Consider the following 57,671-nt stretch of genomic DNA (forward strand, 5'->3'; position numbering starts at 1 on the left):
GATAAAGCCTAAGCCATCAAAGTACCCACATAAAAAAAGAAATGCCAGTCAGCTTAACTGACTGGCATTACGCATCAGCGACCTTTTTATAGCTCATAAACTCGCGAGGGGACGATCAATACTCTCTATCCACAGAAAGTTTAGCAAGTCCTATAAGTGCTTCTTTATGCTCTGAGTCAGGTAAAACGCTCAATTGTGCAATCGCTTTTTGGGCTTCTTCTTGAGCTTTAGCCATCGTGAAGTCAAGTGCTTTGGTCTCGGCTAGTGTTGCTAAAATATCTTCAAGATAATCAAGTCCATTACCACTTTCTATTGCTGTTCTGATCTGAGCTGTTTGCTGAGCATTTGCATGCTGCATTGCATAAATAAGCGGAAGCGTAGGTTTACCCTCGGCGAGATCATCGCCAATATTCTTGCCAAGTAGTTCTGCGTTAGCACTGTAGTCAAGAATATCGTCTACAAGCTGGAAGGCTGTGCCTAAATGCATACCGTAAAGCTTAAGCGCAGTTTTAGTTTCGTCTGATTGTTCTAACACTATAGCGGGTAGTAAAGTTGCAGCTTCAAATAGCTTTGCCGTTTTGCTGTAGATAACCTGCATATAACTCTTTTCAGTTGTATTTGGGTCATTACAGTTCATTAGCTGTAACACTTCGCCCTCAGCGATAATATTGGTTGCATCCGCTAGGATCTGCATGACTTCCATATTACCAAGGCCAACCATCAACTGGAAAGAACGAGTGTAGATAAAATCACCAACCAATACGCTTGCCGCATTTCCAAATTCAGCATTTGCGGTTGGTTCTCCACGGCGCAGTAATGACTCATCAACCACGTCATCGTGGAGTAAGGTTGCAGTGTGAATAAACTCTACAATTGTCGCTAGCGTGATATGTTTATCACCTTCGTAACCTAATGCTCGCGCGGCCAAAAGGGATAACATTGGGCGGATGCGTTTTCCTCCGCTATTTACAATGTATAAACCTAGCTGTTTTACAAGTGCAACATCAGATTGCATTTGTTGATGTATAAGTTGGTTGACGTTAAGCATATCTTGCTCAACCAAATTTTGGATAGTTTTTATATCCATTGCGCTCCGAGCCAATCTATTAACCGAAAATGAATAAACTCGGCGATTGTACTACAAAAAAATCATCGACTCGATAAATTGTCGTAGTTGCTTATAAAAAAACGTTTTTATGCTTACTTTTTGTGCTTTTAATGGTCGCGTAATGGATGAAACAGGTACAGTGAAATCTCGTTTGGTACTGTATTAGGTAAACCATAGATTCGCCTTTTGTCTGATGAATTGGGAGAAAAAAGAGCTTGGCTTTGACATTTTTTTGACTAGAATAGGGGAAAATATTTGATTGCCCTCATACGAGCTAAATTTTATTCACTTTCTTCAAATTTGCTCTTGCGCCAAGATACGCATTAGCGTAAACTTCGCGCCCTATTGAAGAATATTAAGTTGCGTCGATTTGAGGGCGCACAGACGGAGTTAATTATGTACGCGGTTTTCCAAAGTGGTGGTAAACAGCACCGTGTGACTGAAGGTCAAACAATTCGTTTAGAAAAGCTAAACGTTGAAACTGGTGCAGCAGTTGAATTTGATTCAGTACTTCTAATTGCTGATGGTGAAAAGATCGAGATCGGTGCACCGTTTGTTAACGGTGGTAAAATTACAGCTGAAGTTGTATCTCACGGTCGTGGCGAGAAGATTAAGATTGTTAAATTTAGACGTCGTAAGCATTCTCGTAAGCAGATGGGCCACCGTCAGTGGTTCACTGAAGTTAAAATCACTGGCATTAGCGCTTAATTTTTAGAGGTACAGAAAGATGGCACATAAGAAGGCAGCTGGTAGTACTCGTAACGGTCGCGATTCAGAAAGTAAACGCTTAGGTGTTAAACGTTTTGGTGGCGAATCAGTTCTAGCGGGTAGCATCATCGTTCGTCAACGTGGTACTAAGTTCCACGCTGGTTCTAACGCAGGTATCGGTAAAGACCACACAATCTTCGCAAAAGCAGACGGTAAAGTTGTTTTTGAGCAGAAAGGTCCTTTAAACCGTAAATACGTTAGCATCGTTGCTGAGTAATCGGTATTAAATACTAAAAACCCCGCTTAGGCGGGGTTTTTTGTTTTCAGCACATCAATTACCAAATTAGCTATATCAAGACGTATTAATACAATTGATATTAGGAGCGATTTGTCGCTGCTGCTATAATGGTGTAGTGAATTCAGACAGAGTTAAAGAGTTTAAACCATGAAGTTTGTCGATGAAGTAGAGATCAGAGCGGAAGCCGGAGATGGGGGCAGTGGTGTCGTTTCATTCCGCCGCGAAAAGTTTGTGCCAGATGGTGGCCCAGACGGTGGTGATGGTGGCGATGGCGGTAGTGTATTCCTGCAGGCTGATGAAAATTTAAATACGCTTATCGACTATCAGTTTGAACGCTTTCACAGGGCTGAACGTGGTACCAACGGTCAAGGCCGTAATTGTACTGGTAAAAAAGGTCAGGACTTAGTACTTAAGGTACCAGTTGGTACAAGAGTTACAGATGTCGATACTGAAGAGTGTTTAGGTGATTTGACCAAAAACGGACAAAAGCTGATCGTAGCAAAAGGTGGGTATCACGGTCTTGGTAATACGCGTTTTAAGTCAAGTACTAATCGTGCACCAAGACAGAAAACGCTGGGTACCCAAGGTGAAGTTCGCAACCTTCGCTTAGAATTAATGCTGCTTGCAGACGTCGGCTTATTAGGGCTGCCAAATGCTGGTAAATCTACGTTTATCCGCAGTGTATCTGCTGCTAAGCCAAAGGTTGCAGACTATCCATTTACCACGCTAGTGCCTAACTTAGGTGTTGTGAGACCTGAAGCGAGCAAGTCATTTGTAATTGCTGATATCCCTGGTCTAATCGAGGGTGCTGCGGATGGTGCTGGTCTTGGCATTCGCTTCTTGAAGCACTTAGAGCGCTGTCGAGTGTTATTACACATTATTGATGTGATGCCGGTTGACGGTAGTGATCCCGTTGAGAATGGCTTCGCTATTATTAACGAACTGCATCAATACAGCCCTAAATTAGCGGAAAAGCCTCGTTGGCTAGTGCTAAATAAAGTGGATTTATTGCTTGAAGAAGAAAGAGAAGAAGTATGCGCCCGTATTGCTGAAGAGTTAGACGCAGAAAACTTTTATATGATCTCTGCTGCAAACAAGTTAAATACGCAGCCTTTATGCTTTGATATCATGAACCTTCTTGAAAGCATGCCAAAAGATAAATTCGAAGAAGAGCAGCAAGAAGTTGAATTTAAGTGGGACACATACCACAGACATGCAACTAAAAATGATAAGAGCGATGATGATGACTGGGATGATTGGGATGACGAGGACTACGATGTTGAAGTTATTTACGAGCGTTAAATTACATTGAATTTATTCTAAGAGGCCCATATATGGGCCTTTTTTATGCCTATTTGAACAGTATATTACTTCAACTCAGTATTCTCGCCGCAATTCTGTTGAAGATGATATACTAATCAACCTGAACTCGGGATAACAACTTGTTCTCTAGCAGCTGTTATCCCTTACTACTGCGTTAAATTTGTTTGCAATAGGCCAGCTATTGACGCACAAATTTGCCTTGTATTAAGAAATAACTTCTGGCTAGAGTGATACTACGCTTTTGAGCTTAGTGATTTTAGTGGATTAACTTACTTCTTATCCCGAGTTCAGGCTAATCAAACATCTTGCATGCTAATTGTGTGTATAAACTAATACTAAAATACTATAAAGGTGCGTTGTGGTAATTTCAATGATAGCTGCGATGGCAAATAACCGTGTTATCGGAAAAGATAATGATATGCCGTGGCACTTGCCTGCAGATCTTCAACATTTCAAAAAGGTCACACTAGGTAAACCTGTGATTATGGGCCGAAAAACATTTGAGTCTATTGGTAGACCTCTTCCTGGCCGTAGAAACATAGTGATATCCAGAAATCTTGGCTATACTCAAGAAGGTATTGAAGTCCTCGCTTCACCTGAAGCCGCACTTAGTGCCGTTAGGGGTTGTGATGAAATTATGATAATTGGTGGTGGTCATATTTATGACATATTCTTACCTTATGCTCAGCGACTCTATTTGACCTTCATAGATTTAGAAGTTGAAGGGGATACTCAATTTCCTAACTACGAGCAAGTTGCTGAATGGGAAGTGCTTGAAACTGAGTGTAACGAACCTGATGAAAGAAATAATCATAGTTATAAATTCGTAACTCTGAACAAAAAACTATGAGTTTCTTGCTAACAATTGTTTAGGTTGCTAAAATATAGCCAGTTATATTCTACGAATAAAGTATTAAAGGGTCTGTGTAATGAAATTAACTACCGTGCTACTGTCAGCTTCTATCGCTGTTGCAGCTTTTTCTTTCAGCAAACCAGTAAGTGCAAACGATCAGTTGGCGCTTTCTATATGTGAATATATCGCTGCGGACGATAAAAATCGCATTCGTAACGCTTTGAAAACATCACGCCTTAAAATGCGTAATGTTTACGATGCAATCCAGTGCAACGGTAACAACTTACTTAGACATGCAATTGCTAGCAACGCAGTTGATTCGGGTGAGTACATTATAAAAAGTATTCCAAAGAGCGCGTTAGAAGATGGTAAAGATTTAGCATGGGCTGAATCAAACCACGGTGGTTCAACATTGATTGCTGTCATCAAAGAGCGTGCAGGCCTTTAATTTTAAAGTTTACGCAATATGAAAGAGCCCTTACTAGGGCTTTTTTTATGTCTGAACTTTCTAATAAACATACACTTGAGTTCAAAGACCTCACTAATTCTCCCAATCTATTTTTTGATTAGAATCAGTTTCCTTCCAATTTTTGTAATAAATTTCTGCTAAGGCTCTTGAGAAATCGAGCAATCGTGCCAATACTATTGTTAAGGGTAAACGCAAAAGAAGGATTGCATATGAAGATTAATTTATCTGGCCATCACGTAGATGTAACCGATGCTGTTAAAAACCACGTTCATGAAAAGTTTGCCAAGATCGCTAACCATTTTCCGTCGTTGTTATCCCTAGACATCATCGTCAGCAAAGAACACAAACAATTTTACACGGAGATAAGTACAAACTACGCAGGTAGCCGAATATCGGTAAAAGGTGAAGACGAAGTGATGTATCCTGCTATTGCTAAAGCGTCTAAAAAGCTAGATGCAGCTTTGAAGCATCGAAAAGGTCAGTTAAAAGCCAATAAACATCAAAAGCCGGTGAGTACAACGCCACCTATTGCGCACGAGATTATTCAAGAAATGGAACTGAAATAACCTTAGTTTCAGATAAACATCAGGCCCTACGGGGCCTTTTTTGATACACTTTCCCAATCATCCTAGCTAGTCCTAATTACGAGCATATGCCAGATTACCAAGAAATTTTAGAACAGGCTGCGCAGCGAGTTCAACCGTTGTTACGCCAAGGCAAAGTTGCTAACTATATTCCCGCTTTAGCTGAGCAACCATTAGAACAATTTTCTGTTTCTCTGCATACGGTAGATGGCGAAACCTATAGTGCCGGAGATACTGAAGCCAGATTTACAATTCAATCAGTATCCAAAGTAATGACATTGACATTAGCGCTGCAGCGCTATGGCGACGAGCTTTGGAGTCGAGTAGGGAAAGAGCCTTCGGGTACTGCTTTTAACTCCTTAACCCAGCTTGAGTTCGAAAATGGTATTCCAAGAAACCCCTTTATAAATGCAGGTGCTATTGTAACTTGTGATGCGCTTTACTCTCGTTTATCCGCTCCAATTCATACCATGCTAGAAAGCTATAGAGTGATGTCAGGTAACGATAAGCTGTGTATTAATAAGATTGTGGCGCAGTCTGAGTATGATCACAGGTATAGAAATGCAGCGATGGCTTATTTGATGAAGTCATTTGGCAACTTTAATAATGAAGTCGAGGATGTGTTGTGGTCATATTTCAATTTTTGTGCAATTGAAGTGAATACCACTGAGTTGGCGAAGTCATTTTCCTATCTGTCTAGTCAGGGTTACTGCAACTTATCAAAACAGCGGATACTTACCAAAAAACAAACCAAGCAAATGAACTCGCTGTTATTTACAAGTGGTCTTTACGATGCTGCAGGTGACTTTGGTTATCGAGTAGGGATGCCTGGCAAGTCGGGTGTCGGGGGGGCAATAATCGCTATCGTGCCTAATCGTTTTACGATTTCGGTGTGGTCACCTGGACTTGATAAAGTTGGTAACTCTTTGGCTGGGATCGCGGCATTAGAATACCTATCCAACGAACTTGGTACTGCTATTTTTTGATGCCAAGTTATATACACTAGCCAAGCTATAGAGCATAAAAATAGCGACTGTCGTCGCTATTTTTACCAATCCCAAACAGTCTAAGAACCGTTATTGCTCCCAGTATGACTGCTCTAGTGAGTCTTCACGCTCAGGTAGGCCTCGAGATAGCCTTGGAGAGTGTTGAACGAGTACCTCGTAGCTTGCACGGTTTGCATACTTGCTTATCTGTGCCAGAGATGAATAGGTAATTGCACTTTGCTCATGTTTTGCTGAGTTTGGTACATTCAGCTTATGGTATTCATTGGCGCAAATATCATGTAGAACAGCGGCAAGGGCGCAATCACCGGCACCATTAGTATTCTTGATAATATCCGGTCCACCCATGTAAGGGGCGGTATGGCTGTATGCTCTGATCGGCTGCTCACATTGGGCTTTTTTCATTGCGCGTGAGAATTCGTAGCGATTAAATTCAGGAATAGCACCGGGAAGTAATGGGTATTCAGTCACACGCTTGCAGCTGTCATCAACATAACCCGCCATAAACAGCCCTTTAGGGCCCGCAGTACAAATGACCATGTCAACCCAATCTAACGCTTTATCCGCGGCGAGAAGTGGATCGCTAAAGCCTGTGATCGCCTCACCTTCTTCTTCGTTCATCGCAAGGATATCAACATGTTTAGCAACGAAGTCAGCCCACCATCTGGGGTCTTGTTCAATTAAGAACTTAGTGCCAAGCGTCAATACTACGGGTATGCCAGCATTATTGGCATACTCAACTGCCTGCATCGTTGCTTGTGTCATGGTTTCGTCGCCACTCGTACGCATCAAGTAAGCGCTGATCACTAACGCCGATGATTCTTCGATAAGCGTTTGGCAAATAGACTCAGGACGTAGGTGATTCATTAATCCTGCGCTGATAGCAAAAGTTCGCTCACCACTGTCATCGATAAGTGTAAAGCAACGACCTATTGGACCATCAACTGGCTGCAAGTAGTCCAGATCAACTCGGCTTGAGGTGTTACATAAAAATTTATAGGCGTAGCTGCCAATCTTTATGTTTTCACTCATCACCCCAAGCAGTACTGAGCGGTCATCTGCTAGCACTGAATAGTTGTGCATGGTGTTACCTATGGTACCGCCGGCAAATTCATAGTCGATCATGTCATCACGTTTTAGCCTATCATAAAGGGCGTTGGTGACATCATTGTCTATCACTTGTGACATACCACGCTGTAAGTGGAATTCATCAAGAAAAGCTTGATCCACTTTTGCTTCGATATCAACGACGATTTGATCTATACCACAGATATAGCTCCTTTTTAGCCGATCATCAGCGTGTAACTGGTTAATAAGCGGATCTTTATCTTCCACCGGAAAATAGTGTTTATGCCTACGGCGTCCCGGAAATTTCATATTCTACCCGTGTGTTTTTGAGCTTACGAAATAAAAAAAGCGGAGAATTATAGCGTAAATCCAACCCTGTGAGCCACGGCAAAATTGCGAAAATTATCAATAATGTCCGCAAAATATTAAAAAGATGTTGGTAACATCCTGAGTTTGTTTATAAAAACAGCTGAATTAGTGACTGTGATTATTTAAGAATAGCAGCTTAGCCTGAGTTCTGCTGGAGGTGATATACTCCATTTTAGATGAGGACGACAATAAAATTACCATGTCAGAAGTAAAAGATGATCAATATTGGATGAAAGTGGCGTTAGCATTTGCTGACAAAGCTGAAGCCGAAAACGAAATTCCTGTCGGCGCTGTTGTAGTGAAAAATGGTGAAATGATAGCTGCGGGTTGGAACCGTTCAATTACCTGCCATGATCCTTCGGCTCACGCTGAAATGATGGCTATTAGAGAGGCAGGGNATTATCGGCTGATTGATTGCACTTTATATGTGACGCTTGAACCATGTCCTATGTGTGCTGGGTTGCTGGTCCATAGCCGCTTGAGTCGGGTGGTGTTTGGTGCCTCTGACGCAAAAACGGGCGCGGCTGGCTCGATAATGAACCTGCTACAACATGAAAAGCTTAACCACCAACTAGAAGTTACATCGGGTGTACTGAGTGAGGTATGTGGCGAAAAGCTGTCTGCATTTTTTAAGCGCAGACGCCAAGAGATTAAAGCAGCAAAAAAGTTGAAAAACGGTAGTACTTAGGGTTGTACTACCGCAGTGGCTGTTTTCGCATCCCTTTGCTCTTCCATTTGAATTAGCGCAAAAATACGATGGCGCAAGAGCATTTTACGGTGTGCATTTTTCATCATTACACGGCGACGATTTGGTGATGTGTACTTGGTGTTACGTTTAAATTGATGATTCCGACGTCTTCTCAACATAGAACCTCCGAATGTGAGAGATTAGCTGGGGGTAAAGCCCCAAATATTAATTTAGTATAAATACGCTATGCCTATGACAGATTTATGACCTTTTGAAGCATTTATCAAGCCAGTTTAGTAAATATTAATTATTGTTGCTTCTCGACTTCACTGGCTTTGTCTAGATTATCAACCGGAGTCGTTTGCGAAGAGGCTTTACTGCTGTCAGGTAGGAGTGCACCGTTGTCTTCCAACCACACAAGTGCATCATAATAGCGGCGAATATTATCTACATACGTTACCGCGACATCACCACGAGCATATCCATATCTTGTATTTCGATAGTAGCGCTTTTTAGTAAGTAGTGGTAGTCGTTTTTTAACGTCTGCCCAGTTATTCGGATCGCCTCCTTGAACCGCAGTAATGTTACGTGCATCTCGTACATGTCCCCAGCCTACATTGTAAGAAGCGAGGGCAAGCCAAGTAGTATCGGGCTGCTGTATTTCTTCAGGCATACGGTCAAATAAAATACGTAGATATTTGGCACCACCTTCAATATTTTGCTGTGCATTAAGGCGGTTTGTCACGCCAACTCTTTTAGCGGTAGGTTGTGTTAGCATCATGATACCACGAACCCCTGTGGGAGACTTAGCTTTGGGATCCCACATCGATTCTTGATAGCTGACTGCTGCAAGTAGACGCCAATCGATATTGTGCTGTTTCGAGTAACTTTTAAACCATTCGAGATAAGTTGGTAAGGTACTATGTACAGCTTCGACAAAGGCTAAGGTGTTTACATAATTAAACTCTTCGATATGACCAAAATACTTCTCTTCGAGCGTGCTCAAAAAGTTGTTTTGTTGTACTCGAGCGAAAAATGCAGGTAGCAACGCATATAACGAATCGTCTTTTTCATTACGCATCATCCACGCCACATGTTCATCTTTAGTAACTGAAAACGCAATACTGACGGTTGGGTGGTAGCGTCTAAATAGGGCCAGTGAATGTGAGTCTGTAATGGTGTAGTCAATCTCTCCATCAATGATGGCCTGAAGCAGCTCTTCCTCACCTTTATCTGAGACAACCTCCCAACTCAAATGAGGATGGCTTGTTTTTGCTTCTTCGAGGGCAATTACATGATTGCTGTGTGCAAGTACGGTAATTGGCGCTTTAATATCATCAAAGTCTCTCGGCCACTCTCTCCCTTGTTTGTACACGAGCTTTTGACTGATCATTCTATACGTTGGGCCAAAACGATATTGCGCTGTTCTTGATGGGTGAAAGCTCACCGCGGAGGCGACGATATCTAGGTCTCCGGCATCTAGCCTTGCAAATAACTCATCTAAGTTAAAGTAAGGAACGATGTGTAATTCAACACCAAGCTTATTGGCAAATTCACTCGCCAGTTCATACTCAAACCCTTGTTCTCCAGTGGTGCCTTGGTAATAGTTTCCTGGGCCTGCGAGTGTACCAACACGTAATACCTTATTTTGTTTTACATGTTGCAACTGATTAAGTGGGGCTTTGTCGCACCCAACTAAACAGATGACAACAAAGCACATAAAGATGTATTTAAACATGACCTAGTCTCTCTTTTGCGCTCGAAATCCCAACTTACCGCAGCAAAATCATAATTGCAAAAGCCGAATTAACTTAAGGTAATGATAGATTTGCATGATATTTTCTAGTTTTGACAAATTAGTGTTAATTCCGCGCGCTATTTCCACTATAATGAGCGCCCAAAGATATCGTTCAATCCTTAACCCCGGATGAAAATACCTATGTTAATCCTACGTGGTGCACCTGCACTTTCAGATTTCAAAGTCCAAAAGATCCTTAAAACCTGCGCTGCAGCTCAATTACCAGTTTCCAATGTTTATGCCGAGTTCATGCATTTTGCTGATTTAACGGCTGAGCTTTCAGAGGCTGAGTTAACTAAGCTAAACAGCCTGTTAAAGTATGGACCGACTATTACGGAGCACACGCCAGAGGGCAAACTGATCTTGGTAACACCAAGGATCGGAACTATCTCTCCTTGGGCTTCTAAAGCGACAGATATTGCAAACAACTGTGGCCTTACGCAAGTACACCGTGTTGAGCGTGGTATTGCTTATTATGTTGAGGGTGAACTAACACAAGCTCAGTTCGAAGAAGTTGCACAGTTACTTCATGACCGCATGACCGAATCAGTTCATGCAGAGCTTGATGATGCAGCTAAATTATTCCGCACGGAAACGCCTCGCCCAATGTCTTCAGTGGATATTCTTGGCGGCGGCCGTGAAGCACTTGCGGTTGCGAACGTTGAGCAGGGCTTTGCACTTGCCGATGACGAAATCGACTACTTGGTAGAAAGCTTTGAAAAGCTTGGCCGTAACCCTAATGACATCGAACTGTTCATGTTCGCTCAAGCAAACTCTGAGCACTGTCGTCACAAAATTTTCAATGCTGATTGGACTATCGATGGTGTAGAACAGCCTAAGTCGCTGTTTAAAATGATTAAAAACACCTATGAAACCAATAGCGACAACGTATTGTCGGCGTATAAAGATAACGCCGCGGTAATGACCGGCTCTAAAGCGGGTCGTTTCTTCCCAAATACTGATGGCGAATACGCTTACCACGAGGAAGATATCCACATTCTGATGAAAGTGGAAACGCACAACCACCCAACGGCGATTGCGCCATTTTCTGGCGCATCAACAGGTTCAGGTGGTGAGATCCGCGATGAAGGTGCAACCGGTCGAGGTTCTAAACCAAAAGCGGGTTTAGTTGGCTTCACGGTTTCTAACCTTCGTATTCCGGGTTTTGAGCAACCTTGGGAAACTAACTTTGGTAAACCAGGGCGTATCGTTAATGCATTAGACATCATGCTTGATGGCCCACTAGGTGGCGCTGCATTTAACAACGAATTTGGTCGTCCAAACCTATTGGGTTACTTCCGTACTTACGAAGAAAAAGTAGAAAGCCATAATGGCGCTGAAGTACGTGGTTACCACAAGCCAATCATGATCGCTGGTGGTTTAGGTAACATCCGTGAAGATCACGTGCAAAAAGGCTCAATCCCTGTAGGTGCTAAGCTAATCGCACTTGGCGGTCCTGCAATGAATATTGGTCTTGGCGGCGGGGCTGCTTCATCAATGGCATCTGGCCAATCAAACGAAGATTTAGACTTTGCTTCTGTTCAGCGTGAAAATCCAGAGATGGAACGTCGTTGTCAGGAAGTGATCGACAAATGTTGGCAGCTTGGTGATGATAACCCAATTGCGTTTATTCACGATGTGGGCGCGGGTGGTTTATCAAATGCATTTCCTGAGCTTGTTGACGATGGCGGCCGTGGTGGTAAGTTCCAGCTACGTAACATCCCGAACGATGAACCAGGCATGGCACCACACGAAATCTGGTGTAACGAGTCGCAAGAGCGTTATGTATTGGCGGTTGCAGCTGAAGACTTTGCTCGCTTTGAAGCAATTTGTAAGCGTGAGCGCGCACAATATGCGGTAATTGGTGAAGCGACGGAAGAGCGTCATCTAACCGTAGCTGATAGCCACTTTGATAATAATCCTGTGGACCTGCCACTAGACGTATTACTTGGCAAGCCACCTAAAATGCATCGTGACGTTGAGTCAAAGCGTGTAGTGGGTACAGCATTAAATACTGCAGGTATTGAACTTGAAGATGCGGCTAAGCGTTTACTTCGCCTACCAACGATTGCTGAGAAAACATTCCTTATCACGATTGGTGACAGAACCGTAACGGGTCTAGTTGCACGTGACCAAATGGTTGGCCCTTGGCAGGTACCAGTCGCTAACTGCGCGGTAACTGCGGCAACTTACGATACTTACCACGGTGAAGCGATGTCGATGGGTGAGCGCACCCCTGCGGCACTACTTAACTATGGAGCATCGGCTCGTCTAGCGGTGGCAGAGGCGTTAACCAATATCGCTGGTGCTAATATCGGTAGCCTCAACAACATTAAGCTTTCTGCAAACTGGATGGCGGCTGCAGGTCACCCAGGCGAAGATGCGGGTCTTTATGAAGCGGTTAAAGCGGTTGGTGAAGAGCTATGTCCTGCATTAGGTCTTACAATCCCAGTTGGTAAAGACTCAATGTCGATGAAGACAAAGTGGGATGAGAATGGCGAAGAAAAGTCAGTGACTGCGCCATTATCACTTATCATCACTGCATTTGGTCGTGTTGAAGATATTCGCAAAACAGTCACGCCTGAGCTTCGTACAGATAAGGGTGAAACCAGCCTATTCTTACTTGACTTAGGTGCTGGTCAAAACCGTCTTGGCGCGTCAAGCTTAGCGCAAGTGTACAAGCAACTTGGCGACAAAACACCTGATGTTGACAGCCCTGAGCTATTAAAAAGCTTCTACAATGCGGTACAAGTATTAGTTGAATCTGGCAAGCTTATCGCTTACCACGACCGCTCTGACGGTGGTCTATTCACCACTGCCGCGGAAATGGCGTTTGCAGGCCACACAGGTGTGAGCATCGAGTTAGATGCGCTGCAAGGTACAGACTTAGAAGTGTTATTCAATGAAGAGCTTGGCGCAGTATTGCAAGTTCGCAATGATGATATCGCTGCGGTTGAAGCGGTATTTGCCGAGCACGGTATTGCTAATATTGCGCATCGCATCGGTACGCTAAACGGTGAAGACAAGGTTATCTTTACTCGTGGCGGTCAGGCGGTACTTGAAAATACTCGCACTGAGCTTCGCACTATCTGGGCTGAAACAACTTACCAGATGCAAGCACTACGTGATAATCCAGATTGCGCAAAGCAAGAGTTTGACGCTAAGTTCGATGACAAAGATCCGGGCCTTAACGTTAAACTAAGCTTTGATCTAAACGAAGATATCGCAGCGCCTTACATTGCAAAAGGGGTAAAGCCTCAAGTTGCCATCTTGCGTGAACAAGGCGTTAACTCACATATCGAAATGGCAGCAGCATTTAACCGTGCTGGCTTTGCGGCAATCGACGTACACATGAGCGATATCCTTGAAGGTCGCTTAACGCTAGAGCAATTCAAAGGCCTAGTGGCATGTGGTGGCTTCTCATACGGTGACGTTTTAGGTGCTGGTGAAGGCTGGGCTAAATCAATTCTATTCCATGACTCAGCACGTGAGCAATTCCAAGGCTTCTTCCAACGCCAAGATACTTTCAGCTTAGGTGTTTGTAATGGTTGTCAGATGCTTTCTACATTAAAAGAGCTGATCCCTGGCACGGAAAACTGGCCACGTTTTGTTACGAACAAGTCAGAGCGTTTTGAAGCGCGTTTCAGCTTAGTTGAAGTACAGCAAAGCCCGTCAATCTTCTTTGATGGTATGGCTGGCTCTCGCATGCCAATCGCGGTATCACATGGTGAAGGTCATGCTGAGTTTGCAAGCGAAGCGGCGGTACAAACTGCACTGAATTCAGGTTCAGTTGCTGTGAAGTTTGTTGATAACTACGGTGATCCAACCACTCAGTATCCAGCTAACCCGAATGGCTCTCCTGCTGGTATTACAGGCATGACGTCAACAGACGGTCGTGCAACTGTAATGATGCCGCACCCTGAGCGTGTATTCAGAGCAGTTGCAAACTCTTGGCACCCAGATGAGTGGCAAGAAGACAGCCCTTGGATGCGTATGTTCCGCAATGCGCGTAAGCTAGTAGGCTAACATATATGAAAAAGGTCACTTCGGTGACCTTTTTTATTCATGGCTCGATAATTATCTATCGGGTACACTGAAAGGGAAATACCAATCAGATTTTAGGAATACGAATGAAAAAATGGCTTTGGAGCTTAGCGTTGATACTCAGTGTTTTAGTGGGTGTTTACCTTGCCAAAGTTCCTTTGTCGCTCTGGGCCATTAAACATTTTATACCAGTTAATGAACTTCAGGTCAGTTGTCTTGACTGGCGCTTGTCGGGCTTCAATCGTATCCATATTACAAAAGCATGTGTGCAGACAGATGCGTTTAATGCCGAGCTTTATGATGCGCAACTCAGCATCCAACAAGTCAATATTGAAAAAGCGAACATGCAACTTCTTCCGTCCAAAAATTCAGATGCAACTCAGCCACAGCGCCTTGCATTGCCACTCGACATCACCAGACCCAAAATGCATGTTGCCAAGCTGTCTATATCTGGCGAGCCATTACCAAAGCCATTAGTTGTGTCGATTTCGGAGTCCGAGCTGAATCAATTTGTAATAGCTGGTGACATCGCTGCAAAAGTTACGTTGCAGCCAGAGCGTATTGCTGCAAATATTGATCTAAGTGGCGAGTACCTCAGCGCTTTGTTACCTCCTCAGATCCAAGCCCTTTCAGGAACTAGCCAACTTGAATTCGATGGCCTGGCTATGGACGCAAAGCTGGAACTTGAAACTTTAGTAGCGCTTGAACAGGCTGAGTGTAAAAGTACCGTTGCGTATATAGGCGCTGTGTCAGGGCGGTATGATTTAGCCATGCAGCAGGGGAAGGTAGCAGTTGCCGAGCCGATTTCAGCGAAATCAACGCTTAATTGTCTTACTTCTGAATATAGTAAACTGTTACCGACCACTTGGCAGCTTCGTTTACCGAGTGAAATTACCATTTCTGCCGATTCAATCGCGACAGATTTACTTGAAGTGACAGGTAAAGATAAACCGCTACAGCTTGAAGTTAACGAGTTGGCAGTCGACTTAACTGAGCCTTTCGTCAAGGGTGATATTCGCCTTGAATTTTCCGATGAAAAGTGGGGCGCGCATACACTGGCGGGAGCGCTTAGCGCGCGGCCAAATTTTGTTAATATGAGCGGGGAAATCACAAGTGACCTTCAAAAGCTTACACTGTCAGATGTTATTGCCGAGAACCTAGAATTCAATAGTCGCTTCAAAATATCGGGTAACCCAACCGAGCTAATTACAGTTGAGGCTAAGCCGGCCATATTCTCAACCCAGCTGTCGACATCAGGTTTAGTGATTGATAATCCATCTCTGACGTTTGATTTACACGCGCAGCTAGATGTGCCAAAACTCAAAAGTGGACATCTACTACACAGAGTCTTACCTGAAGGAATGAGTTTTGCGATAACACTTGATTCAACACTGCAAAACCTGAGTGTTGAGAATGTAACAGCAAAACAGAGTGCGTTGAGCGGGCGAGTCGTGCTTGAGCCTACACACGATTTTGATATCAACCTCAACTTAACCAGTGCACAGATACAACAACAGAATTACAAACTGAATGAGTTAGCGCAGACACTGCACTGGCAAGGCTCAGTCGCGACCGGAGAAATCTTTTCAACCTTGTCGGGCAATACCAGGGTAGCAGAAGTTAACTTAGCCGAACTCAGTTTGAAAAACGTGAGCATTGACAGCAAAGGGCAGCAAAGCCGCGGATTGATGGCGTCACATGTGATTAATATTGATGGTGTAAAGGCGTTGCTTGAGCATCAATATTCAAGCTTAAAACATCCAGCACAATTACATGTGCCCACACAGCAACTCACTCAACTTCAGCCATATATTGACGCGCTTTTACCGAACTTAAACCTTACCCATGGTAACTTCTATGCAGTACTCGAAGGGGATTTATCCACGCGTATATTTACCTTATATGGAGGCATTCAAAACGGCTCTGCGTTATTTAATGAGCGGCTTATTCAAAATGCAGCGATTGATGTCTTTGGTCTACTAAGTTCAGCTAATATTCAACTCAAGCCAACCACACTGAATGTTGAAGAGTTGAGAGCTGGTGTTATCGTTCAAGCAATAACAGGCCAACTGCTCAGCGAAGCTGGCGTGGCAAAACTAAAAGATATTAACGCACAGGTTTTTGCCGGTAACGTGGGGATTGATGAAGTTAGTTTGGTCCCAACGCCGCAGGTCGTTCAGGTGTCGTTAGATAAACTGAGTTTGGATCTTATTGCCGCCTCTGGGCATGATGCAGGCGTTGAGCTCAGAGGGCTGATCTCAGGCAAGTTACCAGTACAAGTATCTTCATCTGGGGTGCGTATTGATTCTGGTCAGATCCATAATGTTGGTGAAGGGCTATTAAAGGTTGAAAACAATGCATCAATTAATGCGCTAAAAGCGCAGCAACCTAGCTTACAAACGGTGATTGGTGTACTTGACGAGTTGACCATTGAGCAATTGAGTAGTGGCGTAAATTTAAGTGAGGACGGCTGGTTGGACTTAGATGTTAAAATTACAGGAATTAACAAACTCCAACAACAACCAGTAAACTTTAACTATACACATTCAGAAAATGTGTTTACCTTATTACGAGCCCTACGCTTGAGCGACGAGATCACGCGCGAAGTGGAAAATGCGTTAAATAAAGAGGAGCGTTAGTGAATGAAATGGATGCTAGTGATATCAGCTTTATTGGTATTGAGTGCTTGTACTCATAAGGTGCAAGTAGAAACCAAAGAGCCCATTACGATCAACTTAAATGTAAAAGTAGATCATGAGATCCGCGTGAAGGTGGATAAAGAACTCGACAACTTATTCAGCGAAGACAGCGAGCTATTCTAAGGAGGATTTATGAAGCTTAAAGCAATCTCTACCCTAATTATTGGACTCAGTATGAGCTTCGCCGCATTCGCAATTTCTATTGACGATGCTAAATCACAGGGGTTGGTTGGTGAGACTACATCAGGCTATCTTGGTGTGGTAAAAAATGGCCAAGGCGTACAGCAGCTAGTTGATGAAGTGAATGAAAAGCGCAAACAGAAATACCAGCAATTAGCGAAAAAGAACGGTATCACGCTTGAGCAAGTAGAGGCTTTAGCGGCTAAAAAAGCGTATAACAAAACGCAATCAGGTCATTATATTCAAGTCAATGGCAGCTGGGTGAAAAAGTAGTAATTCAAAACCTTACAAGAAAAGGCTGGCTAAACCAGCCTTTTGACTATTTAACCGAAGCTTAGGTTATTTAACCTTGTGGCATTGCTGCAGTAAATGCTGCCAAAACGCTTCCCCTTTACGTCTTGCGAGGCGGATGTTATTTTCTGGGATCTGTTCAGGATCCTCATAGTCTTCTAATGCTTGGGCCATACTTTCTTCGCGGATCAAGTGGAGTGTTGGGTAGGGCGCGCGGTTAGTATAGTTTGCTGCGTCATGCTCATCGCTATCAGCGAAAACATAATCGGGGTGAAAGGTGGCAATTTGATAGGTGCCTTCAAACCCTTGCGCTACTAATAAAGCGTTTGCTAGGTCGACGAGATCCAAAAAGTCGTCAAAATTGCTAAAACCCTTATCAAATATAACTAATGTAGTTTCTCGCTCTGGCTCATGGTTTAACTCTGAGCACTGCTCTAACATATCCATCACGGCATCGTCGTGGCTTATTGCTTGAGACACGAAATAATGGATACTGTTACTTTCAACTTCCTGTCGAGCAAATGGACAAAAGTTGTATTTCACAATGACTTGGCTAACCCAGTTTTGCATTGTAGAGGTGACTGTATTCATGAATTATTCCAAGCTCTTATTGATTAGTTTCATGGTATTAGCAATAGCTCCGGTATTTTCAGCTAGTACCGATTGAGCATTAGCACCGATTTGCGTTCGAAGCGATTTATCTTTAAATAGCGTAATAATTTGAGCGGCAAGCTTGTCCTTATCATCGACTACGATGGCCCCTTGTTGCGCGATAAGTTGAGGATATATATGCGCAAAATTATAGGTATGTGGGCCGGTTAAAATTGGTACACCATGAGCCGCGGCTTCTAGTGGGTTATGACCGCCGCGCTCAATCAAGCTACCGCCAATATAGGCGATATCGGCACCGCCAAATAACCACTTTAATTCCCCTAAAGTATCCGCTAACAAGACCGAGGCTTCTGTGTTTATGTTGTCGCTGCTCTTTCTGGTAGAAGCGATCTCTTGCTCACTGAGGTAGTCAGCAACCGCTTGAAACTGCTCGGGATGGCGAGGCGCTATAATGAGTAACGCATTAGTTACCTGCTTTAATACTCGCTGATGTGCAGCAATGATTTGCTCATGTTCCTTAGGATGCGTAGATCCCGCAAGCCAAATTAACCGCTCGGGGTAATTTGCTTGAAACTGTCTTGCCTTAGCAATTTCTTCTTCAGTGACTGAGATATCAAACTTGATTGAGCCGGTAATGTGAAGCTTAGATTGAACGAGCCCAAGCTTGATAAAACGCTCGCCGTCTTCTTCATTATGGGCTGCGAGCAGATCTATGTTGCTCATTAAGCCTTTCGTTAACCAAGCGTGCTTTTTATAACCTTGGTATGACTTTTCAGAGAGTCTGGCATTGACTACCAAGGTTTTACATTGGTTTTGTTTGGCGTAATGAAAAAGATTAGGCCACAGCTCAGTTTCCATCACAATAAGGAGTTTGGGCTTCAAGGTATTGAAAAATTTTCTGACCGCAAAAGCAAAATCTATAGGTAAATAACAGACATGTACTTGAACATTGCTGTGAAAAGCTTTTGTTATCTCTTCTCTACCTGTTGGGGTGTTACAAGTGACAATGATTGGAGCCACAGTTTGTTCTTTCAGTACTGATTTTATGAGAGGTGTGGCTGCAAGTACTTCCCCAACGGAGGCGCAATGGATCACAATCGCATGTGGCGGCAGCTGGTTTAGGTTAAAGCCGAAGCGCTCTGTAAAGTGAGTTCGATAGTCAGGGTTTTTCCTACCTCGAATAAAATACAGATAACTCAATAAAATAGGTGCTAATACTAGCAACAGTAAGGAATATAGTCGGCGCGCCATAGGAGTCGCTTAAGCTCAAAAATCAGTATTTTACCTTGTTCCAAGGCGAAATTGAATGAACAACACAATTTTACACAGTTCAACAGATGCCTAGGGGCTTCTGGTTTGATAGTATCTAACGCATTAATAGTAATGGAATGACAAAGATGAATTTAGCTCGAGTGCTAGCTTGCTGTAGTTTATTGGCTTCGAATCTTGCTTTTGCGAGTCCCACAGCCTATTTACCCATTGGACAAGATCCGCTGTTGGAATATCAAATCGATAAAATGTTTGCGTTGACCGTTGGTACGCCCATGGCAAAGCCTTACCGTATCAGTGAAATCAAGATGCATTTGATGAAGCTTAGGCATATTGACGCCACATTACAGCAGAGTATTAGTCAGGGAATTGCACCTTATTTGCAGGATGATGCGTTGACGCAAAGGTCGATAACAGTACGTGTTGATAGCGGTGAAGAAAAGCAAATCGCCAACGACAGAGGTAATTACAGCGGTGAGTATGCTGAATTGGGGCTCGGTGGTGTTTGGCGTGGAAGTGAATCAAGCATTTTACAAATTGGTGCTGAGTATCGAGTAGATGCAAACAAACTTGTTCCATACAATACGTTTTATGGCATGTCCTACGGTAACTTGCAGCTTAATTTAGGATATAAAGAACATTGGTTTTCACCATTTAAGCATTCGGCTCAAGTATATTCTAATAACGCTAGACCTTCATTATCAGCTTCTTTGGGTTTAGTTGTGCCTATTCGAAATTGGTGGAACTTCGATTTTGAGCTGTTTTATTCTGAACTTGAGAAAGTTCATGACGGGATTCGTTTTCAAGGCACGCTTCACGATGGAACACCTAAAATAGCAGGTAGTCACTTTAGTATAGAGCCATTAGCTGGATGGAAGATCGGTCTAAACAGAGTCATGCAATTCGGAGGCGGACCTAGAAAAGTAGATTTTAAGGACTTTGTTAAGGCATATTTTGACCCTGTTGGAAACGATAATAAGATAGGTGATCTCACTCAAGATGATGAACTGGGCGATCAATGGGCAACTATCACGACCAGCTTTACCACAAATTACGGCACTCAAGCACAATGGTATTTAGAATACGGTGGCGAGGATAGCAATAATCATAAGAACTATTTGTTTGGTAATACGGTTGTGAATGTTGGTGTTTTTCTCCCTCAATTGACTTCAACGACTTCATTACGCTATGAGTTTACTGATATGGAAAGCTTATGGTATGTAAACGAAATTTACGATACTTATGGAAATACGATCGACGGATTTGGCGTTGGGCATTTTGCTGCAAACCATCGCCAGTTCGATGATGGAGCACCGACGCAAATTCACGTTTTAGAAGGTACTTACCAATCAGATTATCGTTCATTATGGAGAGCTAAGCTTTCAGTTATCGATAATGAAAGTAATTATTTGAATGAACTTGGTGAGCTTGGCGCAGAGTACGAACGTGGCTACGAGTTTGAACTGGCGCATATTGGTGAAGCTTATAGCAAGCAAGTCGAAACTAAATTAACCTTGGGTAAAGATGTCTTCGGTGAGAATTACACTTGGTTATCAGTCCATGTATACTGGTAAGTATTACGCGGGACAAGCATAGTATAGTTTAGGAACAAATATGTCATTGAATGAACAAGTAGCACAAAGCTACTTTGCAAGCTTACAGCGCCATGTTGATGTTTTTGAAACAATGGCAAACTATCACCAAGAATGTGTCGAGCTACTTGAAGCATGCCAAAGCACATTAGCAGCCGGTGGTAAGGTCATTTGGTTTGGTAATGGTGGTAGCGCGGCAGATGCTCAGCATCTCGCTGCGGAATTTGTGGTACGTTACAAATTAGAGCGTGGTCCTTTGGCCTCTATTGCACTAACTACCGACACCTCAATTTTGACCGCGCACAGCAATGACTATCACTTTGACTCAGTATTTGAACGTCAAGTTCAGGCACTTTGTAAACCGGAAGATATGGTGATTGGTTTAACCACATCAGGCACGAGCCCTAATATCAACTTGGCACTTCAAGCCGCAAATGAAATTGGCGCATTTACCGTTGCACTGACTGGTAGAACTGGTGGCAAAGTGAAGGACATTGCTAAATTACCGATTATTATCGCAAACGACGAGACTGCACGTATTCAAGAAGCGCATATGTTTATTGGTCACTGGCTATGTGAAGCGGTCGATATGCTCGTTGCGGCGGAGCAAAAGGCATGAAGTTAGCGGCGCTTCAGCAACTAAATCAAGCCAAGGTATTGGTGGTTGGCGATGTGATGTTGGATAGATACTGGCATGGAGATACCGGGCGTATTTCTCCTGAGGCTCCAGTACCTGTGGTTAAAGTCAGCGCATTGGAGGAGAAAGCCGGTGGTGCGGCGAACGTTGCCAAAAACATCGCTCATCTAGATGGTAAAGTGGGTTTGCTTGGGCTTATCGGCGAAGATGACAATGGTAAAACGCTTGAGGCTATTCTTACCAAAGAAAATATTGAATCTAGCCTAGTTAACGTCGTTGAGCTGCCGACTATCGCAAAAATGCGTGTGATCAGCCGTCATCAGCAAGTGGTTAGACTCGATTTAGAAGAACCTTTTCAGTTATCTCACAGTCAATTATTGCTTGAGCGTTTGAAGCAAGAAGTTGATAAGTATGACTTTGTGTTGTTTAGCGACTACAACAAAGGCGCTTTGTGCGCTATTTCAGACATGATTGCGGTGGCTAAAGCTGCTGGTAAAACGGTACTTATTGACCCTAAAAATAGTGACTTGAGCCTCTATCAAGGTGCTGATTTTATCACGCCTAACTTAAACGAATTTAAACTCGCTGGTGGAGATACAAGTAGCGAAGAGGCACTCACCTCTAGTGCGCGTGAACTTCTGAAAACGTCAGGGATCGGCGCTATGTTGCTGACGCGCTCCGAGCAAGGTATGTCTTTGATAACTAATACTGAAAAGTTTGATTTCCCAGCTCAAGTACAGGAAGTAAGTGATGTTACGGGAGCTGGCGATACCGTGATCGCCACACTGACGACGATGTTAGGCGCAGGAATGTCTGCTAAAGACGCGGTGGAAGTTGCAAATATTGCCGCAGGCATTGCCGTGAGTAAGTTAGGTGCTGCAACGGTGTCACCGGAAGAGTTGAGTCGCAAACTGGGTCAATATCTTAGAGAAACGGGCGAACACTACCAAACGCCGTTTGAGGAAGTGCTTAAGCACATTACTTTTGCCAAGCAAAATGGCGAAACCATCGTGTTTACCAATGGCTGTTTTGATATTCTCCATGCAGGCCATGTGCGTTATTTAGCGCAAGCTAAAGCGATGGGCGACAGACTCGTCGTTGGGTTAAATAATGATGAATCGATCTCGCGTCTCAAAGGACCTGAACGTCCAATCAATCCATTGAAAGAGCGGGCCATGGTGTTATCTGCACTCGCTTCTGTGGATTGGGTTATCCCGTTTGGCAGTGTTGAAGAAAATGATACACCAGCTAAGTTGATAGAAATGGTCAGCCCTGATATTTTGGTCAAAGGTGGTGACTATAAAGTGGAAGATATTGCAGGTGCAGAGCATGTGCTTAATCAAGGTGGAAAAGTCGAGGTGTTAGCATTTTTGGATGGCTGCTCGACTTCCAATGTGATTAAAAAGGCACAGTTACAAAAGAGTTAACGTGCGCTGTGGTAGGCTTTTGTTAACACTTGCCATTGATTTTCATCAAAATAAAAGGTCGGCCATTTGCCGGCCTCTTTTTTAAATGAACGTTGTAAACGTTCCATGTTTGCGTGCTGCCAACTTGAGTTTGGCTGCATGATTCTGCCCTTATCAAAATCAATTAGAAATACTTTGCCGTCGGCATCAAACAAAATATTGTTGATGTTCAAATCATCATGATAGGCACCGGCTTGATGAAACTGAGCAATGGTGTGGCCGATACTTTCCAGTTCATTTGTACTAAGCGTTCTTGCTTGCAAAATTTCGCAAACACTGGTGGCATCAGGCACCGCTTCGGTCAAAATATCTGCACGATAAATACCAAAATGAAGCGATATTCTTGCGCCAAGTGGTGTTGGGACTGGTAAACCTTGTAGTTGTAGTTGCTCTAGCAAAGCAAACTCTTGATATACGCGAGTATTTTCTAGTTTGGTAAAAATATATTGATCACTCAACAGCTTGCCGATTAAGCCACCTCGATAATAGTGCTTAAGTACCGCAATGCCTTGGTTAAATTGCACGAACCACGCCGTTGCTCGGCCTTCTTTCGAGCCGACAATCGCATTATTTTTCTGCCAATATTTAGGGTCAAACATTTCTTCTGAAACATCATAATCTAGGGTTGAAGGCGTTAATAAATAGCTATGTGGCTGTTTGGTGATTTGCACAATATAGGATTCTTAAGAGTCAATTGTGACATTCTAACGATTTTTCATCCTCAGTGAAACTTGCAAACTTGTTTGATTAATTTAAGATCAAGCGCTTGTTACTTTCCACGAGAACTATTGTTTTGAGCAAATCCTTGACCTCTATTTGTATTTTGCGACTTTCTGCGATTGGCGATGTGTGCCATGCAGTGAGTGCTGTACAGGCGATCCAACGCGCACATCCGCAAGCGAAAATAACGTGGGTGATAGGTAAAGTGGAAGCCATGTTGCTGGCTGACCTACCCGGTGTTGAGCTCGTCGTATTTGACAAAAAGCAGGGTAAAGCCGCGCTCAAGGCGTTAAAGGCAAAGTTCAAAGGGCAAAAGTTTGACGTATTACTACATATGCAGGTTGCGTTAAGAGCCAACCTTGTTGCGCGAGTTATTCCTGCAAAGCAAAAAATAGGCTTTGATAAAGGGCGCTCAAAAGAGTTACACAGTTTGTTTATCAACAAGCGGATCGCACCTCAAAAGTCGCCACATGTGCTTGAGGGTTTCCAAAACTTTGCCCGTGCAATTGGGGCTGAGTGCGGTGAGCCAACATGGCAGATGCCCGTGACGGCAGCTCATCAAGCTGCGGCAAAATTACTGTTGCCCGAAGGGAAAGTGTTTGTGATATCGCCTGCGGCAAGTAAAGCCGAGCGCAATTGGCTTCCTGAGCGTTATGCTAGGGTTGCAGATCATGCTGCTGCATTGGGGTTTCACGTGGTGATAACGGGTGGTCCAACGGAACTTGAGCAAAACTTAGCAGCCGAAATTCAACAATACAGTCAAGCTGAGTTATTAAACTTAGTGGGAAAAACTGACTTGAAAACCCTACTTTGTGTGTTGGAGCAAGCCGAATTGGTGCTAGCACCTGATACCGGGCCTGCTCATATGGCTGTGACAGTTGGAACGCCGGTGATCGGTTTGTATGCTCACTCCAACCCAACTCGCACAGGGCCATACTTGTATCAGGACTATGTGGTTGAGGTTTATCATCAAAATCTCATTGCGCAAAAGAGCAAAACCGCAGAGCAATTACCTTGGGGAGCACGCGTAAAAGGTAGCGAACTCATGTCTCAAATTTCCGTTGATGCAGTAATTACGATGTTTGATCGGGTAATAAAAGAGCAGAGGATTGTGACCAATGCATAAGGCTGTATTTTTAGATAGAGACGGCGTTGTTAATAAAGATCACGCCTATGTTCATAAAATCGCGGATTTTGAGTTTATCGACGGGGTATTCAGTGCCTGCCAAGCATTTAGCAAAGTCGGTTATAAAATTGTGGTCGTGACGAATCAGTCGGGTATTGGTCGAGGTTACTATAATGAAGCACAATTTCACGCGTTAAACGAGTGGATGTGCGCGCAGTTTATGGCGCATGGTGTTGACATCGCTGGTGTTTATTTTTGTCCTCACCACCCTGAAAAGGCACAAGGCCCATATAAAGTAGAGTGTGACTGTCGTAAGCCTGAACCCGGGATGCTGCTGCAAGCGATAGTCGAGCATGACTTGGATCCTACGCAAAGTATTATGATTGGTGACAAAGTCTCAGACATCAAGGCTGCCCGCGCTGCTGGCGTAAAAACAGCCATTTTAGTTGAGTCTGGGCAGAGTTTTAGTCAAGAGCAACAACAGCTCGCGGATAAAGTATGTGCGTCGTTGGCGGAGGTACCAGCCGCACTATCTTTGTCTGAGTAAAATAAAGTTTGCTGCCAGTTGTCGCAAATCGTGCATTTATTGTGTGAACCTTTTAAAATAAAGATATCTTTTAATGTACCAGGTATGATTGAATTGGTACGTTCCAATTAACTTGAGCTAATTAGCACAAGCGTTAACTTCTGATAGTGAGAATGACAACCGTCTATGGCGATGCGTAGCTTACTATCACCGTGCAAAAAATGGAGACTCCCAGATGAGAGCATCGGCCTTCTACAGCCAGCTTCAGCAACAAATTGAAGAAGTAAAAGCTGAAGGATTATATAAAAAAGAGCGTATTATCACTTCTCAGCAGCAAGCTGAAATTGCAGTATCGACTGGCGAAAGTGTAATTAACTTCTGTGCTAATAACTATCTAGGTTTGGCGAACCACCCAGAGCTAATTAAAGCGGCGCAGGGCGGCCTTGATGACCATGGTTTTGGTGTCGCGTCGGTGCGCTTTATCTGTGGTACGCAAGATATTCACAAAACGCTTGAAGCAAAGATCAGTGAATTTCTAGAAACAGAAGATACTATCCTTTACTCTTCATGCTTTGACGCCAATGCTGGTTTATTCGAAACTATCTTAGGCCCTGAAGATGCAATTATCTCGGACTCATTAAATCACGCTTCTATCATTGATGGTGTGCGTTTATGTAAAGCTAAGCGTTTCCGCTATGCTAACAACGATATGGCTGATCTTGAGCAGCAGTTAATAGCCGCTGATGAAGCTGGTGTGAAAACCAAGCTTATCGCCANGGCGTATTCTCAATGGATGGCGTTATTTGTAACTTAAAAGCGGTTTGTGACTTAGCGGATAAGTACGACGCATTAGTGATGGTTGATGATTCACACGCGGTGGGCTTTGTTGGCGAAAATGGCCGCGGAACACCGGAATACTGTGGTGTATTAGACCGAGTGGATATTATTACAGGAACGCTTGGTAAAGCGCTTGGCGGTGCATCGGGCGGTTATACCTCTGGTAAGAAAGAAATCGTGGAGTGGTTACGTCAGCGTTCACGTCCTTATTTATTCTCAAACTCGCTAGCGCCTTCAATTGTTACTGCTTCAATCAAAGTACTAGACATGATGAAAGAAGGCGATGCCCTACGTGCTAAACTATGGGATAACGCAGCTTACTTCCGTACTAAGATGGAAGCTGTTGGCTTTACTTGTGCGGGTAAAGATCACGCGATTATTCCAGTTATGTTAGGCGATGCCAAAGTGGCCTCAGAAATGGCTGACAGACTGCTAGCTGAAGGGATCTATGTGATCGGTTTCTCTTATCCTGTTGTGCCAAAAGGTCAAGCTAGGATCAGAACACAAATTTCAGCTGCGCATACGACTGAGCAGCTAGACAAAGCAATCGAAGCCTTTACCCGTATTGGTAAAGACCTAGGCGTCATTTAATTTTGCCACCGGCATTAAACCGGTGCAGCTAACGAGCGAATACTATGAAAGCATTATCCAAGTTGAAAGCTGAAGAAGGAATTTGGATGGCGGATGTGCCAAAACCGGAAGTAGGGCACAACGATCTATTGATCAAAATCCGTAAAACAGCAATTTGTGGTACCGACGTACACATCTACAAATGGGATGAGTGGGCACAAAACACGATCCCAACTCCAATGGTTGTGGGACACGAATACGTAGGTGAAGTGGTCGATATGGGTCAAGAGGTGCGTGGTTTTAGCATTGGCGACCGAGTATCTGGTGAAGGTCATATCACATGCGGTCATTGTCGTAATTGTCGTGCTGGCCGTGTTCACCTATGTCGTAACACCATTGGGGTAGGTGTTAACCGAGAAGGTTCATTTGCAGAATACCTAGTTATTCCTGCTTATAATGCGTTTAAGATCCCCGACAATATTTCTGATGAACTCGCTTCTATCTTCGACCCATTCGGTAATGCAGTGCACACCGCATTGTCGTTTGACTTAGTTGGTGAAGACGTACTCATTACTGGTGCTGGCCCAATTGGTATTATGGCTGCGGCAGTGGCGAAACACGTTGGTGCACGTCATGTGGTGATCACAGACGTAAACGAATATCGCCTTGAACTTGCCACTAAAATGGGTGCTACGCGAGCAGTAAATGTGGCCAGCGAAAGCCTCGAAACGGTTATGAAAGATCTTGATATGACAGAAGGATTTGATGTTGGACTTGAAATGTCAGGGGTTCCTTCTGCATTTAAGGGTATGTTAAACAGCATGAACCATGGTGGTAAGATTGCAATACTGGGCATTCCTCCTTCTGATATGGCGGTGGATTGGAACCAAGTGATCTTCAAGGGTCTAGTGATCAAGGGTATTTACGGCCGTGAAATGTTTGAAACTTGGTACAAAATGGCAAGTTTGATCCAGTCAGGCTTAAACCTTGATCCAATCATTACACATCAGTTCCATGTTGATGACTTCCAGACAGGCTTTGATACGATGATTTCAGGGCAATCAGGTAAAGTTATTCTGAATTGGGATTAATGCTCAACTTTGCTTAGTGCATGAATGAGTAGTTATAATAGAAAGGCGGCTAGGTCGATACGGCTTAAGCCGTCTTTTATTTTTTAGTTTTAAATGGGTAAAACATGTCTTTTAAACATATTTCAGTAGCAAACACGCAAGCGCTTTTAGGCAATGATGATGTTGTGGTAGCAGACATTCGCGATGAAAATACTTTTGCACAAGGGCATATTCCAGGCGCTGAACATTTATCTAACGCTAATCTTGCGCATTTTATGCAGGAAAAAGAGTTTGACCAACCAATCGTGGTTGTGTGTTATCACGGTATCTCCTCACAAGGCGCTGCTAATTACCTAGTAGAGCAGGGCTTTGAAGATGTTTATAGTATGGATGGTGGTTTTACGCAGTGGGCAAGTGAATTGCCAAACGAGATTGAAAAGTGAAGTTAATAGCCCATTATCACAATGCACGGCTAGCACAAGGTGCAGTCGATTATTTTAAGACGCAAGGGATTTACTGTGTTTTGCAAAGTCACGATGGGCAACAAGTTGAAGTTTGGCTAGAGCGTGGTGATGAAACGCTTGCTATGCGCCTTTGGCAAACGTTTTTGGAGCAACCCGAGGCTGAGTTATATCAAGCGGCTTCTTGGCAAACCGGAAGTACACAAGGATTATTTAGCTACCAAGGTGAAAACTTAAACTTAGCACGGCGATTTTTGGGATTAAACTGGTTATTACAGGGGATTTTTGGTGTCAGTATTATTATTTTTATCGCCATGTTATTTGGTGACGCTAATGGCATCTTTTCTGCGCTACGTTTCTCCCTAGATAAACCTTGGACTTGGATAGCACCTACACTCATACATTTTAGCGCCATACATTTGATTTTTAATTTAAGCTGGTGGTTACACCTTGGCGCGCAAATTTCAGAGAAACTAGGACTCTGGGCATTAGTTTGCATCTACTTTGTAACTGGCTTAACCAGTAATTTTATGCAGTTCCTATTCGTTGACGCTAATTTTGGTGGGCTAAGTGGTGTGGTCTACGGATTATTAGGCTTTTGCTGGGTAATTGGTCATCGAAATCCTGCTGGAGCCGCTTTGCTCTCTAAGCCTGTTGTTGGCTTTATGTTGCTTTGGATGTTGTTTGGATTTACGGATATGTTTTTTATCAATATGGCTAACTGGGCGCATTTGTTCGGATTGCTATCAGGTATGTTGGTTGCGGTATTTTGGCCTATCAACAGGTTGCTCAAAGAAAATAATTAATTATGTATATGAACTCGGGATCAAGCGTTTCCGAGTTCTTGTGTGAGCGGATTGAACTAGTGATATAAATATTTAGTAAAAAGCACATCTCGAACAATTTCCTGCCCAGTTTCTTCTTTTAGCAGTGTCTTTAGCTTTTCCGCACAGCGTTTTCTGATTTCTTCTCTACCAGTTAATGATTTAATAGTTTCTTCGTTTTCTTTACTCAGGATCTGTACAATTGCATCTCTTAGTAAAGGTGTATGATGTTCAACCACGGCAATATTTGCAACGTCATTTAACATTAGATCAACGGTAACACGGACATAACCGAGCTTTTTGTTGGACTGGCCTATGTAGTTTGTGATGATATCTGGCTCAAACCCGTAATACCCAATAGTTGAGTCCGCTTTTACAGGGGAAGTCGTGGTTAATGCAATGCATAATGTGAGTACAACAGCCAACAGTCTCATGTTTAATTAGGTATCCTAATACAAATTACTTTTTACTTAGTTTATACATAATTGCGTTGATTTTACAGTTGGCTTCAGCACAAACATAAACTTTTTAGAAAGCCTCTGCTCTGCTATTATGACCGCGGATTTTTAAAACGGAAATAGAACGTTGCCTTTGCTATTACCCTTAGAACGCTCTTGGCTGAAGAATACGCAGTTGGTGGATATTGAGCCTACACTTTCTCCCTACTTACTAGAGACCCAATCTCTAACCGCAAAATTAAAAGAAACTTGTGATAAATTTTCTGTGACTGTGCTTGCTAATGAACTCAGAAACGCTCCAGGTGCGTTACGTACAGATCTTTCTGAGCAGGTTTGGTGCCGAGAAGTAACGCTAAATTGTAACGGTAAAGCAGCTGTATTTGGACAAAGTTGGCTCAATGAGGAGGCATGTACTGTCGGAATGGATGCAATTGGTGAGACACCTTTGGGTGAGTTACTGTTTACTGATTCAAACTGGCAGCGCGGGACCCTTGAGTATCTTCGTTTAGCTACTTCTGACTATCCGGCGCTGATTGAACTTATTGCACCCACCACTGGCGTCGTCCCAGAGAGTTTATTTGCCAGAAGAAGCTGGTTTAAAAACGGCAAAGCAAAGATTTTAGTTTGTGAAGTCTTTATATCGGAAAGCTTCTATGATTGATCACCTGAAATGGCAGGCTTACAGCCAACTTATGCGATTAGATAAGCCAATCGGAACTTTACTATTATTGTGGCCAACACTTTGGTCACTGTGGTTTGCAGCTGAAGGTGTCCCAAGTATCTGGCTTATTGTTATCTTTGCTCTGGGTGTATTAGTAATGCGCAGTGCGGGCTGTGTTATCAATGATTTTGCCGATCGCAAAGTTGATGGGGCTGTAAAGCGTACAGCGACAAGACCGCTTGCAAGAGGGGCCGTGACGAGTAAAGAAGCGCTAGGTCTATTTGCTATTTTGGTCGCAGTGGCTTTTATTTTGGTGCTTTTTTTAAATTGGCAAACCATTGCGTTATCCTTTGGAGCGCTTGCATTAGCCGCTGTCTACCCTTTTATGAAACGTTATACAAACTTACCTCAAATTGTACTTGGAGCAGCCTTTAGCTGGGCAATACCGATGGCTTTTATGGCAGTAAATCAAAGTGTGCCAGTACTTGCTTGGATATTGTTTACTGCGAATTTAATATGGACTGTCGCCTATGACACTATGTACGCCATGGTAGATAGGGATGATGATTTGAAGATTGGGGTAAAGTCTACTGCGATTTTATTCGGCAAATGGGATCTCCATATTATTGCGTTGCTCAACATCACATTTATCGCGATGATGGCGGCAGTTGGTGTAACGTTTGACTTGAATCTCGCTTTTTGGTGCGGCTTACTTGCAGCTTCTGTGTTACTTATTAGGCAGCAATATGCCATACGTTACAGAGACAGAGACAGATGTTTTTGGGCTTTTTTAAACAATAATTATGTTGGCTTGGCGATTTTTTCCGGGGTCGTGCTTGGGTTTTTACCGCTCTAAAGCGGATTATTAAAACGGGCAAGTAATATAGATTATTTGCCCGCTTTTTTAGCAACTAATAAGTTACTGTTTGCTTGCTAGATGAAGATGCAGCATCCTCAATTAGCTCAAGCAAGTGATTTATATGCGCATTAGAACCAACTTGGTGATTGGTTTGTACAATCAATTGTTCTCTGTCCAATGCCTTATTGGTTTTTAAGAAAACTAAGTTAGGATCTTGTGCGATAGTTTTTGAATGTTCGATACTAGCAATTGCAAAGCTATTGCTATTCTTCAAGCCATCAATTACTTGTTCAATATTACCAATTTTAACGCTCGTTGATTTGTTTAACGAGTCAACGGCTTCATTAAGCATACTTTGTACTTGCTTCGACTGTGAGAAACAGCCATACATAGGATAATGGGTTAATTCGGATTTTCTGATGCTGTCTTGATTTGCTAGAGGATGATTTCTCGAAACAAATAAAACTAACTGATCAGGCAGGTGAATATCACTCACTATGCTATTTGCACTTTGTAAATACACGCTGATATCAATCTCACCAAGTTGCAGCTTACGAGTAAGCTCCAGCTCATCTTGCAACTGCATTTCGATCTTCACATTAGGGTACTGAGCTAAAAACTGACCGCAAGAAACTGGTACGATGCTGCTAGCTTGAGTCGTATAACCAATAATTAACTTTTGATTGTCACGACCAAACAAGCTTTGCTTGATGGTTTTCTTGGTTAAATCCAGTTCAGATAAGGTTGTTTTGCAATACTTTAAGAAAAGCTCACCTTGCTCAGTGAGTTTTACTGAACGTGTAGAGCGTTTAACAAGTTCACAACCAATTTCATCTTCAAGGGTTTGGATGCTTCGAGTAAGCGCTGAAGTGCTGATCTGGGTTTGTTCTGCGGCTTGTCTAAAATGTCTAAGATTGCCTAATGCTACGAACTGCTCGAGTTGTTCAAATCTCATGTGAAATTCCTTTTAATTTCAACTAAAACACATTTATTACGTCTTTTCCCAATAATAATACACGAAGTGGGAAAAAGAAAGTGAAGTTTTTACATTCTGATTACAAAGCTAGTCAGGATACCTGTCACGTATCTCAATAAATTGTTCCAGATTTTTTAGAAAAAGGTCAACCAATTTGGGTTCAAATTGTTTACCACTTTGAGTATTTAGCAAATCTATTACTTTATCTAGTGGCCAAGCGGGTTTATAACAGCGCTCACTTCCTAGTGCATCAAAGACATCTGCCAGTGCAGTGATCCTGCCGACAATGTTAATTTGCTCTCCCTTTAAACCTCTAGGATATCCTGAACCATCCCACTTTTCGTGATGTTGATGAGCGATTAATGCACCACATTGCAAAATCTCATTTGTTGAATTTTTTAAGATTTCAAACCCTTGCTGTGCATGGGTCTGCATGATTATCCATTCTTCATCCGTGAGTTTTCCAGGTTTATTTAGTATTTGATCTGGAATACTGATTTTGCCAATATCATGAAGTGGAGAGGCCAGTTTAATGATCTCTGCTTGGTAGTGAGAAAGCCCATATAACTGCGCCAGCAGCATACTATAATGTGCCACGCGTTTTACGTGTGAGCCTGTTTCTTTCGAGCGTTTTTCGACGGCTTCACCCAGAATGTAAGAAAGCTCTTTTTGAGAATCTTTGACGGTTTCACGCAACTTTAAGTTGTCGTAGGCTAGCGCTATATTGTTTGCAAAAAATTCAAGTAGCTGAAAGTCCATGCTATGAAGTTCGCTGTCTTTACTCACATAAATCATCGTTTCACTTCCTTCTCGAGAAGGGAAGTAGCCAATATATTCATTACGAGTTTTTATCGATGTTTTTTTATTATGTGTTTCTATGAACAGGTTTTGTACATTCTCAGGTAAGGTAACATTACTGGGTTCTACGCCCGCTCCTGAGGCCGCAAGGAGTTTAAATTTTGCAGGTTCATTGGCTTGATGGTTTACTGCTGCTGCACAATATATTTCCGAATCAGATAATCCCATAACAGCGGATACATGGGATAATATGGTTGATGCAAAATCCTGAATATTGCTGCACTTCAAAAAGTTAGAAGATGCATCAATAATGCGCTCAAGGCCCATTTTGTGCTTTTCGATGGTTTGAATATCCCGATGAGCGCGTAAAGCAGAATAGAGTAGTGTTTTTAGCTTGACGGCAGTGAGCTCGGTTTTGTTCTTATAGTCATTAATATCGTAATCGCGAATGACCGATTCTTCTGGGGCTTCTCCTGGTTGCCCTGTGCGCAGCACAAGACGAATATCAAAGTTTGCTAAGTCATCGCGGATATATCGTACTAAATCAAGCCCGGCATGGTTACTTTCCATTACGACATCAATGAGACCTACAGAGATATTCCGCTCCGTGTCCAAGATGGCTTTTGCTTCTTGTGCAGAGTAGGCGTGATGAAATCTCAGTGCTTTATTCTCAAATCGAAAGCCAGATAACACTAATTTAGTCACTTGGTGAATGTCTTCTTCATCATCTACAACCAGAATATCCCAGTAGGTTTCGGCCATTTTATTTGTAGGGCTTTCTAGCACTTCATCTGAGAACAAAAATCCGCTCACAGATTGCTCCTCTTTTTATGCTGACTCAACGTTAGTATAGTCGGCAGTAACAAGGCCGCTAATCTTGTTGTGGTTTTTTCTCGATATTTTGCAATTCTAGTTCGATTGCATCGCAAGAAATGTGGATTTCATAAAGAGAAAGTAACAATGACAAGGTTAGGCTACAGAGACTTGCGCCAAACAATGTGATACCAAGCAAGGATATTTCAAGAAATAAGGCAAACATTGAAGACGTACAAAGTAAAAATGCAATTACGCCCCACACTTGCATTCGTCTGATTAATCTAATTCGTTTTCTTAAGTTTTCGATTTGTGCTTTAACCAAAGGCCTTATGGTATCGCCTTCTCGGGCGTTTAATTCACGGATCAATTGTGCAAGTACCAAAAAGCGATTGGTGTAAGCGAGTAATAACAAAGAAATTGCTGGGAATAATAGGCCTGGTGTTGTTAGAGTCATAGTCGTACTTTAATGGAATAGCGTGATGATTAAGTGTGATGATAATGAATCATTTTATCAAGAAACAAATGAGCACATTGAGTGCTAATTTAATAGAGAAGATAATGTAATGAGTGAACCGTCTTTTCACTGGGTGCAATTGTGCGCTATTAGTGGCTTTGTTGAAGCACATTTACTCAAAGGCCAACTAGAACAAGCGAATATTCAGGTTCGCTTACAAGGTGAACATTTGTCAGGTGCTATTGGTGAAATTCCAGCAGAGCAAGCAGCCATCAAGCTCTTTGTTTATGCAATAAAGTTACCCGAGGCTCATGAAATATTGGTAAACTATAACAAATCACGTCATCGCAGTGCCGCCGAGCTGTCGGATTGGCTATGTAACCACTGTGCAGAATTAAATGGTCCAGCGTTTGAATATTGCTGGCAATGTGGAAATAAGCATGAGCAAAGCAAATAACTTTCAAAGAATTAGAGAGTTAAATTATCTTCAAAAGGCAGTCTTAGGCGCTGCTATTATTGAGCGTATGTTGCCAAATTATTCACTATTTAGTGAGGCAACGGGTTTTGGCGACGAGCAAGTACTCAGAAATGCGCTGAATTTAATTTGGGAGAAAATACTACTGCCAAAGAGCAAAATTAGCTTAGAAAAGTTGGTTGAAAAGGTAGAACCAAATGTACCTGAGCTCAGTGAATTTGATATGTTTGGTACCTATCCCGCAATTGACGTAGCAACAGCGCTGTTGGGCATGTTGCAAGGTTTGATGACAAAAGATGAGCATGAGTTTGTGAGCGTTGCCAAAATTTCTCAGGCAACGGTAGCTAAATACATCGAGTTTATGTTGATGGCGGAAGATATATCTCCAACGAATGAGTTAGTGCGTGAGCACCCGCAGATGCAGTATGAAATTGAAATCCTCGCTGAGCTTATCGAACATGTGGAAAATATGGGGCGTATTAGCAGCGAATCGGTGAAGTCGCTAAAGGATTTGGCACTAGCTGACGGCCAAACAAATATTGGTTTGGAACTTGAGTAGTTGATTTCGTATAATCAGCGGCTGCAGTAAAGAGTTTGGAGAAAGTAACTTGCGTATTTTGGGTATAGAATCCTCATGTGATGAGACGGGTATTGCTATTTATGATGATGAGCAAGGGCTGTTGGCACATCAATTATATTCTCAGGTAAAAGTACACGCCGATTATGGTGGGGTAGTGCCTGAACTTGCTTCTCGTGATCATGTACGCAAAACAATTCCTCTTATTGAAGCTGCTTTCGCGCAAGCGGGTTGTGGTCCAGAAGATCTTGATGGCATTGCTTATACCGCAGGGCCGGGTTTGGTCGGTGCTTTGTTGGTTGGCACCTCAATTGGTCGCTCGTTAGCATTTGGTTGGGGGATCCCAGCCGTTGCCGTACATCATATGGAAGGCCATTTGCTTGCCCCTATGCTTGAAGACGATAAACCAGAGTTCCCATTCGTTGCGTTGTTAGTTTCTGGTGGCCATACCATGATGGTCAAAGTCTCAGGTATCGGTGAGTATGAGGTACTTGGTGAGTCAGTAGATGATGCCGCTGGTGAAGCATTTGATAAAACCGCAAAGCTACTCGGTCTTGATTATCCTGGCGGCCCAATGCTTGCGAAAATGGCGACACAGGGTAAAGCAGGGCGATTTACTTTTCCAAAACCGATGACAGACAGACCTGGTCTGGATTTTAGTTTCAGTGGATTAAAAACTGCAGCGGCAAACACGATCCGTAATGAAGGCGATGACGAGCAAACGAAAGCTGATATTGCTCATGCCTTTCAAGCTGCGGTCGTAGAAACACTAGCGATTAAGTGTAAGCGGGCACTGAAAGAAACAGGCATTAAAAGCCTGGTGATTGCAGGTGGCGTCAGCGCCAATACTGAACTTAGGCAAAAGCTTGAGCGCATGATGCTTGGCATGAAAGGGCAAGTATATTACCCACGCACTGAATTTTGTACAGATAATGGGGCGATGATAGCTTATGCAGGAATGCAGCGCCTAAAAGCAGGTCAGCATGCGCCACTTGATATGAAGACCAAACCGCGTTGGCCGCTGGATAGTCTAGAAAAAGTCTAGGTCCTAGTCTTTGGATTTTTTCCCCACCTTGGGCTCTTTACCACTTAAGAGCCTTTTAATATTTGCCCTATGACGAATAATTATCACCACAGTTAAAAAGCTAACTGGCACCGTATAAAGCGGTTTTATCCACCATGTGTAAAGTGGCGCAGCTGCAACTGCGACGATCGCTGCGAGTGAAGAGTAGCGTGTTATCGCTAGCACCACGAGCCACGTACTAATCAATAGTCCACCCAATGACAAGCCGATGGGCAATAGTGCACCAAATGCTGTTGCTACTGCTTTACCACCGTTAAAGTGGAAGAAAATAGGATAAATGTGACCAAGGCATGCGCTTACGGCTATTGCACCTAACCATACAGGTTCTATTTTCAGAAAGTAGGCTCCCCACACTGGGATGGTTCCCTTTAAAATATCAAAGACGAGCACCAGCGCAGCTGGGATCTTTCCTCCCAATCTTAATACATTGGTTGCGCCTGGATTATTAGAACCATTAAAGCGTGGATCTGGCAGGTTGAATAACCGACACACCAGAATCGCTGAGGAAATCGATCCCAATAAATAAGCACATACGCACATTAAACTGATTAACACTGTCTTCCTTATTTTTTATTGCGTTATTTTGGGCTATGATCGGCGGTCTTAAGTCCTGCACAGATCGCGAATTGCGATTAGAAAATGCGGGTGAATTACAGCGATAAACATGTTTGGAGTTTACATGGATAAAGTCTATATCTCACAGCTACACGTCGAAGCCATAATAGGAGTGTACGACTTTGAAAAAGAAAGTAAACAAAGCCTTTACTTTGATGTTGAGATGTTGACCGATATTAGCGCTGCCGCTCGCCATGACGATATTAATTTGGCGGTTGATTATGCCAAAGTGAGTGAGCGCATTATTGCGCATACCCAAGCAAAACCAGTTGAGCTATTAGAAACGTTAGTTGAACAGCTTGCCGCAATGATCCTAAATGAATTTAATGTACAACAGGTGCTTATAAAAGTGAGTAAACCTGCTGCCGTGCCACAAGCACAAACGGTTGGTGTAGAAATTGTGCGTAAGAAGTAGAATTATCATGGCACAAATTTTTATCAGTCTCGGCTCAAACATAGAAAAAGAAAAAAACTTGCTGAGTGGCTTGAGCGTATTGATAGAACACTTTCCGGATTTTCAACATTCAAGTGTTTTTGAGAGTGAAGCTGTCGGGTTTGCTGGGAATAATTTCTATAACTCGGTCTTTGCTGCACAAACACAGCTGTCTTTAGATGAGGTGTATAAACTGCTCAAGTCGATAGAATACGATCATGGTCGTCGCTGTAGTGAAAAGAAGTTTAGTCCACGCACATTAGATCTCGATATTCTCTTTTATGACCACCTTATTTGTTCATCACCCGCTCAGTTGCCTCGGGATGAAATAACCAAAAATGCCTTCGTGCTTCAGCCATTAGCTGAACTAGCTCCTGATTTTATCCATCCTGTTGAGGGTAAAAGCATTGCTCAGTTATGGCAGGAGTATCACAACCCAACTCAAAAATTATGGAAAGTGGAGTTTCCCAAGCAATGAGCTTTATTGAGATTGTCGTCCTTGCAATTATTCAAGGTCTCACTGAATTTTTACCTATTTCGAGTTCTGCCCATTTACTGCTACCATCTCAGGTACTAGGTTGGCAAGATCAGGGTCTTGCCTTTGATGTTGCTGTTCATGTTGGTACTTTGCTGGCTGTCGTTATTTATTTTCGACAAGACATTGTCAGCTTACTGACCGGATGGTTCAAATCATTCTCTGGTTTGCACTCGAAAGAAAGCCGACTGACTTGGTGTATTGTGGTTGCCACCATTCCATTCGTGATCTTAGCCCCACTACTTAAAGATATCGTAGAAGTTTACTTACGTAGTGCATGGGTGATTGCAACATCGACGATAGTATTTGGTTTATTGCTTTGGTATGCCGATGTGAAAGCGAGACAAATCAAAGATGAGTTTGCCTTAAACTGGAAAAGCGCATTGATACTGGGGCTTGCGCAAATTACCGCTGTTATTCCCGGCACATCGCGTTCTGGTATTACCATCACCGCAGGTTTATTACTCGGGCTTGATAAGAAAAGTGCGGCGCGCTTTTCGTTTTTAATGTCTATTCCGGTCATTTCTATGATGGGGCTGTATTACAGTTTAGAGCTTGCAACGGGCGATGAAGTGGTTGATTGGAATGCGCTATTAAGTGGTGCGGCACTGTCGTTTATCTCAGCTTATGCCTGCATCTTCTTTTTCCTGAAAATCATAGAGCGCATGGGCATGATGCCATTCGTCATTTACCGCTTGTTACTTGGGGTAGGGTTAATCGCTTTCTTGAGCCTAAGTTAATCTGACCTTTGGATAACCTAATCAAGCTTAACAGAAAAGCCAGCTTGATGAAGCTGGCTTTAGGGCCTGTTGGCCTTCGCTGTTTGATTTTTGTTCTTCTGAGTGTGTTTTGGTCGCGACGCTCGACTTGCCGCCTAGTAATCTAGGCAAAAGTTGAGCAACAATGAACAAAGCGCACTCAGGTGAACCCAAAGGGCAGCGCTTGATTAGCATTTCTTCTGTGTTGCCCCACAAGGATGTGGGGTAAGGTGACTTTGCAGGAGCACAAAGTCTTTATCGCCAGACTTACATAGAATGACTATGCTACGCAGGCTCTGCCTTGTGTAAATACCAATCAAACTGCTGCAAAAACAAACTTGGAAGAGCAACAGGCCCTAGACTGCATTAAGCAATTTGCTTTTCCGCAAGGCATAATTCCATGGTTGCCTTCAATAGCCTATAAAGGTTTATTGATGCGTCAATTTCTTCTTTGCGGTTTGTTAAGCTCTCAATATTTAGGCCCAGAGAAATATCTAGATGCGAGCAGCTTTTTAAGATTTGATCTAGATTTTCTCTACAAATACGAATTGACTCACTTAGTGTATTGTCTGCATCTAACATGCGCCATTTGGTCGCTTCTGGTACTGAGATCCCCAGCCACTCCATAAACTGTAAGGTCTTTTCCCCACCACATGGAGTAAAGGTAAGAATAATGCGTTTTGGTGTTTGCCCTTGCTGTTTACAGGTGCGCGCATAGCTCGTGATAAGATCTATGGTTGCTTGAGCGTCATATACCGCTTGGGAAACAAAGAATTGGCAGCCTTGCTCTGTTTTATCTACCAGCCTTTCGTGTTCATTACGCTTACTGGCATGGCGCTCTGCGATGGTTACACCACCCAAGAAAAAGTCATCTTGGTGATGCTTCAATACCTTATAGGCTTCAGAAAGCGGCAACTTAATATCGCCCTGTGAAGACGGGCTGCCCACTAATACTAGATTGTTTAACCCATATTGCTGTTTAGTGCTGCTTAACCAATCGCCAAAAGCTTCACTATCGCGCTGTGCCACACTTTTATACGTAATTACATCAAGGTGCGACAGTTCGCGGATCAACTGACTATATTCACACGGATCAACGGTGTGCTTAAAAGGAAATGGACGTGGTACTTGAGTACGACTGCTTTCATCTTGAATGTCATAGATGATCACGCCGTCGTATTCAATCTCATGTAAACGGCCCAAAAGCTTAGCGGCAATTGATTTTAGCTGCTGTGGGTCAGTGCCAATCTTAGGTGGTGTGGTACCAATTAAATATACCCCTTGGTTAGGGTCAATGATTTTCTCTTGAAGCGTTAAAGCCATAATCCTCATTCCACAAAAGCATTTCTGTATCTCTTTACTAATATAGCAGCCATTTAGACGTCTAGATAGATTTTTTTTAATGAAAGAATTTCAATAATTATGAATTTATCTCAAGCGCTCAAACCAAAATTTTATATTTGTTTACACATTAGGATGGTAAATCACCTTGGAAATTAGCGAATTAGTATGACTTTGGGGCATAATCAGGAGACTTGCTAACGTAAGTGAACACGACTTACTTAGAATAAAAAATATGATTAGGACCAAATTCATGAAATTCAAATTACTAGCAACCAGCTTTGCCGTAAGCTTAGCGCTTAGTGGCTGCGCAGCGACGAATTCAGACCAAGCTCAGCAGTCTGTTGAAAGCACTCAAGCTGCCCAATCCAATAAAGTATTCGCTCAAGATTATGTTTTGGAAGAGCTAGAAAACGGCCTTCGCGTCATGGTAGTTAAAACCAACTATCCTGATGTGGTATCGCTACAAATTCCGGTTTCTGTTGGTTCGCGTAATGAAGTAGAAGCGGGTAAAACAGGCTTCGCTCACTTCTTTGAGCATATGATGTTCAAAGGCTCAGAAAAGTATCCACAAGACGTTTATTCAGACATTTTGAAAAATTCAGGTGTTGATAATCGCGCCTATACGACCAACGATTACACTAACTACCATTTAAATTTCTCGAAGCAGCATTTAGATAAAGTATTAGAAATCGAAGCGGATATCTTTCAAAACCTGACTTACAGTGAAGAACAGTTCCGCACCGAAGCACTAACCGTGAAAGGTGAATACCTTAAAAATAATGCCAGCCCAGTTCGAAAACTGCTTTCTGCGGTAAGAAAAGAGGCATTTGATAAGCATACCTATAAACACACAACGATGGGCTTTTTTGAGGACATCGAAGCAATGCCAGATCAAATGGCCTATGGTAAAACCTTCTTTGAGCGCTTTTATAAGCCTGAATATGTATCACTCGTGATCGTAGGTGATGTGGATCCAAAAGCAACTATGGAGATGGTGAAAAAGCACTGGGGTAACTGGAAAAAAGGGGACTACCAAGCTGATATTCCTGTTGAGCCTAGGCAAGACAAAGCGCGTTATGTTCACGAAAAATATGATGGCTTACCGGGCCACTGGTTGCTAGTTTCGTATAAAGGTGCTGCATGGGAGCCGAAGAAAAAAGATCGAGCGGCACTAGATCTGATCTCGCAACTTTATTTCTCTGAAAACTCAGCACTGTATCAAGAGCTAGTAGTAGAAAAACAGCTTGCAAGCCAAATGTTTACCTACAACCCTGAAACCAAAGACCCTGGTCTTCAACATGTTTTCGTTAAAGTTGAAGATGAAAAAGATTTGGTGACAGTGCGTGATGCAATCAATAATACTTACGCAAAAGCACGCACAGAGCTGGTAGATGAAAATAAACTTGCAGCACTTAAATCAAACCTAAAGTACAGCTTTATTAACGGCCTTGACTCATCGCAATCTATTGCTTCGACACTTGCAAGCTACATGCATTTTGAGCGTGACCCTGAAGTGGTGAATGCGCTCTATGCAAGTGCTGATAAAGTCACTGCAAAAGATATTCGTGATATTGCCAATAAATACTTTGTGGACAGCAGTCGCACAACGGTGACTATGTCTGCACTTGAGTCTGTCTCTGGTTTTGATAAAGAAGTTAACTTAGACAAGTTAGTGGCAAAAATGGACAAGCCGGTAACGCGTCATTTCAACGTATTAGACAAGACCAATAATTCACCGCTGGTGGATGTGAATTTTCTTTTTTACACAGGTGCTGCTGCCGATCCTGCAGGTAAAAAAGGTCTTGCTGCGCTTACTGCGGCTATGATTGCCAATGGCGGGAGTGAGTCACAATCATACAAAGAAATTCAAAAGGCGCTGTACCCGATTGCTGGTAGCTTCGGTTATCAAATCGATAAAGAAATGATTTCTTTACGTGGTCGTATTCATAAAGATAATGCTGATCAATGGTATGGCATTGTGAGCCAGCAGCTTTTGAGCCCAGGGTTCAGAGAAGATGATTTTAAACGTCTGAAAAAAGAGCTAATCGACGGCATTAAGGCTGGTTTGAAAGCGTCAAATGATGAAGAGCTCGGTAAAGAAGTGCTTTATCACGAGCTGTACAAAGGCCACCCATACGAAAGCTATAACTTTGGTGATTTATCAGACTTAGAAGCAATCACATTGGATGACGTTAAGGCTTTTTACGCTCAGCAATTTACTCAAGCTAAACTTAACGTGGGTATCACAGGTGCACTCGATAAACAGCTAAAAGAAGCGATGTTTAACGATCTTGCGGCTTTACCTAAAGGTAAAGAAGCGCGTTTACAAGTGCCAGATGCCCCTAAGCTATCTGGTCATCACGCAACCATCGTAGAAAAGAATGCAAAATCAACAGCGGTGTCTTTTGGTTTCCCAATCGACACGGTTCGTAGCAGCAAAGACTGGGCAGCGCTTTGGTTAGTGCGTTCATACTTTGGTGAGCACCGCAGTTCAAACAGTCACTTGTATCAGCGTATTCGCCAGGTTCGTGGTATGAACTATGGTGATTATGCATATATCGAATATTTCCCACGCGGTATGTTCCAAACTAAGCCGGATGCAAACTTAGGCCGTAGTGAGCAAATCTTTCAGGTGTGGTTACGCCCACTTCGTTCTAATAACGATGCCCATTTTGCAACGCGTACCGCATTGTTTGAACTCGATAAGCTGATCAAAGAAGGGATGAGCAAAGCAGACTTTGAAGCAACACGTAACTTCTTAATCAACTTTGTGCCGCAAATGGTGGCGAGCCAAGATAGACAGCTTGGTTATGCACTTGATAGCCAGTTTTACAACACCGACGAATTTGTTGCCTATGTGACAAAGCAGCTAGCGTCGCTGTCTGTTGAAGACATCAATCGAGTTATCAAAGAGAACTTGCAGACCGAAGATATTCACTATGTGTTTATCACTGGTGATGCGAAAGATATGGCGCAGCGTTTAAGTGCTGAGCAGTCATCTCCTATGACTTATAACACGAAAAAGCCTGATGTATTACTGGCAGAAGATGCTGAAATTGCTACGTACCCGCTCAATATTCCAAGTAAGAATATTAAAACGTTAGATGTAGAAAAAGTGTTTGAATAGCTATTATTTAGCTTAATAAAAATGGCGGCTAAAAACTTAGCCGCCATTTTTGTCTTAAAACTATGCTTAACCTTAGCCTTAACTGTGGAACCACTCCACTGCAGCGGCCATCCAAATTAATGAACTGATCAATAATGTCAGCGTAACGGCCGCTGACGCCATATCTTTTGCGCGACCAGATAGTAAGTGGTGCTCGGTACTCACTCTATCTGTCAGCGCTTCGATTGCCGAGTTGATAAGTTCTATGACTAATATCAGCAGTACACTACCAACCAATAAGGCCCACTGAGCAATACTTTGCGCCAATATGAATGATAAAGGAAGACTTGCCACCAGTAACCATGTTTCTTGTCTAAATGCCGACTCTTCTTCATAAGCTGCTTTCATTCCTTTCGCCGAGCAATGCGTTGCTTTGATTATCCTGGCAAATCCTGTTCCATTTGGTTTGTTGGTATCCGGTGTCTTGATCTTTATCGACATATTAGCGATCCCGCGTTGGTAGTATTTAATGGGGCGTTATTATACGAAGATCTGCTCAGTTCGATAGTGTTAAATTGTAAGAATCTTTAGCCCAACGGAGAGTATTTTAAACCGTACTAAAATATGTTGGTTGGTTATTAGATATAACCAAGTGTTTGAAGCCTGATTTTTTATAATACATGACACTCAATGACTCTAAGCGTTACACTATGAGAAGTATCAGTATTATCGGAAGTTCGTCACATGAGACATGAGATTTGGAATAAGTTACGCGAAGAAGCCAATGAGTTGGTTGCTCGCGAACCATTGCTTGCTAGTCACGTTTACTCGAGTATTTTAAATCACGAGTGTCTTGGTTCTGCATTAAGCTTTATCGTTGCAAATAAGTTGGCGGATGCCGTGGTGTCAGCATTTACAATTCGTGAACTGTTCGATCAAGCTTTTGTGCACTGCGATACTATGCTGACTCATGTTGCACATGATATAAAAGCCGTTAAAGATCGTGACCCAGCTGCCGATAGTTATCTCAACGTAATTTTAAATCTGAAAGGTTTTCATGCAATCCAAGCACATCGATTGGCATACTGCTTATGGCGTCAAGACAGAAAAGAGCTGGCTCGCTTTATACAGAGCAGAACCTCTGAAGTATTCGGTGTTGACATCCATCCTGCTTGTAAAGTCGGTCATGGTATTATGTTTGACCATGCGACTGGTATAGTCATTGGTGAAACCGCGGTTATTGAAGATAATGTTTCTATTCTGCAATCAGTCACGCTTGGTGGTACGGGTAACGAGCAGGGTGACCGTCACCCGAAAATTCGCGCCGGCGTATTGATTGGTGCTGGTGCCAAAGTACTTGGCAACATTGAAGTAGGAGAGGGCGCTCGAATTGGTGCAGGTTCCGTTGTACTTAGCCCTGTTGCACCGCATACCACTGTGGTGGGCGTTCCAGCTAAGGTGGTTGGTAAGCCGTCGTGCCCATGTCCTGCAGAGAGTATGAACCAAAACTTCTTAGAAGACGATGATAGGCTCGAAAATGAGTCTATCACTTCGGCGATGCTGTAAGGTTATTAGATTAAAAATGGGGAAATCACTTCCCCATTTTTATATCCTCTTATTGGGTTGCTTTTACCGTAGACACCACCTCACCATCAGCAAGTTGTGTGATTATCGGCTTTTCTGGGTCGACATCCGCCACAGACTTAATCACTTTATCTTCTTGCTTGGCAATACTATAACCCCGAGCTAACACCGCCAGTGGGCTGACGCTGTCTAGTTTTGCGCTTGATACCGCGAGTTGATGTCTTTGCGTGTTAAGCTTTTGCTCCATTGCATACTGCAACTTATCACTGAGTTGTGCGACCAATTGCTTGAACTGAGCGATCCTTTGTTCTGGATGTAATCGATCAAATCTATGCTGCAGCAGGTGAAATTGCGATTGCTTTTGACGTAAGTGATGGGCTTGAGCACGAATTAATCGCTGTTCTAATTCATCAACTCGCTGTGTTTGCTGCATAAGTTGATTTTTAGGGTGTTGTAGCTGCAGTCGGGCTTCAAAGTTTGCCAAACGCTGTGATGCACCTTCAAGGCGACGTTTAAAAGCTTGATTGAGATATTGTAGCAACTGCGAAGTACGCAATTTTAGCGCTTCTGAGTCTGGGCTCACTAGCTCTGCGGCCGCCGATGGGGTTGGCGCTCTGACATCTGCAACATAGTCAGAAATGGTAGTATCTATTTCGTGGCCTACTGCGCTTATCACCGGAATTGAGCTGGCAAAAATGGCCCTTGCGACGGGCTCCTCGTTAAAGCTCCATAAGTCTTCTAATGAGCCGCCACCTCTGCCAACGATCAATACGTCTACCTCGCGTCTAGCATTCGCCTGAGCGATTTGTTTGCAAATCTGCTGCTTGGCTTCATCGCCTTGCACTAGAGCTGGGTAAATTACAACTTGTAACTGTGGGGCACGACGTTTGAGTACAGTCAAAATATCCTTGATGGCAGCGCCAGTCGCTGAGGTGACGACCCCCACGCGATTAATGACACTTGGCAAAGACTTTTTGTGACTAGCCGAAAATAGGCCTTCTGCGGCTAGCTGCATTTTAAGGGCGTCAAACTGTTGCTTGAGCAAGCCTTCACCGGCAGGGGCCATTTGTTCGACTATCAATTGATAGTCGCCTCGCGGTTCATACACTGACACTCTAGCTTGTACCATTACCTGCTGACCGTTGGCTGGGCGATGGTTACAATAACGATTATTACCTCGCCACATGGCTGCTTTTATTTGTGCTTTGTCATCTTTTAGAGAAAAATACCAATGCCCTGAGGCCGGAGCAACAAAGTTTGAAATTTCTCCGGTGAGTTGTACAGAGGCAAAACCTTGTTCTAAGAGCGCGCGTATTTCTCTGTTAAGTCTTGATACAGAATAGGTTTTATTATTACTGGGGTATCCCATGTTGGCCTCCATAAAAAATTCACAGTCACTTTATCACATTTTTTGCTAAATTTTATTTACTCCCATAAGGAACGCTGATAAAATTCGCACGCAATTCCTTATACTCAGTTCACTTGAGAGAAGCCGCGAACATGCTAAGAATTGCAAAAGAAGCCCTTACCTTTGACGACGTACTTTTAGTACCAGCTCATTCAACTGTTCTTCCTCACACAGCAAACCTGAAAACGCGTTTGACACGTGGGATTGAATTAAACTTACCGCTTGTTTCCGCTTCAATGGATACAGTGACAGAAGCGCGCCTAGCGATCGCTCTGGCACAAGAAGGTGGTATTGGTTTTATCCACAAAAACATGACTATCGAAGAGCAAGCTCGCAACGTACGTAAAGTTAAAACGTATGAAGCGGGTATTATCTCTTTCCCTGTGACGGTTACTTCTGATCTTACTATTGCAGAAGCAATGGAGCTTGCACAGGACAAAGGGTTCTCAGGTTTCCCGGTTGTTGGTGCAAACAACCAACTTGAAGGGATCGTGACTAGCCGTGATATGCGTTTTGAAACTAAGCTAGAAAAAGCGGTTTCAACGGTCATGACCAAGAAAGATGACTTAGTGACTGTAAAAGAAGGGGCATCTCGTGAAGAGATCCTTGGCCTAATGCACGAACACCGTATTGAAAAGATCCTTGTGGTTGATGACGCATTTGCACTAAAAGGCATGATCACTGTTAAGGATTACCAAAAAGCGCAAGATAAACCAAATGCATGTAAAGATGAGCAAGGCCGTCTTCGTGTTGGTGCTGCTGTTGGTGTTGGTGCTGGCACTGATGAGCGTATTGCTGCTTTGGTTGAAGCGGGTGTTGATGTACTACTAATCGATACTTCTCACGGCCACTCTCAAGGTGTTATTGACCGTGTTAAAGCGACGCGCGAAACTTATCCAGAACTACAAATCGTTGCAGGTAACGTAGCAACAGCTGAAGGCGCAATTGCATTGGCTGATGCTGGTGCAGACGCCGTTAAAGTGGGTATTGGCCCAGGCTCTATCTGTACTACTCGTATCGTTACAGGTTGTGGTGTACCTCAAATTACTGCGATTTCAGACGCAGTAGAAGGCCTAAAAGGTCGTGATATTCCAGTGATTGCCGACGGCGGTATCCGTTTCTCTGGTGATATCGTAAAAGCGCTAGTTGCTGGTGCAGCATGTGTAATGGTGGGTTCAATGCTAGCGGGTACTGAAGAGTCTCCTGGTGAAGTTGAACTATACCAAGGCCGTTACTACAAGTCTTACCGTGGTATGGGTTCTCTTGGTGCGATGAATCAAAAAGAAGGTTCGTCTGACCGTTACTTCCAGAAGAGCGATGCTGCTGACAAACTAGTACCTGAAGGTATCGAAGGTCGCGTAGCATACAAAGGACCAATCGCAACGATTATCCATCAGCAAATCGGTGGTATTCGCAGCGCAATGGGTCTAACCGGTTGTGCAACCATCACTGAATTAAATACTAAGCCGCAGTTTGTACGTGTGACTTCTGCGGGTATGGGTGAGTCTCACGTACATGACGTGCAGATCACCAAAGAGGCACCTAACTACCGTATGGGTTAAGCCTCAAGGCGTGTTTCTGGGCTAGCAAATTGCTAGCCCTTATTACTTTTGATAGAGGCGCAAGGCGGCTTTATCCTGTTTAGTTCCTAACTAACGAGATTATCAATGAGCAAAGATATCCACGATTCCCGAATTTTGATCTTAGACTTTGGTTCGCAATACACTCAGCTAATTGCACGTCGTGTACGTGAAATTGGTGTTTATTGTGAGCTTTGGGCTTGGGATGTGACAGAAGAGCAAATCCGTGAGTTCAATCCTCAAGGTATCATTCTATCAGGTGGCCCAGAGTCAACAACGCTTGAAGGTAGCCCAAAAGCACCAGATTACGTATTCGAAGCCGGTGTGCCTGTACTGGGTATCTGTTATGGTATGCAGACGATGGCAATGCAGCTTGGTGGTCAGGTACATAGCTCAGATAAAAAAGAATTCGGCTACGCAAAAGTAGAGAAAGTAGGTGACTGTAAGCTATTTGAAGCGATTGAAGATCACATCGAAGATGGTGCAGGTTACCTAGACGTGTGGATGAGCCATGGCGATAAAGTTGCTAAAATTCCAGACACGTTCAAAACTTCAGCGAGAACGGATACCTGCCCTCATGCGGCAATGTCTTGGGAAGAAAAGCGCTTCTACGGTGTACAGTTCCACCCTGAAGTAACGCATACTCAGCAAGGCTTGCGTTTACTAGAGCGCTTTGCAATTGATATCTGTGGTTGTGAAAAACTATGGACACCTGAGCAAATCATTGAAGATGCGATTGAGCGTATCAAAGAGAAAGTAGGGGATGACGAAGTTATCCTTGGTCTATCTGGTGGTGTTGATTCATCAGTGGTTGCAATGCTTATTCACCGTGCGATTGGTGACAAGCTAACCTGTGTATTTGTTGATAATGGCCTACTACGCTTGAATGAAGGCCAGCAAGTAATGGATATGTTCGGTGATAAGTTTGGTCTGAACATCATCAAGGTAGAAGCTGAAGATCGTTTCCTTAACGCGCTTAAAGGCTTAAATGACCCTGAAGACAAACGTAAAGCAATCGGTCACACCTTTATTGATGTATTTGATGAGCAAGCGAGCCAACGTGTGAATGCAAAATGGCTAGCACAGGGTACCATTTACCCTGATGTTATCGAATCGGCAGCATCTAAAACCGGTAAAGCGCATGTGATCAAATCTCACCACAACGTGGGTGGATTACCTGAAGATATGGAGCTAGGTCTGGTTGAGCCACTGCGTGAACTATTTAAAGACGAAGTTCGCAAGATTGGCCTAGAGCTTGGTCTGCCGTATGACATGCTTTATCGTCACCCGTTCCCAGGTCCAGGTCTTGGTGTTCGTGTACTTGGCGAAATCAAGAAAGAATACTGTGACTTACTGCGCCGTGCTGACGCTATCTTCATTGAAGAGCTACATAAAGCAGATCTATACCACAAAGTATCTCAAGCATTCGCCGTATTCCTACCGGTACGCTCTGTTGGCGTGATGGGCGATGCACGTAAATACGATTGGGTGATCTCGCTACGTTGTGTCGAAACTATCGACTTTATGACGGCACGTTGGTCACACCTACCATACGAGCTACTAGGCCACGTTTCAAACCGTATCATCAATGAAATTGATGGTATTTCTCGCGTGGTTTACGATGTATCAGGTAAGCCGCCAGCGACAATCGAGTGGGAATAATAGCTCTACAATGAGTTAGCACTCTGCTTAATAAAAGGGCGAATATGATAAATATTCGCCCTTTTGCTTATTTTAGAAGCAGTTGAATCAAAAAAGTGATTTTTTCACTTTACCTTTCAAAAAAGCGCTTTATAATGCGTCGACATTGCAGGGGCGTAGTTCCAATTGGTAGAACAGCGGTCTCCAAAACCGATGGTTGCGGGTTCGAGTCCTGCCGCCCCTGCCACTTCTTATTTTGCACTTCGCATTTTTTCAAAGTAAACTTTCTTAAAAAATTAAACTGCTTAGCCATGAATCCGATTTACGCAGATATTCTTGATATTGTACCGCTAAAGCTAAATTCTACATTTGCACACCTTGATCCCAACGCAGTTGTTGCTACTGATGTGAATGAGCTTCAGCAAGTAGCTTTACCGACTGTTTTGTTGCAGGACTTTGAATTGGTCATGGGTAAAAAAATTGAGGTTGTCACGGGTAACAGGATTGCACTTCAGGATAACCAATTGAGTTTGCCAAGTGCACAACTAAGTACGGCTCAAAAGCGTGAGTTGTGGCAATTAATCTGGAGTCAACAAGATGCAAGTTAAGCAAGGTGGCTTACTACAATTTCCACTTAATGAAATAATGCAAGTAGAACAAGCCTGTCATGCTTTTCCTTGGAGTGAGAAAACCATGCAGTCTTGCCTTCATGGTCGTTACTTTAATACAGCTATTGTTGATGGTAATACGCTAGTGGGTTTCTACGTTGCAGAGCGTGCGGGCCCAGACTTAACCTTGATGGATATTTGTATTCGTCCTAATTACCAAGGTAAGGGCTACGCGAAGCCATTAATGGAAGATTTGTTAGCGCAAGCAGAGACCTTGCAGGCAGAAAATATCTTCCTTGAAGTAAGAGCGTCAAACACTGCAGCAATCGCGTTATATCATCGCTATGATTTTGTCGAAATGGGCTTGAGAAAAAACTACTACCCGAGCACTCATGGTCGTGAAGACGCGATGCTCATGGCTTTACCATTAGCCTAAGTGACTATTATCCGTTGGCTGGTCTATCGATAAGGTATAGCGCATAGCCTCAGTGAGTTTAAGTAAATAGTAATGTCGATTACTGTTTTGTGTTTTTTGCAAACTTGTTTCTAGTTCTCCTGCGGCTTCATGAATATTCATGAAGCCAAAGCAACCCGCGCTGCCTTTGATACTATGTGCCAGCGCTCTTAAAGATCCCCACTCCTGTGCATCATAAAGCTTTTGCAGTTCATCAAGTTGGAATGGCAGCTTGGCAACGTAATTACGACTTATCTGCAAGAACTTTTCAGTTTTTAGCAAGGCGTCCCAAGAAGAAGACTTATCATTTTGAAGCTCAAGATACTGAAGTAGTAATTTACCCAATAGCTCTTTATCTATAGGCTTGCCGAGTGTAGCATCACACCCGGATTTAATATGGTTGTCGATATCATGTTTCATCACGTTTGCGGTAAGTGCGATGATTGGTCCATCATACGCTGCATGTCTAAGCATTTGTGTTGCTTCTTCGCCACCCATGACGGGCATTTGCATGTCCATTAGGATCAGCTGATAGTCTTCAACCAGCGCCATTTCAACGGCTTCAGCACCGTTATTAGCGATATCAGGAACTATGCCCCAGTTAGACAGTAACAGCGTAATAAGCTCCTGGTTATCGGGATTGTCTTCTGCAACAAGCACTTTGGCATCAAGCTCTTTTACCGCTGCAATGTGGGTTTTACTGTTATCAGGTTGTCTTGGTCGCTCAAGTGCGTTTAGCCAAGAGTAAGAGCGCTCTTTGAAATTACCCGAGACTTCAACAGAAAATAAACTACCTGTGCCTTGTTGGCTTTGAACATGCACATCACCGCCGAGCAGTTGTGCTAAATTCTTTGAAATACAAAGGCCCAGCCCTGTGCCACCGAAGCGTCGAGTTGTTGTTGTGTCGGCTTGCTCAAAAGGCTTAAATGCGCGCTCTAGCTCATTTTGTGACATGCCAATTCCGGTGTCTTTGATGCTAAAGATAAACTTTTCAGATTCTGGTCTAAACTCCACCTTTAAATGAACACCACCGTACTCAGTAAATTTCACCGCGTTTGTTGCGATGTTAAGCAAGATTTGTTTTAAGCGAGTAATGTCGGTATAAAGCTTATCAGGCAAGGGTAGGATAAATTCTGTGGAGAAGTTCAGGAGTTTTTCATTCGTCATCGGCTCAATGATGGATTCAATATCATTGATGAGTGGCATCACCAAGACCTCTGATTCTTCTACATCCAGCTTTTCAGCCTCAATTTTCGAAAGGTCTAAGATATTATTGATAAGTTCTAAAAGGTGTTTAGAGTTTCTTAAAATTGTGTCGAGGTGCTGTTTTGAGGTTGGAGAGTTAGGATGCTGTATAAGCTGCTCAGTAAACCCCATAATAGCGGTCAGCGGGGTACGTATCTCATGACTCATATTAGCTAAAAAGCGACTTTTAAGTTGGTTTGCCTGCTCGGCTTCTACAATAGCAATTTCTAGCTTGCTATTAGTTTCTGCTAATTCTTTGGTTCTGTCTTCAACTTTTTCTTCCAAGTGCTCTTTGTAATCCTCGAGCTCTCGCTGAAAGGTGCGAATTTGGCCGATCATATGGTTGAAATCTCTGAAAAGAATGCCAACTTCATCACTGTCATGCTCTGGTAGCGCCACCATTAGGTCGCCATCTCCGACTCTATGGCTCGCTTCCCCCAATAACTCTATTGGGTTTAACAACAGGTTGCGGACCACGATAAAAATCAAAATTGGCAATGTAACTACAGATAGAATAACGATCAATGCTGTGATCAGACTAATGGTTTTACCTGAACGATAAAGTAGTGATTTAGGGATCGTTGAAATATAAAAGTAGCCACCGCTTAGTTGTGCGCTGTAGGTCATCCTTTCTGCATTATCAATACTATGAATAACAGTAGAGTCTAATTGCCCAAGATCAGCAATATAGCCAATTTCTTCTATTTCACTGGCACTTAAGTAGTGGCCAATGAGATTCGTATCTGAGCTGAATAATACTTCACCATCTATGCTCACTAGTAGGTTTAGCGTATTGTCGTACGGTGCTTCGAGAATACTGGTACTTAAAAGAGAGGGGGAGACTTGTACGACGATATAACCTTGTTGTCTAGGTTGTTTGAGTTCGTAATCTACGCTGTAGATTTGCTGGACAAAATACAGCTGCGTACCAGCACTTGAGGCAACCATAAATTGATGTTGGCGCAAGTTACTTTGCATGATTTGTTTGACGAAAGGGTAGAGGTTTGGCGCTTCGCCTAAGTTACTGGAATAAAATGCTGAGCTTCTGCCATTGGGAGCTAAAAGATTAATACTGATAATATCTGGGTAGGCTTCACTATAACTGGCAAAAACATCCATCAGTGCACCTAAACGCTTGGTTTTTTCCATCCTTTCAAGGTTGGCCGAATTAAGAAAGTCACTAAGTACTGGAGAGGTTGATAGCAGTTTTGTTGTTGATTGGTAGATCTCAATATAATTGAACATCTTCTGCTGTTGTTGTTCAACGAAACGACTAACAATGAGCTTGGCTTGTTTTTGCGTTGAGCTAGTTACATTCGTGAGTGTAAATCCGCCAAGAAACAGCAAGGGTAATATCACAAGTGGGGTGATATACCAAAGGAGTCGAATACTTAACTTGCTTGTTTTCATGGATAACTAGCTGCCTTGCTACACGAAATTTTAATGATAAAAAATTAACATGAGTATTAAATCATAAGTTGGGAGAGGTGAATACTCAAGTTTGTCCAATTGCGTCGAAAATACGATAAAAGGTGGGGACTAAATAAAAATCGAGGCAGAAAAATGCTATCTGCAACAAAAAAATAAACCCCACTTAAAAAAAAATGGGGTTTATCATCAATTAGAAGCCTCCAAAAAGGAGACTTTCGGATCGTAATTTTACAATAGATTAGAAGTTATACTTCATACCTAGTGATAGACGACGACCTTTAACATCGAAGAATTCACCGTCATCGTATGTATAAGGTGTACGAGGCGGCTCTCTATCAAATACGTTATTTACACCAACACGTAATTGTAGATCTTCAACCAAGTAAGTTTTATACATGAAATCTACAGTAGTATAAGAAGAAACCTCATTGAAGTTGTTATCTTCAGGTGTCCACTCGTTATCTTCAACAGTGCTGTGGCGATAGTTTACTGTTACTACGTATGCTGAATCATCATGCGTGTATAGCGCACTGAAACGACCTTTCCAGCGTGGTGCGTCATCAGTTTCACCCATGTAGTTACGGAAGTCTTCCGCACGGCCTGTTGAGTTTTGGTTATCTTCGATCAAATAAGTCGCAGTTAGTTTAAGTGCAAACTCACCGTTTAATGCGTCAAATTTGTATGCAGATTCAAAGTCCATACCTTTTTTGGTGATCTGTGCTGCGTTGATTGGACGCGAGTAGTAGTTTTCAATTTCACCTGTATCTTTGTTACGTACAAAGTTACCACAGAAAGGATTGTCTAAAGAAGATGCTTCGTAACATAGCTTAATGCTATCACGGCCAAAGTATTCAATTGCACCATCAATTTCAAATGACCAGTAGTCAACCGTTAAGTCTAGGCCTTCAGTAAATTCAGGCGTGTAAATTACACCGATAGTGTAGTCATTAGATACTTCGTTTTTCAGCTCAGTATTACCTTGAATGTAACCAGGTAAGCTACCACCAGATAACCATTCATCAGAAGGCATCCAACCAGCGGCTAGACCAGCAGCTTGACAGTTGTTGATGATGTTGTCTCTGTACTTGTAGTCAGCGCTTAGTTCTGCAATTGAATCTGCGCGACAAATGTCTGCACGGCCAGAGCTGTAAGTTTTAGAGTTTGGAGTAAATAGGTCACCTAGGTTTGGCGCACGTACCGATTTAGAACGGTTTACACGTACACGTAGTTCGTCGGTCACGCCCCAGTTTAGTGCTAGCTTCCAAGCATCGTCACCACCTGTTACAGAGTAATCCATGTAGCGGTACGCACCTTCAAAAGTAAGGTCAGTAGCTAGGAACTCATCCATCAGTAGCGGTACAGAAACCTCAGCTGAGAATTCTTTAACTTCGATTTCGCCATCCATAGGTAGGCTTGAATTACCTTTAATAAGGCCCAATTCCATGTTTTCAGACGGACGGATCTTAGCAACTTCACGGCGGTGCTCAGCTGTAAACGCAGCACTTACGTAACCTGCCGGTAATTCAAATAATACACCATCAACCGTTGCACCAAATACTGCTTGGTCGTGTCTTGCAAAACGAGTTGCAGTTGTTGAAATGTAACCTAGTTGTTCCTGAGTTGCGCTTGTCGCACCCATTGGGTTGAATGGTACACAACCTTCACGTGCACCAGTCACGTTACCTTCAGCATCACGGGTAGCACACACAACTTGACCATTGATTAGTACAGAGTCAATCGCATTAGCTAGGTTATTTTTGTAAACTTCACCAGTCCACAGCGTGTCTTGTTCGATGCGGCCGAATTGGAAGTATGTGCTGTAGCTCCAGTCATCGTTAATGATGCCTTCTGCACCAATTGATGAACGGAACACTTCACGCTCTTGGTTATACTTACGGTCACCCCATAAGTTTTCATTTGCTTGATAAAGTGTTACAGAGCCTAGGCCTGCGTCATCCATCACTTTACCCATGGCATCATTTACAAATGCGCTATCGCGACGGATTGTGTGTGAGAAGAATGCAGGGCTACTTTCAGTCGTTGCTTCCGTCTTAGAATAAGTCGCATCAAATGTTAGTGCATGTTCATCATTCAGCTCATATGTACCGTAAAGAGTACCGATCATTCGCTCAAGTGGCGTGCGGAAGTAATCTTTATAACCGTGTCTGAAGATAGCATCACCAGGGTTTGCTTCGTCGTACGTGTAACGGCCAGCAGCACGCTTTGAAATAGCTGAGTTAGGATCGTCGATTAGACCAAGACCGTAATCGAATGGACGCATTGTACCGTCTTCATCGAAAGTGAAGTGGTGGTTCTCAAACGCTTCGCGTGTCTTTGTTCCTTCCCAAGCAAAGAAGTCACCACGCTCTGAGTAATAGCCAAGCGCTGTTGGGTGATTAAACTCGATATCGGCAGGAATACCGTCACTACCGCCTGTATTTGCAGGGTTAGAGATAGATCTCATACCACGCTTGAAGAAGTCACGGTCTAGTTTCGCGTAGCTTTCATTTTTTGTGTAGTTTAAAGAGGTAATGAAAGAGAGCTTTTCTAGTTCTTGACCACCTGTAATAGAGAAGAAATATTCCTCACCACCGCTTTGTTCAGGCTTTACTGTAGACACATCAACTTCTACACCATCGAATGACTTTTTAGTGATGATGTTTACAACACCAGCTACAGCGTCAGCACCGTATACGGCTGCTGCACCACCCGTTGCGATTTCTACGCGCTCAATGATAGAGGTAGGGATGTTGTTTAAATCTACAGCAGTGTCACCAACGGAACCTGGCACAAAACGACGACCATTAACTAGTACTAATGTACGCTCTGAACCTAAACCACGTAGGTCAGTTGTATTTAAGCCTGATGCATAGATATAGCTAGTTGTATTCTCTGGAGATAGGCCAACTGTTGCTTGAGGCATTTCAGCTAAAAGGTCATTTACGTTTGTGATGCCTTGGTTTTCAAGCTCCACACCACCGATAACGGTAACTGGAGTCGGCGAAGTTAGGTTGGCACGTTTAATTCGAGAACCTGTAACTTGAATACGCTCTACTGATTTTGCTTCTGTCTGTTCGTTTGCAACAGCTACTGAACTACTTACGGCACCAGCCACTAAAGCAACTTGGATACCCGCGGTAACTAGATTTAACTTCTTCAACATTTTGACCCTTATTTACTTTGTTTATAACGACGGTCAACTCCTTCCATACTTTGAATGAGGTGATATCGCAATATAGGTGCAGCGTTTTTACCATAAACAATTGTTAAATATGGTCTTTGTTTAAATGTGTACGATGTTTATAAAAGGTGTAATGTGTGATTTTGCTGTTCTTGCTTTGGTTTTGTTCTTATTAATCATGTTGTTATGTCTTGTTTTTGTGTCATCTTTTGTTTACGGTTAGTGAGTGTTTACAAATGCTGTTATTGTTTTGAGAACAATAAATTTATATTTGATAGGAGTGGTATAAGTTTTAGCGGTAATTTTGAGCTGGTTTGTAGCTGTGTTTGTAATTTTTATGTAGTATTTGCTGTGCTAAAAATGAGCGTTTGATATTTTGGTGATTAATTTTGTGGGAACTTTTAAGGATAGGCTGAAAATCAACCTATCCTTTCATGGTAGATGGCTAGTTTTGTATAGCTTTTAGGCGCCTGAGTTTGAGCTGCTCTTGGATAGCCTTTCCCTGATAGCCCTTTGCAATGATCTCTTGTACGTCTATGTTGCGAGTTGCTAAAAAGTTCTGTGTAAGTTTGTCACAAAGCGCGCGGAAATTATCACTTACCTTGCTACAAATATAACAAAAACGCGCTAATCTATCGGGTCTTCTCCACGCGTCAATATTTTGTAATATAGTAAGCCAATCATCCGACACTTTACTTTCCTTGCTCAATAAATCGAGATTTGTGATGAGCTCTTTGCTGCTTTCTATGTAAATATTAGGTACTTTGAATTGTTTTGCTTGCTCTAACTGAATCAAGCAAGTACCCGAAAAGTAACAGGCAAGGCTGAATTGTGCTAACCCATCTAATTCATCATTCTTTTCAAGTTTAGAAAGTGCATGTTGGAATTTGTCATATGCTGCTTCATCCCATGTTGGGATATATGGAGTGATAGTATCAAGAGCACCAAGCCTACAAACAGTATGTAGAAAGTGCCCCAAACCTTTATCTTGGATTGTCTTTTCTATTTCTAGCCAAATACGCTCTTTGGTTAAGGTTTTTAATTCACCGTTAGTAACCATAGTTTGCATAAGGAGCCAAGTTTCAGCTGCAATGGTGAAGTTGTATTCTTTATAGCGAGCTGCAAATCGAGCTACTCGTAACACTCTAAGTGGATCTTCACTGAAAGCACTGCTGACATGGCGTAAAATTCTGCTTTCTAAATCTTTTTGACCGCCATAAGGGTCGATAAGTGAACCATCATCATCTTTAGCAATTGCATTAACGGTAAGATCTCGGCGAAGTAAATCTTCTTCCAAGCTTATTTCTGGGCCGAAATCACAAATAAATCCGGTATATCCTTGACCACTCTTGCGCTCAGTGCGCGCAAGGGCGTGCTCATCTTTGGTCGTTGGATG

The 57,671-nt window shown here is 43.0% G+C and carries 52 protein-coding genes, 1 tRNA gene and 1 pseudogene (1 of these 54 running past the window's edge); 36 read left to right on the forward strand and 18 right to left on the reverse strand.

Translation table 11 applies throughout. From position 1 onward, the window contains the following. Positions 1–115: 115 nt before the first annotated feature. The gene (gene ispB / locus CKO50_RS21380; protein WP_095729809.1) at positions 116–1,087 is read right to left on the reverse strand and encodes an octaprenyl diphosphate synthase; all 972 of its coding nucleotides are present in this window, start codon (positions 1,085–1,087) and stop codon (positions 116–118) included. A 417-nt stretch (positions 1,088–1,504) separates the two neighbouring features. Here ispB and rplU point away from each other — a divergent pair, with 417 nt between their 5' ends. The 7 genes from rplU to glsB all read left to right on the forward strand — a co-directional run bounded on the left by rplU (position 1,505) and on the right by glsB (position 6,329). Beyond that, entirely contained in the window at positions 1,505–1,816 is a 312-nt protein-coding gene (gene rplU, locus CKO50_RS21385) for a 50S ribosomal protein L21 (RefSeq protein ID WP_010374575.1), read from the forward strand. A 19-nt stretch (positions 1,817–1,835) separates the two neighbouring features. Next, positions 1,836–2,093 (forward strand): 50S ribosomal protein L27, encoded by a 258-nt coding sequence (gene rpmA, locus CKO50_RS21390; RefSeq protein WP_010374578.1) that lies wholly within the window; start codon positions 1,836–1,838, stop codon positions 2,091–2,093. 168 nt (positions 2,094–2,261) lie between these two features. Then, on the forward strand, positions 2,262–3,416 hold the full coding sequence (gene cgtA / locus CKO50_RS21395) for an Obg family GTPase CgtA (protein WP_095729810.1): 1,155 nt from the start codon (positions 2,262–2,264) through the stop codon (positions 3,414–3,416). 379 nt (positions 3,417–3,795) lie between these two features. After that, positions 3,796–4,287, forward strand: coding sequence for a type 3 dihydrofolate reductase (folA, locus tag CKO50_RS21400; protein ID WP_176474727.1), 492 nt, complete (start codon positions 3,796–3,798; stop codon positions 4,285–4,287). Positions 4,288–4,366: 79 nt separating this feature from the next. Continuing rightward, positions 4,367–4,738 carry a DUF3718 domain-containing protein gene (locus CKO50_RS21405; RefSeq protein ID WP_095729812.1) on the forward strand — a complete coding sequence of 124 codons (372 nt, stop codon included), beginning with the start codon at positions 4,367–4,369 and terminating at the stop codon, positions 4,736–4,738. Positions 4,739–4,968: 230 nt separating this feature from the next. Further along, a complete protein-coding gene (gene raiA, locus CKO50_RS21410) occupies positions 4,969–5,325 on the forward strand; it encodes a ribosome-associated translation inhibitor RaiA (RefSeq protein WP_010374586.1) in 357 nt (118 codons plus the stop codon). Positions 5,326–5,411: 86 nt separating this feature from the next. Continuing rightward, positions 5,412–6,329, forward strand: a complete 918-nt coding sequence (gene glsB / locus CKO50_RS21415; RefSeq protein ID WP_095729813.1) for a glutaminase B — start codon at positions 5,412–5,414, stop codon at positions 6,327–6,329. 90 nt (positions 6,330–6,419) lie between these two features. Here the strand turns inward: glsB and CKO50_RS21420 are convergent, their stop codons facing one another. Beyond that, complete coding sequence (locus CKO50_RS21420; protein WP_095729814.1) at positions 6,420–7,724, reverse strand: inosine/guanosine kinase; 1,305 nt, start codon at positions 7,722–7,724, stop codon at positions 6,420–6,422. 259 nt (positions 7,725–7,983) lie between these two features. Between CKO50_RS21420 and tadA the strand changes: the two genes are divergently transcribed. Beyond that, positions 7,984–8,472 (forward strand): tRNA adenosine(34) deaminase TadA, encoded by a 489-nt coding sequence (gene tadA, locus CKO50_RS21425; protein WP_095729815.1) that lies wholly within the window; start codon positions 7,984–7,986, stop codon positions 8,470–8,472. Here the strand turns inward: tadA and CKO50_RS21430 are convergent. Further along, positions 8,469–8,651: a hypothetical protein gene (locus CKO50_RS21430; RefSeq protein ID WP_010374594.1), complete on the reverse strand. Its 183-nt coding sequence runs from the start codon at positions 8,649–8,651 to the stop codon at positions 8,469–8,471. The two genes, tadA and CKO50_RS21430, sit on opposite strands and share 4 nt — an antisense overlap. A gap of 128 nt (positions 8,652–8,779) precedes the next feature. Continuing rightward, positions 8,780–10,210: a membrane-bound lytic murein transglycosylase MltF gene (gene mltF, locus CKO50_RS21435; protein ID WP_095729816.1), complete on the reverse strand. Its 1,431-nt coding sequence runs from the start codon at positions 10,208–10,210 to the stop codon at positions 8,780–8,782. A 201-nt stretch (positions 10,211–10,411) separates the two neighbouring features. Between mltF and purL the strand changes: the two genes are divergently transcribed. The 4 genes from purL to CKO50_RS21455 all read left to right on the forward strand — a co-directional run bounded on the left by purL (position 10,412) and on the right by CKO50_RS21455 (position 17,466). Then, positions 10,412–14,296, forward strand: coding sequence for a phosphoribosylformylglycinamidine synthase (purL, locus tag CKO50_RS21440; RefSeq protein ID WP_095729817.1), 3,885 nt, complete (start codon positions 10,412–10,414; stop codon positions 14,294–14,296). Between the two features lie 104 nt (positions 14,297–14,400). Further along, entirely contained in the window at positions 14,401–16,953 is a 2,553-nt protein-coding gene (locus CKO50_RS21445; RefSeq protein ID WP_095729818.1) for a YdbH domain-containing protein, read from the forward strand. Between the two features lie 3 nt (positions 16,954–16,956). Continuing rightward, a complete protein-coding gene (locus CKO50_RS21450) occupies positions 16,957–17,136 on the forward strand; it encodes a YnbE family lipoprotein (RefSeq protein WP_010374602.1) in 180 nt (59 codons plus the stop codon). A 9-nt stretch (positions 17,137–17,145) separates the two neighbouring features. Then, the gene (locus CKO50_RS21455; protein ID WP_010607614.1) at positions 17,146–17,466 is read left to right on the forward strand and encodes a YdbL family protein; all 321 of its coding nucleotides are present in this window, start codon (positions 17,146–17,148) and stop codon (positions 17,464–17,466) included. A 66-nt stretch (positions 17,467–17,532) separates the two neighbouring features. Here the strand turns inward: CKO50_RS21455 and CKO50_RS21460 are convergent, their stop codons facing one another. Then, positions 17,533–18,075, reverse strand: a complete 543-nt coding sequence (locus CKO50_RS21460) for a DUF1415 domain-containing protein (protein WP_095729819.1) — start codon at positions 18,073–18,075, stop codon at positions 17,533–17,535. 3 nt (positions 18,076–18,078) lie between these two features. Continuing rightward, positions 18,079–19,347: a lipid IV(A) 3-deoxy-D-manno-octulosonic acid transferase gene (gene waaA, locus CKO50_RS21465; protein WP_095729820.1), complete on the reverse strand. Its 1,269-nt coding sequence runs from the start codon at positions 19,345–19,347 to the stop codon at positions 18,079–18,081. Between the two features lie 146 nt (positions 19,348–19,493). Here waaA and CKO50_RS21470 point away from each other — a divergent pair, with 146 nt between their 5' ends. The 3 genes from CKO50_RS21470 to hldE are packed head-to-tail and all read left to right on the forward strand — an operon-like array spanning position 19,494 to position 23,021. Then, entirely contained in the window at positions 19,494–20,939 is a 1,446-nt protein-coding gene (locus CKO50_RS21470) for a capsule assembly Wzi family protein (RefSeq protein ID WP_095729821.1), read from the forward strand. Positions 20,940–20,979: 40 nt separating this feature from the next. Next, positions 20,980–21,576, forward strand: a complete 597-nt coding sequence (locus CKO50_RS21475; RefSeq protein WP_039491395.1) for an SIS domain-containing protein — start codon at positions 20,980–20,982, stop codon at positions 21,574–21,576. Further along, positions 21,573–23,021, forward strand: a complete 1,449-nt coding sequence (gene hldE, locus CKO50_RS21480; RefSeq protein WP_095729822.1) for a bifunctional D-glycero-beta-D-manno-heptose-7-phosphate kinase/D-glycero-beta-D-manno-heptose 1-phosphate adenylyltransferase HldE — start codon at positions 21,573–21,575, stop codon at positions 23,019–23,021. The genes CKO50_RS21475 and hldE overlap by 4 nt, the downstream gene beginning before the upstream one ends. Here hldE and CKO50_RS21485 read toward each other — a convergent pair. Beyond that, positions 23,018–23,731, reverse strand: coding sequence for a 3-deoxy-D-manno-octulosonic acid kinase (locus tag CKO50_RS21485; RefSeq protein ID WP_095729823.1), 714 nt, complete (start codon positions 23,729–23,731; stop codon positions 23,018–23,020). The genes hldE and CKO50_RS21485 overlap by 4 nt on opposite strands. Before the next feature lie 122 nt (positions 23,732–23,853). Here CKO50_RS21485 and CKO50_RS21490 point away from each other — a divergent pair, with 122 nt between their 5' ends. From CKO50_RS21490 to glpG, 6 genes and pseudogenes are all read left to right on the forward strand, one after another. Beyond that, a complete protein-coding gene (locus CKO50_RS21490; protein ID WP_176474728.1) occupies positions 23,854–24,906 on the forward strand; it encodes a glycosyltransferase family 9 protein in 1,053 nt (350 codons plus the stop codon). After that, a complete protein-coding gene (gmhB, locus tag CKO50_RS21495; protein ID WP_095729825.1) occupies positions 24,899–25,453 on the forward strand; it encodes a D-glycero-beta-D-manno-heptose 1,7-bisphosphate 7-phosphatase in 555 nt (184 codons plus the stop codon). The genes CKO50_RS21490 and gmhB overlap by 8 nt, the downstream gene beginning before the upstream one ends. A gap of 214 nt (positions 25,454–25,667) precedes the next feature. Next, a pseudogene (locus CKO50_RS21500) lies at positions 25,668–26,860 on the forward strand (glycine C-acetyltransferase). A gap of 44 nt (positions 26,861–26,904) precedes the next feature. Further along, a complete protein-coding gene (gene tdh, locus CKO50_RS21505; protein ID WP_095729826.1) occupies positions 26,905–27,930 on the forward strand; it encodes an L-threonine 3-dehydrogenase in 1,026 nt (341 codons plus the stop codon). Positions 27,931–28,034: 104 nt separating this feature from the next. Continuing rightward, complete coding sequence (glpE, locus tag CKO50_RS21510) at positions 28,035–28,352, forward strand: thiosulfate sulfurtransferase GlpE (RefSeq protein WP_095729827.1); 318 nt, start codon at positions 28,035–28,037, stop codon at positions 28,350–28,352. Next, positions 28,349–29,176 carry a rhomboid family intramembrane serine protease GlpG gene (gene glpG, locus CKO50_RS21515; protein ID WP_095729828.1) on the forward strand — a complete coding sequence of 276 codons (828 nt, stop codon included), beginning with the start codon at positions 28,349–28,351 and terminating at the stop codon, positions 29,174–29,176. Before glpE ends, glpG begins: the two co-directional genes overlap by 4 nt. Before the next feature lie 56 nt (positions 29,177–29,232). On the opposite strand, the gene CKO50_RS21520 is transcribed toward glpG, so the two are convergent. Next, entirely contained in the window at positions 29,233–29,628 is a 396-nt protein-coding gene (locus CKO50_RS21520; protein WP_095729829.1) for a flagellar basal body-associated protein FliL, read from the reverse strand. Positions 29,629–29,779: 151 nt separating this feature from the next. Between CKO50_RS21520 and CKO50_RS21525 the strand changes: the two genes are divergently transcribed. Continuing rightward, positions 29,780–30,313 (forward strand): chorismate lyase, encoded by a 534-nt coding sequence (locus CKO50_RS21525; RefSeq protein WP_095729830.1) that lies wholly within the window; start codon positions 29,780–29,782, stop codon positions 30,311–30,313. Beyond that, positions 30,306–31,169: a 4-hydroxybenzoate octaprenyltransferase gene (gene ubiA, locus CKO50_RS21530; protein WP_095729831.1), complete on the forward strand. Its 864-nt coding sequence runs from the start codon at positions 30,306–30,308 to the stop codon at positions 31,167–31,169. Before CKO50_RS21525 ends, ubiA begins: the two co-directional genes overlap by 8 nt. Before the next feature lie 55 nt (positions 31,170–31,224). On the opposite strand, the gene CKO50_RS21535 is transcribed toward ubiA, so the two are convergent. The 3 genes from CKO50_RS21535 to CKO50_RS21545 all read right to left on the reverse strand — a co-directional run bounded on the left by CKO50_RS21535 (position 31,225) and on the right by CKO50_RS21545 (position 34,216). Continuing rightward, positions 31,225–32,127 (reverse strand): LysR family transcriptional regulator, encoded by a 903-nt coding sequence (locus CKO50_RS21535; RefSeq protein WP_095729832.1) that lies wholly within the window; start codon positions 32,125–32,127, stop codon positions 31,225–31,227. Positions 32,128–32,235: 108 nt separating this feature from the next. Beyond that, positions 32,236–33,759 (reverse strand): DUF3369 domain-containing protein, encoded by a 1,524-nt coding sequence (locus CKO50_RS21540; RefSeq protein WP_095729833.1) that lies wholly within the window; start codon positions 33,757–33,759, stop codon positions 32,236–32,238. Between the two features lie 58 nt (positions 33,760–33,817). After that, entirely contained in the window at positions 33,818–34,216 is a 399-nt protein-coding gene (locus CKO50_RS21545) for a DUF2721 domain-containing protein (protein WP_095729834.1), read from the reverse strand. Positions 34,217–34,325: 109 nt separating this feature from the next. On the opposite strand from CKO50_RS21545, the gene CKO50_RS21550 reads away from it, so the two are divergent. The 3 genes from CKO50_RS21550 to tsaD are packed head-to-tail and all read left to right on the forward strand — an operon-like array spanning position 34,326 to position 36,313. Continuing rightward, positions 34,326–34,673 (forward strand): DUF2007 domain-containing protein, encoded by a 348-nt coding sequence (locus tag CKO50_RS21550; protein WP_095729835.1) that lies wholly within the window; start codon positions 34,326–34,328, stop codon positions 34,671–34,673. Further along, positions 34,657–35,250: a YjaG family protein gene (locus tag CKO50_RS21555; RefSeq protein WP_095729836.1), complete on the forward strand. Its 594-nt coding sequence runs from the start codon at positions 34,657–34,659 to the stop codon at positions 35,248–35,250. The genes CKO50_RS21550 and CKO50_RS21555 overlap by 17 nt, the downstream gene beginning before the upstream one ends. Positions 35,251–35,299: 49 nt before the next feature. After that, a complete protein-coding gene (gene tsaD, locus CKO50_RS21560; RefSeq protein ID WP_095729837.1) occupies positions 35,300–36,313 on the forward strand; it encodes a tRNA (adenosine(37)-N6)-threonylcarbamoyltransferase complex transferase subunit TsaD in 1,014 nt (337 codons plus the stop codon). Positions 36,314–36,316: 3 nt separating this feature from the next. Here tsaD and plsY read toward each other — a convergent pair whose 3' ends face one another. Then, positions 36,317–36,907: a glycerol-3-phosphate 1-O-acyltransferase PlsY gene (plsY, locus tag CKO50_RS21565; RefSeq protein ID WP_026000874.1), complete on the reverse strand. Its 591-nt coding sequence runs from the start codon at positions 36,905–36,907 to the stop codon at positions 36,317–36,319. 124 nt (positions 36,908–37,031) lie between these two features. Here plsY and folB point away from each other — a divergent pair, with 124 nt between their 5' ends. The 3 genes from folB to CKO50_RS21580 are packed head-to-tail and all read left to right on the forward strand — an operon-like array spanning position 37,032 to position 38,675. Then, positions 37,032–37,382 (forward strand): dihydroneopterin aldolase, encoded by a 351-nt coding sequence (folB, locus tag CKO50_RS21570; protein ID WP_017216518.1) that lies wholly within the window; start codon positions 37,032–37,034, stop codon positions 37,380–37,382. A 7-nt stretch (positions 37,383–37,389) separates the two neighbouring features. Beyond that, entirely contained in the window at positions 37,390–37,878 is a 489-nt protein-coding gene (folK, locus tag CKO50_RS21575) for a 2-amino-4-hydroxy-6-hydroxymethyldihydropteridine diphosphokinase (protein WP_095729838.1), read from the forward strand. Continuing rightward, the gene (locus tag CKO50_RS21580; RefSeq protein WP_095729839.1) at positions 37,875–38,675 is read left to right on the forward strand and encodes an undecaprenyl-diphosphate phosphatase; all 801 of its coding nucleotides are present in this window, start codon (positions 37,875–37,877) and stop codon (positions 38,673–38,675) included. The genes folK and CKO50_RS21580 overlap by 4 nt, the downstream gene beginning before the upstream one ends. A 384-nt stretch (positions 38,676–39,059) precedes the next feature. Here CKO50_RS21580 and CKO50_RS21590 read toward each other — a convergent pair whose 3' ends face one another. Further along, on the reverse strand, positions 39,060–40,016 hold the full coding sequence (locus CKO50_RS21590) for a methylenetetrahydrofolate reductase (RefSeq protein ID WP_095729841.1): 957 nt from the start codon (positions 40,014–40,016) through the stop codon (positions 39,060–39,062). Positions 40,017–40,287: 271 nt separating this feature from the next. On the opposite strand from CKO50_RS21590, the gene CKO50_RS21595 reads away from it, so the two are divergent. Continuing rightward, positions 40,288–43,164, forward strand: a complete 2,877-nt coding sequence (locus CKO50_RS21595; RefSeq protein ID WP_095729842.1) for a pitrilysin family protein — start codon at positions 40,288–40,290, stop codon at positions 43,162–43,164. A gap of 78 nt (positions 43,165–43,242) precedes the next feature. On the opposite strand, the gene CKO50_RS21600 is transcribed toward CKO50_RS21595, so the two are convergent. Continuing rightward, complete coding sequence (locus tag CKO50_RS21600) at positions 43,243–43,644, reverse strand: diacylglycerol kinase (RefSeq protein WP_095729843.1); 402 nt, start codon at positions 43,642–43,644, stop codon at positions 43,243–43,245. A 243-nt stretch (positions 43,645–43,887) separates the two neighbouring features. On the opposite strand from CKO50_RS21600, the gene cysE reads away from it, so the two are divergent. Then, positions 43,888–44,709, forward strand: coding sequence for a serine O-acetyltransferase (gene cysE / locus CKO50_RS21605; protein WP_095729844.1), 822 nt, complete (start codon positions 43,888–43,890; stop codon positions 44,707–44,709). A 49-nt stretch (positions 44,710–44,758) separates the two neighbouring features. Here the strand turns inward: cysE and xseA are convergent, their stop codons facing one another. Then, positions 44,759–46,096, reverse strand: coding sequence for an exodeoxyribonuclease VII large subunit (xseA, locus tag CKO50_RS21610; RefSeq protein ID WP_095729845.1), 1,338 nt, complete (start codon positions 46,094–46,096; stop codon positions 44,759–44,761). 131 nt (positions 46,097–46,227) lie between these two features. On the opposite strand from xseA, the gene guaB reads away from it, so the two are divergent. The 5 genes from guaB (at position 46,228) to rimI (ending at position 50,400) form a co-directional block, all read left to right on the forward strand. Further along, entirely contained in the window at positions 46,228–47,697 is a 1,470-nt protein-coding gene (gene guaB, locus CKO50_RS21615) for an IMP dehydrogenase (protein WP_095729846.1), read from the forward strand. Between the two features lie 105 nt (positions 47,698–47,802). After that, on the forward strand, positions 47,803–49,377 hold the full coding sequence (gene guaA / locus CKO50_RS21620; protein WP_095729847.1) for a glutamine-hydrolyzing GMP synthase: 1,575 nt from the start codon (positions 47,803–47,805) through the stop codon (positions 49,375–49,377). A 149-nt stretch (positions 49,378–49,526) separates the two neighbouring features. Then, a tRNA-Trp gene (locus CKO50_RS21625) sits at positions 49,527–49,603 on the forward strand. Between the two features lie 64 nt (positions 49,604–49,667). After that, positions 49,668–49,964: a hypothetical protein gene (locus CKO50_RS21630; protein ID WP_095729848.1), complete on the forward strand. Its 297-nt coding sequence runs from the start codon at positions 49,668–49,670 to the stop codon at positions 49,962–49,964. Further along, positions 49,954–50,400, forward strand: a complete 447-nt coding sequence (rimI, locus tag CKO50_RS21635; RefSeq protein WP_095729849.1) for a ribosomal protein S18-alanine N-acetyltransferase — start codon at positions 49,954–49,956, stop codon at positions 50,398–50,400. Before CKO50_RS21630 ends, rimI begins: the two co-directional genes overlap by 11 nt. On the opposite strand, the gene CKO50_RS21640 is transcribed toward rimI, so the two are convergent. The 3 genes from CKO50_RS21640 to CKO50_RS21650 form a co-directional block, all read right to left on the reverse strand. After that, positions 50,392–53,073: an ATP-binding protein gene (locus CKO50_RS21640; protein WP_095729850.1), complete on the reverse strand. Its 2,682-nt coding sequence runs from the start codon at positions 53,071–53,073 to the stop codon at positions 50,392–50,394. The two genes, rimI and CKO50_RS21640, sit on opposite strands and share 9 nt — an antisense overlap. A gap of 259 nt (positions 53,074–53,332) precedes the next feature. After that, the gene (locus CKO50_RS21645) at positions 53,333–56,257 is read right to left on the reverse strand and encodes a TonB-dependent receptor (protein WP_095729851.1); all 2,925 of its coding nucleotides are present in this window, start codon (positions 56,255–56,257) and stop codon (positions 53,333–53,335) included. A gap of 463 nt (positions 56,258–56,720) precedes the next feature. Beyond that, positions 56,721–57,671 carry the 3' portion of a tRNA nucleotidyltransferase gene (locus tag CKO50_RS21650; protein WP_095729852.1) on the reverse strand. 150 nt of this gene lie beyond the right edge of the window, so 951 of the gene's 1,101 nt are visible here — the last part of the coding sequence; its start codon lies off the right edge, out of view — the gene reads right to left on this strand; its stop codon occupies positions 56,721–56,723.

The sequence above is a fragment of the Pseudoalteromonas sp. HM-SA03 genome (genome assembly GCF_002289345.1).
Lineage (GTDB): Bacteria > Pseudomonadota > Gammaproteobacteria > Enterobacterales > Alteromonadaceae > Pseudoalteromonas.

Bases quoted from the DNA above. Each gene is read 5' to 3' on its own strand.
- CKO50_RS21450 (WP_010374602.1), top strand. From the start codon at position 16,957: ATGAAATGGATGCTAGTGATATCAGCTTTATTGGTATTGAGTGCTTGT.
- CKO50_RS21405 (WP_095729812.1), top strand. From the start codon at position 4,367: ATGAAATTAACTACCGTGCTACTGTCAGCTTCTATCGCTGTTGCAGCT.
- CKO50_RS21520 (WP_095729829.1), bottom strand. From the start codon at position 29,628: ATGAGACTGTTGGCTGTTGTACTCACATTATGCATTGCATTAACCACG.
- tdh (WP_095729826.1), top strand. From the start codon at position 26,905: ATGAAAGCATTATCCAAGTTGAAAGCTGAAGAAGGAATTTGGATGGCG.
- CKO50_RS21420 (WP_095729814.1), bottom strand. From the start codon at position 7,724: ATGAAATTTCCGGGACGCCGTAGGCATAAACACTATTTTCCGGTGGAA.
- rimI (WP_095729849.1), top strand. From the start codon at position 49,954: ATGCAAGTTAAGCAAGGTGGCTTACTACAATTTCCACTTAATGAAATA.
- ubiA (WP_095729831.1), top strand. From the start codon at position 30,306: ATGATTGATCACCTGAAATGGCAGGCTTACAGCCAACTTATGCGATTA.
- CKO50_RS21555 (WP_095729836.1), top strand. From the start codon at position 34,657: ATGAGCAAAGCAAATAACTTTCAAAGAATTAGAGAGTTAAATTATCTT.
- CKO50_RS21590 (WP_095729841.1), bottom strand. From the start codon at position 40,016: ATGGCTTTAACGCTTCAAGAGAAAATCATTGACCCTAACCAAGGGGTA.
- CKO50_RS21595 (WP_095729842.1), top strand. From the start codon at position 40,288: ATGAAATTCAAATTACTAGCAACCAGCTTTGCCGTAAGCTTAGCGCTT.
- guaB (WP_095729846.1), top strand. From the start codon at position 46,228: ATGCTAAGAATTGCAAAAGAAGCCCTTACCTTTGACGACGTACTTTTA.
- CKO50_RS21470 (WP_095729821.1), top strand. From the start codon at position 19,494: ATGAATTTAGCTCGAGTGCTAGCTTGCTGTAGTTTATTGGCTTCGAAT.
- CKO50_RS21430 (WP_010374594.1), bottom strand. From the start codon at position 8,651: ATGTTGAGAAGACGTCGGAATCATCAATTTAAACGTAACACCAAGTAC.
- CKO50_RS21640 (WP_095729850.1), bottom strand. From the start codon at position 53,073: ATGAAAACAAGCAAGTTAAGTATTCGACTCCTTTGGTATATCACCCCA.
- mltF (WP_095729816.1), bottom strand. From the start codon at position 10,210: ATGTTTAAATACATCTTTATGTGCTTTGTTGTCATCTGTTTAGTTGGG.
- purL (WP_095729817.1), top strand. From the start codon at position 10,412: ATGTTAATCCTACGTGGTGCACCTGCACTTTCAGATTTCAAAGTCCAA.
- CKO50_RS21580 (WP_095729839.1), top strand. From the start codon at position 37,875: ATGAGCTTTATTGAGATTGTCGTCCTTGCAATTATTCAAGGTCTCACT.
- folK (WP_095729838.1), top strand. From the start codon at position 37,390: ATGGCACAAATTTTTATCAGTCTCGGCTCAAACATAGAAAAAGAAAAA.
- cgtA (WP_095729810.1), top strand. From the start codon at position 2,262: ATGAAGTTTGTCGATGAAGTAGAGATCAGAGCGGAAGCCGGAGATGGG.
- CKO50_RS21455 (WP_010607614.1), top strand. From the start codon at position 17,146: ATGAAGCTTAAAGCAATCTCTACCCTAATTATTGGACTCAGTATGAGC.
- raiA (WP_010374586.1), top strand. From the start codon at position 4,969: ATGAAGATTAATTTATCTGGCCATCACGTAGATGTAACCGATGCTGTT.
- folB (WP_017216518.1), top strand. From the start codon at position 37,032: ATGGATAAAGTCTATATCTCACAGCTACACGTCGAAGCCATAATAGGA.
- CKO50_RS21475 (WP_039491395.1), top strand. From the start codon at position 20,980: ATGTCATTGAATGAACAAGTAGCACAAAGCTACTTTGCAAGCTTACAG.
- rpmA (WP_010374578.1), top strand. From the start codon at position 1,836: ATGGCACATAAGAAGGCAGCTGGTAGTACTCGTAACGGTCGCGATTCA.
- glsB (WP_095729813.1), top strand. From the start codon at position 5,412: ATGCCAGATTACCAAGAAATTTTAGAACAGGCTGCGCAGCGAGTTCAA.
- CKO50_RS21550 (WP_095729835.1), top strand. From the start codon at position 34,326: ATGAGTGAACCGTCTTTTCACTGGGTGCAATTGTGCGCTATTAGTGGC.
- CKO50_RS21445 (WP_095729818.1), top strand. From the start codon at position 14,401: ATGAAAAAATGGCTTTGGAGCTTAGCGTTGATACTCAGTGTTTTAGTG.
- xseA (WP_095729845.1), bottom strand. From the start codon at position 46,096: ATGGGATACCCCAGTAATAATAAAACCTATTCTGTATCAAGACTTAAC.
- CKO50_RS21545 (WP_095729834.1), bottom strand. From the start codon at position 34,216: ATGACTCTAACAACACCAGGCCTATTATTCCCAGCAATTTCTTTGTTA.
- CKO50_RS21630 (WP_095729848.1), top strand. From the start codon at position 49,668: ATGAATCCGATTTACGCAGATATTCTTGATATTGTACCGCTAAAGCTA.
- CKO50_RS21645 (WP_095729851.1), bottom strand. From the start codon at position 56,257: ATGTTGAAGAAGTTAAATCTAGTTACCGCGGGTATCCAAGTTGCTTTA.
- CKO50_RS21535 (WP_095729832.1), bottom strand. From the start codon at position 32,127: ATGAGATTTGAACAACTCGAGCAGTTCGTAGCATTAGGCAATCTTAGA.
- gmhB (WP_095729825.1), top strand. From the start codon at position 24,899: ATGCATAAGGCTGTATTTTTAGATAGAGACGGCGTTGTTAATAAAGAT.
- cysE (WP_095729844.1), top strand. From the start codon at position 43,888: ATGAGACATGAGATTTGGAATAAGTTACGCGAAGAAGCCAATGAGTTG.
- waaA (WP_095729820.1), bottom strand. From the start codon at position 19,347: ATGGCGCGCCGACTATATTCCTTACTGTTGCTAGTATTAGCACCTATT.
- CKO50_RS21600 (WP_095729843.1), bottom strand. From the start codon at position 43,644: ATGTCGATAAAGATCAAGACACCGGATACCAACAAACCAAATGGAACA.
- rplU (WP_010374575.1), top strand. From the start codon at position 1,505: ATGTACGCGGTTTTCCAAAGTGGTGGTAAACAGCACCGTGTGACTGAA.
- guaA (WP_095729847.1), top strand. From the start codon at position 47,803: ATGAGCAAAGATATCCACGATTCCCGAATTTTGATCTTAGACTTTGGT.
- ispB (WP_095729809.1), bottom strand. From the start codon at position 1,087: ATGGATATAAAAACTATCCAAAATTTGGTTGAGCAAGATATGCTTAAC.
- hldE (WP_095729822.1), top strand. From the start codon at position 21,573: ATGAAGTTAGCGGCGCTTCAGCAACTAAATCAAGCCAAGGTATTGGTG.
- CKO50_RS21460 (WP_095729819.1), bottom strand. From the start codon at position 18,075: ATGAATACAGTCACCTCTACAATGCAAAACTGGGTTAGCCAAGTCATT.
- glpE (WP_095729827.1), top strand. From the start codon at position 28,035: ATGTCTTTTAAACATATTTCAGTAGCAAACACGCAAGCGCTTTTAGGC.